We start from the raw sequence: 44,183 nt of genomic DNA on the forward strand, positions 1-44,183 counted from the left end.
GACACTCGGGCAGCCGGGGCCCGCCGTCCCCGGCGGGCCCCGGTCCTGCTAGGCGCGCAGCACCTTGGCCCAGTCCGCCGGCACCCGCCCCGCGGGTCCCGGCGCGGGCTGGTCCGCGGGGTGGCTCACCGGCGGGGCCAGCTCGGGCCCGGACTCGTACAGCTCGTTCGCCGCGTAGTCCCAGTACCAGCTCTCACCCGGCTCGAAGCTCTGCACCAGGGGGTGCCCGGTCTGCCGGAAGTGGGCCGTCGCGTGCTTCGCCGGCGAGCTGTCGCAGCACCCGACGTGCCCGCACCGCGCACACCGCCGCAGATGGAACCACCAGCCCCCGGCCTCGTCGCACTCCGCGCACCCGTCGCCGCTCGGCGCCGCGCCCGGGTCGATGCCGTTCTCCGCAGTCATGGTCATTCCTCCTCGGCCGCCGTCAGCGGCAGCAGCACCTGGAAACGCGTGTCCCCCGGCTCCGACTCCACCCGGATGCCGCCGTGGTGCTTGCCGACCACGATCCGCCAGGAGATGTCGAGGCCCAGCCCGGTCCCCTCGCCCACCGGCTTCGTGGTGAAGAACGGGTCGAAGATCCGCTCCCGGTCCTCCGCCGGGATGCCGATGCCGGTGTCCCGGAACTCCACCAGCAGCCGGTCGTTCTCCCGCGCGGTCCGCACGGTCAGCGTCCCCCGCCCGCCCGCGCTGTTCATCGCGGACACGGCGTTGTCGATCAGGTTCGTCCACACCTGGTTGAGCTCGGCCGGGTACGCCGGGATCCGCGGCAGCGTGCGGTCGTAGTCCTTCACGACCTCGATCTCCCGGCCGATCTTGCCCGACAGCATCAGCAGGGTGCTGTCGAGGAGTTCGTGCACGTCGGCGTCCTGGAAGGGGGCCCGGTCCAGCTGCGAGTACTGCTTGGCCGCGTCCACCAGCCGGGAGATGCGTGTGGTCGAGTCCTTGATCTCGTCCATCAGCAGCTCGGTCTCGACGGTGTAGTTGAGCCAGCCGACGGCGCTCGGCAGGATCTCCTCGTCGACCGCCGCCGCCACCTGCTCCAGCCAGTCCACGTCGAGCCCGGCCTGGACGAACGTGGGCGCGATCCGCCAGCCCTCCCCGATGCCGTGGTCGTCGAGCCAGTCGCTGAGCGCGTCCTCCCGGTCGGAGGCTTCCAGCGGGCTCAGCGCGGGCGCCTTGGCGACGCGCTCGGCGGTGCGTTCCTGCAGGTCGATGAGGCGCGCCATGACCTCGGGGGAGTAGGAGCCCTGCGCGATGACCGCCAGCTTGTGGCGCATCTTGCCGACCCGCTCCCGGAGCGTCGCGGTCGCCCGAACGGCCGCCGCGGCCGGGTTGTTCAGCTCGTGCGTCAGGCCGGCGGACAGCGAGCCGAGGGCCAGCAGCCGCTCGCGCTGGCCGATCATCCGCTGGGTGTTCTTGGACCCGAAGAACAGCCCCTCCAGCAGGTGCACCGCCATCGGGAACCACTCCTGCATGATCTCCGCGAACGTCCCGGCGGGGAGCACGAAGAACCGCGTCGGCTCGGTGACGCGCAGGGAGTTGGTGTAGACCTGCCGCACCCGGTCGCCCAGATACGCCTGCATGGCCCCCGCGTACACGCCCCGCTGGGAGGTCCGGGTCACCTCCACGTCGTCCGCGCCGACCCGGCGGTACAGCACGACCGTGCCGTCCAGCATCACGTAGAAGCAGGTGGCCGGGTCGCCCTCGGTGTACACAGGCCCGGGGGCGAACCGCTCCACGCGCCCCGCGGAGCACAGCCTGCCGAGCTGCTCGGGCGTGAGCTTCTCGAAGAGGAACAGCGTCCCGATCTCCCGGGCGTCGCAGGGCAGCGGCTGCCCGCTCACGACTGCTCCAGGTACCGGTGGACGAGCATCACGGCCATGGCTCCCTCTCCGACGGCGGACGCGACGCGCTTGGCGGACTCGGAGCGGGCGTCGCCCGCCACGAACACGCCCGGCACGCTGGTCTCCAGGTGGTACGGCGGCCGGTCCAGCTCCCAGTCCTCGGGCGGACGGCCGTCGGCGGTCAGGTCGGGCCCGGCGAGGATGAAGCCGCGCTCGTCGCGCAGCACCGTGCCGTCCAGCCAGCCGGTCAGCGGGGCCGCGCCGATGAACACGAACACCCACTGCGCGTCGACCTGCTCCCGTTCGCCGGTGTCCACGTCCCGCAGGGTCAGCCGCTCCAGCCGGCCGTCGCCGTGCGCCTCCTCGACGACGGTGCGGGTGCGCACCCGGATGGCGGGGGACTCCTCGATCTGCTGGATCAGGTAGTGCGACATCGACGCCGTCAGCGACTCCCCGCGCACCAGCAGCATCACCGACTTGGCGCCCCGGGACAGGTACATCGCGGCCTGCCCCGCGGAGTTGGCGCCGCCCACGACGTACACGTCCTGCCCCTGGCAGGAGGGCGCCTCCGTCAGGGCGGACCCGTAGTAGACGCCGCATCCGGTCAGGGCCTCGCAGCCGGGCGCGGCCAGCTGCCGGTAGGAGACACCGGTCGCGAGGATCACGCTGTGCGCGGCGATCGCCGAGCCGTCCGAGAACCGCACGATCCGCGCGGCGCCGTTGACCTCGAGTCCCGTCACCTCGCGCGCCGTCAGGATCTCGGCGCCGAACTTCGCCGCCTGCCGCCGCGCCCGGTCGGTGAGCTGCGCGCCCGAGACGCCGTCGGGGAAGCCCAGGTAGTTCTCGATGCGGGAGCTCTGCCCGGCCTGCCCGCCGGTCGCCGACCGCTCCACCAGCACGGTCCGCAGCCCCTCGGAGGCGCCGTAGACCGCCGCCCCGAGTCCGGCCGGGCCGCCGCCGATCACGACCAGGTCGTAGAAGTCGGCCGTCGGGGTCGTCGCCAGGCCGACCCGGGCGGCGAGGTCGACGGCCTCCGGCTCGACCAGCGGCGTCCCGTCCGGCGTGATCACCACCGGCAGCCGCAGCCCGTCCTGCCCGGCCGCGGTCAGCAGCCGCCGGCCCTCCGGTTCGTCGGCGGAGTACCAGCGGTAGGGCACCTGGTTGCGGGCCAGGAACTCCCGTACCTCCGAGGAGCGCGCCGACCAGCGGTGCCCCACGACCTTCGTGGCCGGCACGGGCCGGAAGTCGCTCGAGCGCCACGCCTGGAGCAGGTCGTCCAGGACCGGGTACAGCTTCTCCTCGGGCGGGTCCCAGGGTTTGAGGAGGTAGTGGTCGAGGTCGACGACGTTGATCGCGTCGATCGCCGCGTCGGTGTCCGCGTACGCGGTCAGCAGCACGCGCCGCGCGCCCGGGTGGATGTCCAGGGCCTGTTCGAGGAACTCGATGCCGTTCATCCGCGGCATCCGGTAGTCGGCCAGGATCACCGCCACCAGGTCGCCGCGCAGCTTCAGCTCCCGCAGCGCCTCCAGCGCGGACGCCCCGGACTCCGCCCGCACGATCCGGTACGACGCGCCGTAGCGCCGCCTCAGGTCACGGGCGACGGCCCGCGAGACCCCCGGGTCGTCGTCCACGGTCATGATGACGGTCCGCGCCGCCTCGGCGGGCTGTGCCATACGTCCCCCCACACCGGGCGGTCGACTCACGGCACGGCGCTCCGGGACGCCGCGCCGGCCTCCGCCCATCGTATGTTCGATCGCCGTGCCGCGTCCCGGCCCGGTACGCGGTCAGCCGCGCGGCGCGCCCAGCACGCAGAACTCGTTGCCCTCCGGATCGGCGAGCGTCACCCACGACTGCTCGCCCTGGCCGATGTCGGCGTGCCGCGCCCCGAGCGCCAGCAGCCGCGCCACCTCGGCCTCCTGGTCGTCGGGCCGGAAGTCGAGGTGCAGACGGTTCTTGATCGTCTTGCGCTCCGGCACCGACGTGAACAGCAGCCCGGGCAGCCGGTCCGGGGCGGGCCGGATCTCGAACTCGTCGGGAGCGTCGTTCACCACCGTCCACCCCAGCGCCTCGGCCCACCACCGGCCGAGGGCCTCGGGATCGGCCGAGTCCACCATTACCTGCTCCCACTCCAGTGACATGGGGGAAGGATAGTGAAGACTGATCATCGTCGCAGTGGCATTTTCACAAGGAGGCAGCCGGATGACTGGCCCGATCACCGCAGGGGTCGACGGATCGCAGGAGAGCCTCGCGGCCCTCGGCTGGGCGGCGCGGGAGGCGGTGCGGCGCGGGGTGGCGCTGAAGGTGGTGCACGCCTGGCGGTCCCAGCCGCAGGAGGTGCTCGAAGCGGGGATCGAGGGGGACGCGGACAGCCAGGCCGAGTGGGTGCACAGCGCCGTGACCGAGGCCGTCGCGACCGTCACCGCACGGCACCCGGGCCTCGAGGTGACCACGGACGTCGTGGAGGGCGAGGCCGTCGGCGCCCTGCTCGCCGCCGCCTCCGCCGCCGATCTGCTGGTGCTCGGCTCGCGCGGCCACGGCCGGATCGTCGGCTTCCTGCTCGGCTCGGTCGGCCAGCAGGTCATCGCCGAGGCCACCCGGCCCGTGGTGCTGGTCCGGGCCGGCGACGAGGCCTCGGGGGAGGCCGCCGGGCGCGAGGTCGTCGTGGGGCAGCAGGGCGACCCGGAGGACAGCGCCGCCGCGCTGCGCTTCGCGTTCGAGACGGCCTCGGCCCGCGGGGCGACCGTGCGGGTCGTACGGGCCTGGACCCTGCCGCCCGTGTTCGCCTACAGCCCCGGCTCGCTGAAGCTGCTCGACGAGGCCGGGGGACTGGAGCCGTACGAGAAGAAGGCCCTGGCCGCCGCGGTCCGGCCCTGGCGCGACCGCTTCCCCGAGGTGCCGGTGGTCGAGCACGTGGAGATGGGCAGCGCCGGCCAGGTGCTGCTGTCGGTGGCCGGGACGGCCCAGCTGATGGTCGTCGGCCGGCGCGCGCACCGCACGGCCGTGGGCGCCCGGATCGGTTCGGTGGCCCACGGGGTGCTGCACCACGCGGACTGCCCGGTGGCGGTGGTCCCGCACGCGTGACACCGGCCGGGGCTCACCGCACCGGCGGCGTGTGACGGGGAGGGGCGCTCACTCCGACGTCGGCTGCAGCGTCCGGCTCGCCTTGGGGAGGATGGTGGTGATGTAGTCCTCGACCGCCTGGTCCAGGCCGATGTCGTGCTGGGCCCGCTCGGAGAGGTACCAGCGGTGTTCGAGGAGCTGGTGGTAGATCTCCGCCGGGTCCATCGCGCCGCGCAGTTCGGGCGGGACGGCGCGCACGGTCGGGCGGAAGACCTCGCGGACCCAGCGGTGGGCGAGGACCTCGGGGCGGGCGCCGAGGGGATCTCCTGGGGCGTAGTCGTCCTGGGTGGCCATCCAGCTCTCCAGGTCGTTCAGCAGCCGCCGGGCCTGGTTCTCCTCGGTGTCCAGCCCGGTCAGGCGCAGCAGCTGCCGCTGGTGGTGGCCGGCGTCGACGACCTTGGGCACGAAGCTGACCGTGTCCCCGTGCGCGGCGTGCTCGATCTGCATCTCGGCCACGTCGAAACCGAGGTCGTTCAGGCGGCGGATGCGGCGTTCTATGTAGTGGTACTTGCCCGCCGGGTACACCGAGGTCCGGGTCAGCTCCTCCCACAGGCCCCGGTAGCGGGCGCAGATCTCCATGCCGAACTCGATCGGGTCCACGGAGGGGTGCAGCGCCCCGGACGCCTCCAGGTCCAGCAGCTCCCCGCTGATGTTGACCCTGGCGAGATCGAGGTCGTACTCGCGCTGCCCGACGCTGAGTTGCGGATGCAGGTCGCCGGTCTCGGCGTCCACCAGATAGGCGGCGAAGGCGCCCGCGTCGCGCCGGAAGAGGGTGTTGGACAGCGAGCAGTCGCCCCAGGCGAACCCGGCCAGGTGCAGCCGCACCAGGAGCACGGCGAGGGCGTCCATCAGCCGGTGCATGGTGGCCGGGCGCATGGTCGTCTCGAACATCGAGCGGTACGGCATCGAGCCGCCCAGGTGCCGGGTGACCAGGACGCTCTCCAGCGGGGCGCCGTCCGCGTCGAGCCGGCCGGTGACCACGGCCAGCGGGTCCACCGCCGGGATGCCGAGCCGGTCCAGGTCGCGCAGCAGCTCGTACTCGCGCAGCGCGGGGCGTTCGGCCAGCTCCTTGACGGCGATCACCTCGTCGCCCGCGCGGGAGTAGCGCACCACGTGCCGGGAGATGCCGCGCGGCAGCGGGACGAGGTACTCCTGCGGCCACTCCTCCAGCGGCACGTCCCACGGCAGTTCCAGCAGGAGCGCGGGGTGCTCCGGGTTCGTCGCGCTGATCTGCAGTGCCATGCGCCGGGTGTCCTTGTCTCGCCGCCGATCGTCGCCTCACTCTAAAGGGCGCGCTCCCGGGCCCGGTGCGCGGCGTCCGCCACCGGACCGCGGTGCACCGGGCCGTGCCCGGGCAGCAGCAGGTCGCCGTCCAGCTTCGCGAGGACGTCCAGGGAGGCCACGGCACGCGGGCGCTCGCGGTGGAACATGTCCGGCAGCAGCTGCGGCCCCTCGATCCGGGCGGTGGGGTGCCCGCTGACCAGGGCGTCACCGGAGATCACCACGCCCGTGCCGGGCAGGTGGTAGGCGCAGTGGCCGTCGGTGTGGCCGGGGGTGTGCACCGGCACGGGCCGCCCGGGCAGGTCCAGGGCGCCCGGCGCGGGGAACGCCTCGGGGGCCGTGACCGGGACGTGGGCCGTGCCGCCGGACCGCAGCGCGTGCACCGCCCAGGGCAGCACCCCGGGCCGCCAGCCGTTGCGCAGGACCGTCCCGACGGACACCTGGTGCAGGAAGTCCCGGCGGGCGTGCGGTACTTCGGCCTCGTGGAGGTACACCGGCGTGCCGTGGGCGGCGCGCAGGTACTCGGCGGAGCCCAGGTGGTCGTTGTGGGCGTGCGTGACGAGCACGGCCGTGACGGCATCGGGGGAACTTCCCACCTCTGCGAGGGAGGCGAGGAGCCGCTCCCGGTCGCCGGGGTAGCCGGTGTCGACCAGGGTGACGGCGTCCCCTTCGGTGAGGATCACCCAGTTGGTGTTCGAGCCGTGCACCAGGTAGGTGCCGTCCGCGACCTGCCGTACGTCTGCCCGCATGTCCGCCCCGCGCCGTGTGCTCCGGTCCGTCCCGACGGGAGAAGGAAAGCAGACCCCGGCCCGCAGGACGTCGCCGGGTCCGGGCCGGCGGGCCGGTCCGGCGCGGTCGTGCGCGGTGGGTCAGTGCACCCCGTGCGGGCGGAACTGGATGCTGATGCGCGGCCCCGTCGCACGGGTGCTCTTGGGGATCGAGTGCTCCCAGGTGCGCTGGCACGAGCCGCCCATCACGACGAGGTCGCCGTGTCCCAGAGGACGGCGCACGGCCGCGCGGCCGCCGCGCATCGGACGCAGCAGCAGGTCACGCGGTGCCCCCACGGACAGGATCGCGACCATCGTGTCCTCGCGCGCCCCGCGCCCGATCCGGTCGCCGTGCCAGGCCACGCTGTCCCGGCCGTCGCGGTAGTAGCACAGCCCGGCCGTGGTGAACGGCTCGCCGAGCTCGCCGCGGTAGTGGGCGCTGAGCGCGTCCCGCGCCTCGGTCAGCACCGGGTGCGGCAGCGGGTCGCCGGCGCCGTAGAACGCCAGCAGCCGGGGCACGTCGACGACGTGGTCGTACATCTGGCGCCGCTCCGCCCGCCACGGCACCTCGGCGGCGAGCTGTTCGAACAGCGTGTCGGAGCCGCTGAGCCACCCGGGCAGCACGTCGAGCCAGGCGCCGAAGCCCAGATCGGTACGGCGGACCCCGTCGAGCCGGCCGAGGCGCAGCTCGTCGGTCTGGTCGAACAGGGAGCCCTGGAGGTGATGCCTGGCCATGCTCCCAGCGTACCCCGTAATCGAATGTGTGTTCCATAAGAGCGAGAGGGGTTTCGATACACCGATGTATCGCATACATTCGCGTATCGAAAAGGAGGTCCCGCCGTGCCGCACCCGACCGGGCGCGTGACCAGACGCCGCGTCCGCACCCGCGCCAATCTCCTGGACGCCGCCTTCTCGGTGTTCGCCGCCAAGGGCTTCGGGCACGTCTCGATCGAGGAGGTCTGCGAGGCCGCCGGCTACAGCCGGGGCGCCTTCTACTCCAACTTCTCCAGCCTCGACGAACTGTTCTTCGCCCTCTACCGCGACCGGGCCGACCTGATCGCCGCGCAGGTGTCCGGAGCGCTCGCCCTCGACGGACCCGACCTGGACGTGCCCGCCGCCGTGGACCGCGTCACCGGCGTGCTGCTCCTCGACCGGGACTGGCTGCTGGTGAAGACGGACTTCCTCGTGCACGCCGCCCGCGACCCCGAGGTGGCCCGCACCCTGCTGGAGCACCGCGCGCGCCTGCGGCAGGCCATCGCCGACCGGCTGGCCCGCGCCCGCGGGCACACCACGCTGCCCGCCGTCCTCGGCGACATCGACGGTGCCGCGCACGCCGTGGTCGCCGCCTACGACGGCGTCACCACGCAACTGCTGCTGGACCGGGACGCCGACCGCGCCCGGGCCTGGCTGAAGCAACTGCTCACGGCGCTGCTGACCGACGGCAGCGGCACCCCCGATCGCACGAAGCACTGAGGAAGGGACGGGTCGCCATGGATGCCGACGTCATCGTCGTCGGAGCGGGCCTCGCGGGCCTGGTCGCCGCACACGAACTGACCAGCAGGGGCCGCAGGGTGGCCCTCGTCGACCAGGAGAACGCCGCCAACCTCGGCGGCCAGGCCTTCTGGTCCTTCGGCGGGCTGTTCCTCGTCGGCTCCCCGGAGCAGCGGCGCCTGGGCATCAAGGACTCCTTCGACCTCGCCTGGAGCGACTGGCGGGGCAGCGCCGGCTTCGACCGGCTGGACGACGAGGACTCCTGGGCCGTGCGCTGGGCCCGCGCCTACGTCGAGTGGGCCGCGGGGGAGAAGCGGTCCTGGCTCGACGGGCACGGCATCACGTTCCTGCCCACCGTCGGCTGGGCCGAGCGCGGCGACCTCACCGCGCACGGGCACGGCAACACCGTGCCGCGCTTCCACATCGCCTGGGGCACCGGCACCGGCGTCGTCGAACCCTTCGTCCGGTACGCCCGGCAGGCCGCCCGCGACGGCCTGCTCACCTTCCACCACCGGCACCGCGTCGACGCCCTGGTCGTCGAGGGCGGCACCGCCCGGGGCGTGCGCGGCACGGTCCTCGTGGAGGACCCCTCACCCCGTGGTGTGGCCTCCAGCCGCGAGGCGGCCGGGGAGTTCGAACTGACCGCCCAGGCCGTGATCGTCACCAGCGGCGGCATCGGCGCGAACCACGACATCGTCCGCCGCCACTGGCCCGAGCGCCTGGGCACCCCGCCGCGCGAGATGGTCACCGGCGTCCCCGCCTACGTCGACGGCCGGATGCTCGACATCAGCGCCGAGGCCGGCGCCCGCCTGGTCAACCGCGACCGCATGTGGCACTACACCGAGGGCCTGCGCAACTGGGACCCGATCTGGCCCGGCCACGGCATCCGCATCCTGCCCGGACCGTCCTCGATGTGGTTCGACGCCCTCGGCCGCCGCCTGCCCGGGCCGTACCTGCCCGGCTACGACACCCTCGGCACCCTGAAGCACCTGCGCACCACCTCGGACATCGCCGGGTACGACCACTCCTGGTTCATCCTCACCCAGAAGATCATCGAGAAGGAGTTCGCGCTGTCGGGCTCCGAGCAGAACCCCGACATCACCGCCAAGGACCGCACCGGCTTCCTGAAGGAACGCATCCTCGGCAAGGGCGCGCCCGGACCCGTCGACGCGTTCCTGCGCAAGGGTGCCGACTTCGTGACCGCGCCCGGTATCGAGCAACTCGTCGAGAAGATGAACGAGCTGACCGGCGAGCCGCTCCTCGACGCGGCCGGGATCAAGCGGCAGATCGAGGCCCGCGACCTGCAGATGGCCAACCCCTACGCCAAGGACGCCCAGGTGCAGGGCATCCGCAACGCCCGCCGCTACATCGGCGACCGCCTCGGCCGGGTCGCCACTCCGCACCGCCTCCTCGACCCCGCGGCCGGCCCGCTCATCGGCGTCAAACTGCACATCCTCACCCGCAAGACCCTCGGCGGCATCCAGACCGACCTCGACTCCCGCGCCCTGGGCACCGACGGCAAGCCGGTCGAGGGGCTGTACGCGGCCGGGGAGGTCGCCGGCTTCGGAGGCGGCGGGGTGCACGGCTACAACGCCCTGGAGGGAACCTTCCTCGGCGGCTGCCTCTTCTCCGGCCGGGCGGCGGGCCGGGCGGCGGCGCTGCAGACCGGCTGACCGGCCGGCACGGGCCCGTCTCCCCGCGTCCGGGGCGCCTTCAGTCCTCCAGGAGGCGGGCCAGCACCGCGGCGTGGCTGCGCTCCGGCGTCTTCGACGCGGTCAGCAGCGTCACGTCGTTCTCACGGGCCAGCTCGCGCACCCGGTCCAGCGCCTCGGCGGCCTCACCGGAGGCGAGTTCCGCCTCGTACCGCTCGGCGAACTCCTCGTAGGAGCCCTCGTCCGCGTGGTACCAGCGGCGCAGCTCCGTCGACGGGGTGAGCGCCTGCGGCCATTCGTCCACCCGCGCCGCGTCCTTCGCCAGACCGCGCGGCCACAGCCGGTCGGCCAGGACGCGCACGCCGTCCCGCGGCTCGGGCGGATCGTAGACACGGCGGACGCGCACGCTCATGGACGGCCCCTTCCGGACGGACGGACGTGCCGCGAGCGTAACCCCCGGCCGGGCCCTCGGCACGCCGTGCGGCGGGGCAGGTTCCGCTCCCGTCGGGCGGGTACCCCGTCCGCCTGACCACGTCGAAGGAGGAGGTCACACCATGAGCGCACCGGACGATCTGGCGGTCGTGCGCACCCTGGCCGAACTCGCCGATCTGGTCGCACGGCACCAGGGCCTGTACGTCCGCTGGTCCCGCGGCCCGGGGACCGATCTGCGCGCCGTCTCCAGCAAGGACGACCTGACCGGCGTGCCCCTGCCGGGCCTGTCCGCCAATCCGCTCGACCTCGAGCCGTGGTGGCGGGACCGGCCGGTGCGGGTGTGGGTGGCCCGCCGTCTGCACGACTACCACCACCTGCCGCACGAGAAGGGGCCCGGCGTACGGCCCTGGGTGCTCTCCGGCAGGGAGATCGCCCGCGGCCCCGACAACGAGCCGCTGGTCGTCGACGTCCGCCCGCTGTGCTGGATCGACCGGCGGGTGATCGGCGAGGCGAAGGCGGAGATGTCACGGCAGGAAAACCCCTGGGGGCCGCTGCGCCGCAGCTGACCCCCAGGGGAAGGACGTGGCGGGCCCGACCGGGCCGGCGGTCAGGCGGAGCGGCGCCGGGCGGCCGTCCGGCGCTTCAGGGCACGCCGCTCGTCCTCGCTGGTCCCGCCCCACACGCCGATGGACTGCCCGCTGTCCAGGGCCCATTGGAGGCACTGTTCCTGAACGGGGCAGCGCCGGCACACCGCCTTGGCCTGCTGCGTCTGCAGCAGGGCCGGGCCGGAGGTGCCGATCGGGAAGAAGAGTTCGGGGTCCTCGTGCCGGCAGGCAGCGTGGTGTCGCCAGTTGTCCATCGAAGTCACCTGCATCGCGGTAGAGACGTCGTCTTTCGGTTGCTCACTCCCTTGCGGGTCACCTGTCGATGCGGGGTGAAACAGCGCCTGCCCGGCCAATCGGTCACTGCTCGCGCATGCCCCAGGGCGATCCGTACTCCGTCAGCAGGTCCAGGAACGGCCGGGCCGGGAAGGCCTCGGGGCCGAGCACACCGGTGCCCGACCAGGCGCCGGTGGCGAGGAGTTCGAGCGCGACGACCGGGTTGACGGCCGTCTGCCACACCACGGCCTGGGAGCCGTACTCGGCCATCGACCACTGGTTGTCGAGCACGTGGTAGAGGTACACCTCGCGCGGCTCGCCGTCCTTCACGCCCCGCACCCAGGTGCCCGCGCACGTCTTGCCGTGCATCCGCTCGCCCAGCGTCGCCGGGTCGGGCAGGCACGCGGCGACCACGTCTCGCGGCGAGACCGCCACCGGCCCGTCAGGACCGGGCACGGTCACCGGCGCCGTGCGGTCGAGGCCCAGCAGGTGCAGCGTCTTCAGCGTCTCGACGAACTCCCGGCCCAGGCCGTACTTGAAGGTGACCCGGCGCGCGCCGACCCAGCGCGGCACGAGCAGCACCTCCTCATGCTCCACGTTCACGCACTCGACGGGGCCGATGCCCTCGGGGAAGTCGAACACCTCGGGCTCGCTGAAGGGTTCGGTGGTGAACCAGCCTCGGCCGCTCTCGTAGACGACCGGCGGGTTGAGGCACTCCTCGATGGTGGTCCAGATGCTGAACGAGGGCGCGAAGTCGTAGCCGTCGACGGTGAGGTTCGCGCCGTCGCGGATGCCGATCTCCTCGATCTCGTCGAAGAGTTCGTCCGCGGCGTGGCGGGCGAAGACGTCCGACAGGCCGGGTTCCACGCCCATGCCGACGAGGGCCAGCAGCCCTTCCTTCTCCCAGTCGGCCGCCTGCGCGAACTGCTCGTCACCGAGCTTGACCCCGCACGCCTCGTACGGCCGCTCCGGATGCGGGCGGGACAGCGACATCGCCATGTCCAGGTAGGTGGCGCCCGCGGCGCGGGCCGCCCGGAACAGGGGCATCACGAAGCGGGGATCCGTGGCGTTGAGGAGCACGTCGCAGCGGTGCCGCTCCAGCAGTCCCGCCACGGCCCGCTCGTCGCCCGCGTCCACCTGCTCGGCGGTGAACCGCGTGTCGCCGCCGAGCGCCGCGACGGCCGCGCCGGACCGGTCCGGGTCGTAGTCGGCCACCACCATCGCCTCGAAGAACGGCCGCCGGGCCGCGATCCGGGTGATCGCACCGCCCACACCACCGGCACCCACGAGCAGTACACGCATGACAGAAACTCCCTATTCGCGAAGAACGTGACGAGCCCTCGCAGTGATGAAACGCCGCGCCGTGGCATAAGGTCAATCGCGTTGGCATAAGGCGTATGGCCGGGACCTCGCGGAAGGCCCGGGACACACGGATGGAGGGAGCCCGCCGTGCCCAAGCGCGTGGTGCCCGAGGAAAAGCGCCGCCGGCGCAGGCCCACCAAGAGCGGCACGGTGCTGTCCGAGCAGCTGATCGTCGAGACCGCGCTGCGCATGCTGCGCGAGCACGGCAGCGCCGGCCTCACCGCGCGCCGCCTCGGTCTCGCCCTGGACGCCGATCCGAGCACGCTGTACCGCTACTTCCGGGGCATGGACGACCTGACGCTCGCCATCGGCGACGCCCTCATCGGCCAGGCCCTGGCGGGCTGGCGGCGCACGGGGGAGTGGCGGGCGGACCTGCGGTCCTTCGGGCTGCGCGTCCACGCCGCGTACGTGGAGCATCCGCAGGCGGCGGTGCTCACCGCGAGCCGGGTCTCCGGCCGGGCCAACGAACTCGCCGCCGACGAGGCGGTCCTGGACGTCCTGCGCACCGCGGGCTTCCCGCTGCCGGACGCGGTGCGGGTCTACCACGCCTTCATCGACACCACCCTGGGCTTCGCCGCGCTCGACGCCGCGTCGCTTGCCCTGCCCGGCGCCGCGCTGCACGCCGACGAGGAGATGTGGAGCTCGACCTACGCCCGCCTGCCCGCCGCCACGCACCCCCGCCTGGCCGAGGCGGCCCCCCTCCTCGCCACCCGCATGCTCACCAGCGCCTATCCGACGGCCCTGGAGATGCTGCTGGACAGCGCGGCGGCGCAGCTGGACGGGATCACGGACCGGGGGGCGGGAACAGGCCGGTAGCCCGGGCGGACGGGCGGGCGGACGGGCGGGAGGACGGGTGGGCCCGTGGCCCGTGGGCCGTGATCGAGCCGTCAGCCCGATGACTGACCCGTCAACCGACCCCGCAGCGCCACAGTCATGCCCGCAACCCCACGGTCAAGCCCGCAGCCCCCGTTCAAGACCGCAGTGCCTGTGCCGCTGCCGCCGTCACCGCTTCCGCCACCTGCGCCACCGCCGGCGAGTCGAGCTTCCACTGCTGCCAGTACAGCGGTACGTCCGTCACCCGGTCCCCGGCGAAGGCGACGAGACGGCCGTCGCGCAGCAGCGGTTCCGCCTGCGCCTCGGGTACCAGACCCCAGCCCAGACCGAGCGCGACGGTCTCCAGGAAGCCCTCCGACGTCGGCACGTAGTGCCGCAGCGCGCTCGCGCCGCCGCGTCCCCGCGTGAGCCGGCGGACGAAGTCGTCCTGGAAGTCGTCCCGCCGGTCGAAGGTCACCACGGGCGCCTCGAGCAGGACCTTCTCCAAGGGGCCGGCGAGCCGGCGCGCGGCGAAGTCCGGCGCGGCCACCGGCAGGTAGCGCATCCGGCCGAGCGGGCGGACCGAGCAGCCCGGCACGGGATCCGGCGACGAGGTCACCGCCGCCATCACCGCGCCCTGGCGCAGCATCGCCGCCGTGTGGTCCTCGTCCTCGCGGCGCAGCTCGAAGCAGAGCCGCAGTTCCTCCGGCACCCGGGTGAGCACCCGCAGGAACCAGGTGGCCAGCGAGTCCGCGTTGACCGCCACCGCCACCCGGGCCGGCTCGCCGGTGCCGCTCAGTCCGAGCTCCGCGTACGCGTCGTGCTCCAGCCGGGCCATCTGGCGGGCCAGCCGCACCAGCACCTCGCCCGACTGGGTGGGCCGGACCGGCTTGGTCCGCATCAGCAGCACCCGCCCCGTGCGCTGCTCCAGCGCCTTCACCCGCTGGCTGATCGCCGAGGGCGTCACGTGCAGCGCGGCGGCCGCAGCGTCGAACGTGCCCTCGTCCACGACCGCCAGCAGGGTCCGCACCTGGTCCAGCGGGAGATCGGTCGTCATCATGGACGCTAATGTTACGTAAGAATCATTAGCTGGACCGCGATCGGCCGTCTCCGTAGCGTCGAGCCCATGACCAGCACCATCGCCACCGCGGCCGCGGGCTTCGGCACCGGCCTGTCCCTGATCGTCGCCATCGGCGCCCAGAACGCCTTCGTCCTGCGCCAGGGTGCGCGCCGGCAGGCCGTCCTGACCGTCGTCGGCATCTGCGCCCTGTCCGACGCCCTCCTCATCGCCCTGGGGGTGGGCGGGGTCGGCGCGGTGGTGGTGGCGTGGCCGGGCGCGCTGACGGCGGTCGGCTGGATCGGCGGCGCCTTCCTGCTCTGCTACGGCGCCCTGGCCGCGCGCCGGGTGGTCCGGCCGGCGGGCGGCGGGCTGCCGGGCGAGGGCGAGACGGCCGGGTCGCGCCGCCGGGCCGTGCTCACCTGCCTGGCGATGACCTGGCTCAATCCGCACGTCTACCTCGACACCGTCTTCCTGCTCGGCTCCGTCGCCGCCGGTCACGGCCCGCTGCGCTGGACGTTCGGGCTCGGTGCCGTGCTGGCCAGCCTGTGCTGGTTCACCGCCCTCGGGTTCGGCGCCCGGGGCCTCGGCCGCTTCCTTGCCGGGCCCACCGCCTGGCGCGTGCTGGACGGCCTGATCGCCGCCACCATGATCGTCCTCGGTGTCTCCCTCATCGCCGGTGGCTGAGCCCTTCGGCCCTCGGCCGTGGCACACCCCGGCGCCGGTGCGATAGTGATCCCCGCCGGGAAAGGTGCAGCGAGCATCGAGGATGGCGCGTGGACGCGAGCGACAGCACGACCGAAGAGCGGGAGCCCGGGCCGCAGGCTCCCCGGCGGCGCCATCCGCGGCGCTGGGCGATGGACACCCGCCCACTGCGCCGCCCCGCCTACCGGCGCCTGTGGGGCTCCACCGCCGTCACGGCCGTCGGCAGCCAGCTCACCGCGGTCGCTGTGCCCAAGCAGGTCTACGACATCACCGGCTCCTCGGCGTGGGTCGGCGCGGCGAGCCTGGCCGGACTCGTGCCGCTGATCGTGTTCGCGCTGTGGGGCGGGGCGGTCGCCGACAGCATGGACCGGCGCAAGCTGCTGCTGATCACCAACAGCGGCATCGCCGTCACCTCGCTGCTGTTCTGGCTGCAGGCCTTCGCCGCTGTGGACTCGGTGGCCGTGCTGATGGTGCTGCTCGCGGTGCAGCAGGCCTTCTGGGGCCTGAACGCCCCGGCCCGCAGCGCCTCCATCGCCCGCCTGGTCCCCGAGCACGAACTGCCCGCCGCGGGCGCCCTCGGCTCGACCGTGATGCAGACCGGGCAGATCGCCGGCCCGCTGCTCGCCGGAGCCCTCATCCCCGTCATCGGCCTGCCCGAGCTCTACCTGATCGACGCGCTCGCGCTGTGCGTCACGGTGTGGGCGGTGCACCGGCTGCCGCCGCTGCCGCCGCTGGCCGGTACGGCGGCACGCCGCGCGGGCGTGAAGGAGATAGCCGCCGGTTTCCGCTACATCTCCGGGCACACCGTGCTGCTGCTGTCCTTCCTCGCCGACATCGTCGCCATGGTCCTCGGCATGCCCCGAGCCCTGTTCCCGCAGCTGGCCGCCCAGACCTTCGCGGGGTACGGCGAGGGTCTCGCGCTGGGGCTGCTGTTCGCGGCGATCCCGGTCGGCGCCGTGCTCGGCGGGCTGTTCTCGGGCACGTTCTCCCGGGCCCGGCGGCACGGCTGGATGGTCATCGGGGCGGTCGTCGTCTGGGGCGCGGCCATCGCGGGCTTCGGGCTGAGCGGCAGCCTCTGGATCGCGGTGGCGTTCCTCGCCGTCGCCGGGGTGGCCGACATGGTGTCCATGGTCTTCCGCGGCGCGATCCTGCTGTCCGCCGCCACCGACGAGATGCGCGGCCGGATGCAGGGCGTGTTCACCGTGGTCGTGGCGGGCGGCCCGCGCCTCGCCGACCTGCTGCACGGCACCGCGGGCTCCGCCTTCGGCCCCCGCACGGCCGTCACGGGCGGCGGACTGCTGGTGGTCGCCGTGATGCTGGCCCTGGCCGCCGCCGTGCCGGCGCTGCGCCGCTACCGGGTCTGACGTCTCACAGGACTCCGCGGCGGTGCAGCGTGTACTGCTCCATCAGCTTGCCGCGGGTCATCTCCAGCCGGTGGGCCAGCACTTCGGCGACGTTGCGCACCAGCATCAGCCCGAGTTCGGTGTCCTCCTCGCACAGCCGCAGCACGGCCTTGGCGTCGAACTCGTAGGCCCGTACCGGACTGAACGCCACCGCGCCGAAGTCCCAGGTGTACGGCGGGAACAGCCAGGACCAGCCGAGCAGGTCGCCCGCGCCGAGACTGGCCACGGTCGCCCGCTGCAGGGCGTTCAGCTGCTGGTCCAGGGAGACGGCCCCCGAGCGGATGACCCAGAAGCGGTCGGCCGCGCCGCCCGCCTCGAAGATCCGCGTGTCCTCGGGGAAGGACACCTCCCGGGCCAGCGTCATCAGGCGCTGGCGCTGGGGCGGAGGCAGGGCGGTCAGGAGTTTGATCGCTTTGGTCATGCGGAGCTCCTCGCCGGGCGTCGACGTCGGTGCGGTGCCTGCTGCGGGGGCTGGTGCCGAGGTGTTGTCCCCAAGCCCATTTCAGCCGCTGCGGGGGCCCGTGGCACCTCGGCGGCGGTAACTTTTCGCGGGCATGAGAAAGCCCTGGCTGGACGGGGGAAACCAGCCAGGGCCCCAACGGGTGCGGGAGGACGGGGGGTCGACTCCGTCACCACGTATGGATGAACGGTAAACCATTCGGGAGCCCGATGCGTAGCCGAGACCGGGTTGCGTGACCTGTTTCACTTCACCGGGTGTCCCCGGCGACCACCCGGACCGTCTCCAGCTGCGGATCCGCCGGGTCGGGCAGGTGCATGCCCGCCTCCAGCCCCGTCCTCAGGTACGCCAGCACCGGCTCGGTCAGGCGCTCGCCCGGGAGGACCGCCGGGATGCCCGGGGGATAGGGCGTGATCATCTCCGCCGCGACCCGCCCCGCCGCCTCCGCCACCGGCACGTCCTCGGCCGGACCGAAGAACGCGTCCCTGGGCAGCACCGCCTGCTCCATCCGCAGCCCGGCGGGCGACGGCACCTCCACCCGCGGCGCCCGGGGCAGCTCCCGCGCGGCCCGCGCGAGGTCCCGCAGCGCCTCCAGCAGCTCCCCGGTGGTCTCCCGGTCGTCGCCGTGGGTGATCTGGGCGCCGATCCGGCGGTGGTCCACCAGGTGGGCGTCGATGTTCCGGTGCTCGCGCAGCCAGTCCGCCGCCTGGTAGCCGGTGATCCCGAGCCCGGTGAGGTCGATGACACCGGGCAGCGGGTCGAAGTCGTCGGACAGGCCGGGGCCGCAGAAGTCCTCCCGGCCGTTGACGTGCAGCCCGTCGATCTCCTCGACGGCGGCCCTGACCTCACCCGCCAGGTCCAGCGCGCCGCCCAGCAGTTCCCCGCCGCGCAGCGCCATCTGCCGCCGCCACCCGTCCAGACCGGCGAAGATCAGCGCCGACGGGCTGGTGGTGCCCAGCAGGTCCGCGCGCATCCCCAGCAGCGCCGGCGGGACCAGGCCGCCCTGCAGATGGAAGACGGACCCCTGCTCCAAGCCGCTGCCCATCTTGTGGATGCTGGTCACGCAGATGTCCGCGCCCGCGTCCATCGCCCAGGACGGCAGGTCCGGGTGGAAGGGCAGGTGCGCGCCCCACGCCTCGTCCACGATCAGCGGCCGCGAGCGCCGGTGGCACACCTGCGCGACGGCCCGCAGATCCGCGCAGCCGCCGTACGGCGTCGGGCTCGTGATCAGCGCGCCGCGCGCGTCCGGATGCTCCTCGAAGGCCCGGTCGAACTCCTCCGCGGACGGGGGATGGGCCAGATGCCGCTCGCCGTCCCAGCGGGGCTCGACCCACACCGGCTCGATACCGGACAGGATCAGGCCCGACACCACCGACTTGTGGGCGTCCCGCCCGATCAGCAGCTTCTCGTGCGGCCCGGCGACCGACAGCATCGCGGCCTTCACCGACAGGGAGCTGCCGCAGGTGCTGAAGAACGTGTGGTCGGCGTGCACCGCGTCCGCCATCAGCTCCTGCGCCCGCTGCAGCACCCGCCCCCGGGTGAGCCGGTCGTCCAGACCGCCCGTGGCCAGCACGTCCCCGAGGAACACCGCGTCGCCGAGCACCTCGCGGACCGCCGGGTCGGCGCCCCGGGCCTGCTTGTGCCCGGGGGGCGTGAACGACAGGCGCCCCTTGCGGTGGTACTCGTCCAGGGCTTCCAGAACCGGTGCTCGGGTGTGGTCGACCGTCATGCGCGCCGGGTTCCCGGCAACCGCCCGCCCAACCGGCCCGGGCCGTCACCGGGCACCCGGCGCCCGGTCAACCCCGCGTGGTGCCGTCACCGGGCGCCCGGCGCCCGGTCAGCCCCGCGCGGTGTGTCTGCCCGGGGTCAGGATCTCGTCCAGCACCGTGAGCACCGCCTCGTAGGACATCCGCCGCACGGTCGCGTCCCGAGCCCCCTGGGGGTCGGTCGCGGTCAGTTCCTCGCTCCTGGTCTGCCACGCGCGCTCCTCCTGCAGCGCGCAGGCCCTCGCGCGCTGGATGCGCCGCAGCAGTTCGTCCGAATCCACCACATCGGTCATGCACTCCCCCTACCCCCGCAGCGCGGGGAAATGGCACCGGCTCCCGGCCGTTCGGGGGCTTTCGGCCGCGCAGGGCCGCCCCGGAGGTTTGCAGGTGCGGCGAGAGGTCAGCCGCACAGGAGGAGCCGCGGCGCCGTCGAGGTGCGTGTCCCGGACGCCGTGACGGCTCCGCGGGCAGCGAGCGGGTCCGCGAGCCCGGGGCGCGGAGCGGGGGGAACACGGAACGCGGCCCGGGCCCGGCTTTCCGTCCCGACCGACCAGGGAGCTGAAGAATGTGCGACGAGCGCATGATCGAATTTGTTGACGAGCCGCCCGGTGGGCACCGGGCCCGGCCCTGCCAGCCGGCCGAGGCGCGCCGGGCCGTGGCACACGCCGTGGCCGAACGCTGCCGGGCCACCCGCACCCCCTGCGACGCGGAGGCCCTGTCCGACGCGCTGCTCGTCGCCTCGGAGCTGACCACCAACGCGATCCTGCACGGCGGTGGCGTCACCGACTTCCGGGTCGACGTCGACGGCCCCGGAGTCCGGGTCTCGGTCAGCGACCGCAGCGACGAACTCCCCGTGACCGCCCCGCCGGCCGACGCGCACGGCCGGCTGCGGCACGGCGGCCACGGCTGGCCCATCGTCTGCCGGCTCTCCCGGGACGTCCGCGTGTCGGACCTGCCCGCCGGCGGCAAGTGCATCACCGCCGTCGTGTCCCTGGTCTGACCACCGCCGACACGGCTTTCGGCAGATTGCTCTGCAAAGTGGAGTTTGCTCCACCGGGTGCAGGGCAGACGCAGTTTCGTGCTTCGGACCGGAGGCGCGCCAGCGGGAGCGGTATGACCGCCCCGGAGGCCCTCCAGGCGTTCCGGGCGGCGTACTCCCCGCGGTCAGTCCCTGAAACCACCGTTCAGGAGCGAATCCGTATGCTCATCGATACGCCCACCCACCGTCCCGGCACGCCCGAAACGACGACCACCGCCCCCAAGCGGCGTCACGACGACGCGCCCGACACCGCAGCCCTCTTCACCCGCATGGCGGAGCTGGAGGAAGGGCCCGAGCGGGAAGCCGTCCGTGACGAACTCGTCACGCTGTGGCTGCCCATGGCTCACCGCATCGCAGGCCGCTTCCGCGACCGCGGGGAGTCGATCGAGGATCTCCGCCAGGTGGCCGCCCTGGGCCTCGTCAAGGCCATCGACCGGTTCGACCCGAGCCGGGGAGCCTTCGAGAGTTACGCCGTCCCCACCATCACCGGCGAGGTCAAGCGTCATTTCCGGGATCGTATGTGGGCCCTGAGGGTCCCCCGTCGCGTGCAGGAACTGCGCAACAAGGTGCGCGTGGCACGCCGTGAACTCACCCAGAACCCGGGCAGCCCCGAGCCCTCCGTGGCGGACATCGCCGCTCACACCGGCCTGACCGAGGAAGAGGTCAACGCCGGGCTGGAGGCCCTGGAGAGCTTCAGCACGCTGTCGCTGGACGCCGAACTCTCGGCCGACGACGACGGCTACAGCCTCGCGGACACCCTCGGCGCGGCCGACTCGTCCTACGACGTGGTCGTCGACCGCGAGTCCGCCAAGGAAGGCCTGCGCCGCCTGCCGGAGCGCGAACGGGCCATCCTCTACATGCGCTTCTTCGAGGACATGACCCAAAGCCGCATCGCCGACCGGCTGGGCATCTCGCAGATGCACGTCTCCCGGCTCATCAGCCGCAGCTGCGCCCGTGTGCGCGACGAGGTCCTGGGGCAGCGCGCCCGGGGCAACGGCGGCTCTTCCACCACGGCCTGACCCCCGAACCCCTTGGAGCGAACGACATGCTGAGGCCCCATCCCGCCGTGCTGCGCCGTCTCGTCGACGAGTACGAGACGCTGACGGCCGCCGACGCCGGTGCCGGACCGGCTCAGGCGAGCGCACGGGCACGCGACCTGGCGTACACGCTGTGCGTGTCCACCGGCACCCGGGACGTCCGGCACGCCCTGGAGGAGGCGCACCGGTGGCTCGCGGACGCACCCGCACCGGCCCGCGAGACGGCCGTGCCCCCGGCCTCCGGGCAGACCTTGGTGGCCACGAACAACGCCTGACCCGCGTGTGCGGGTGAGGCGACGGGGAAAACGAGGCAGAACCGGGGTCCGGCCGGCGGCGGCAGCCGTCGGCCGGACCCACGCCTGTCCCTTCACGAAGGAGCTGGAAGCCGTATGTCCACCGCGGGGCGGGAAACGGCCGCCGAGGACCACGGACGGAGCGAACTGGAACGCCTGCGCGCCGAGCTGCGCGATCTGCGGGCCCGCGCCCGCGTGTACCCCCTGATCTCCCAGGCACAGGGCATCCTGCAGGAGCGCTACGCCCTGCCCGACGCCGAGAGCGCCTTCGCCCTGCTGCAGCGCGCGTCCCAGCAGCACAACGTCAAGGTGCGGACCCTGGCCGGGGCGCTGATCAGGACACCGCGCCCCGACGACCGGGAACCGCTGTGGTTCCCGCGCCGCGTGCGGCTGCCCGAACCCGCCCTGACGTTCACCACGGCCCACCGCTCCGGATCCGGCAGCCGCGGAGCCGTCCTCAAGGCCGTGCTCGGCACCACCCTCACGGTGACCTCCACCGACATGGGCAACGTCCAGCTGTCCGATCCGGCCCGCGGCGGCCTGCGCATCGAGCAGCACACCGGGCTCACGGCCGACTTCGTCGACTTCTTCGCGTTCGTCGGCGAGGACGGCACGTCCTGCGCGCAGGCCGCCCGGGACGTCTCGCAGGTCACCATCCGCGAGGTGGAGAGCGACCCCGCCCTCGCCGAACCCGCCCGGACGGCCATCCTCGCGGCGGGCAGCAGGGCCTGCCACAGCGTCCCGCTGACGACGGACTCGGGGCAGTGCGTGGGGGTGGTCTCGGCCCACATGGACCGGCCCCTGCGCGGACTGACCGAGACCCAGACCAAGGCCCTCGGCGTCGTGGGCACCCAGGCCGGCCGCTGGCTCGCCTGGCACGACCGCACGGTGGTCCTCGACGCCCTGGAGCACCTGCACGCCCTCGGCCGGGCCCGCAGGGGATCGCGGCACCGGCGCCTCTGAGCGGGAACCGGGGCCGGGCGAACGGGACGGCGGGTCGCCCGTACCGCGGACGTGCCCCTCGCGTCCGGCATCTGCGGCGGGTCCTGGTTTTCCTCCACCACCCGCGGCCCTGCGGGGAGGGGCTGGTGCACGCGGAGCACACCGGTGAAGGGCGGCAGCGTGGCGTCACCACCGTCCCGTGACGCGACCCGGGCGCCGCTGGGGCGAAGACCTCGCCGGGGACGGCACGCCGCATCAACCGGAATCCGCAGGTCCGGCGGCCCGCACCCGGTGTGCGGCCCCCGACCCGGGGCATCCGCAGAGCCGGGAGGATGACATGAACACAAGCGCGATGGCACAACGCGGCCGGTTCCGGACCGGACGAGCGGCGCGGGGCTCGGTGACCGAGGGGGCGGCCCGGGCCGGACTCACCGCCCGCGGCGTGATCTACCTGCTCGTCGGCGCGCTGGCCCTGCAGATCGCCTTCGGCGGCACGGGCCGCCAGGCCGACCGCGGGGGAGCGCTGGAGGAGCTGTCCCACAAGCCGTTCGGCGCCGTCCTGCTGTGGGCGCTGGGCATCGGACTCGTCGGCATGGCCCTGTGGCGGCTGTCCGAGACCCTCTTCGGCTCGACCGGACCCGACGGCCGCAAGGCCCGCAAGCGTCTGCTGGCAGCGGTCCGCTGCGTGTTCTACGTTTTCGTCGCCTACTCCGTGCTGTCGTTCGCGGCGACCCGGCACCAGAGCGGCGGCGGGTCCAGCGACCGCCAGTCCCGGGACGCCACCGCGCGGGTCATGGAGATACCCGCCGGCCAGTGGCTGGTCGGCGCCGCCGGGATCGCGATCGTCGCCGCGGGCTGCTGGATCGGCGTCCGGGCGGTCCTGCGCAAGTACCACGACAAGCTCCGGCTGGGGCAGATGAGCCGCCGCACACGGCAGCTGGTGGACGTCACCGGCGTGGCCGGCGGCGTCGCCCGCGGACTGGTGTTCGCCGCCGCCGGCGTCTTCGCCGTCCGGGCCGCCGTCGACTACGAACCCGACCGGGCCAAGGGCCTGGACGACACCCTGCGCACCCTCGCCGACACCCCGCTCGGCCCGTGGCTGCTGGTCTGCGTCGCGGCCGGACTGGTGCTCTTCGGCGTGTTCTCCTTCGCCATGGCCCGCTGGCGCCGCGTCTGAGCCGCGCCCGGCGGGGAACACGGTGCACATGAGCGATTCCGAGATTCCGCATGGCGACGGCCGGCCCGTGGACGTGTACCTGGACCTCCTGCGCATCCGGATGGACACGGAGGACTACCGCCTCCTGATGCGCGTGGTGGAACCGGTCCTCGAGGCGATCGACGAGGAACGCCTGTCCAGCCTCGACTTCGCGCTCGACTCGGGCGACGGCGACGAGCTCCCCCAGGAGGTCCGCGACGAGGTGGCCCTCGTCATCGCGACCGCCGTCACCGGACGCCTGGACAACGAAGTGGTCGAACTGAACGTGGACGACACGGGCCCGGTCCGCATCGTCACGGACGCGACCACCGCCTCCGACCCGGCCCGCCTCGGCGAGATAGCCGACTACATCAAGGAACGGCACCGCCAGACCGAGGAACTGCGCGGCATCGCCGAGGTGAGCGGCCTGCCCACGGACTTCTGACGGGCGCCGGCGCTCACGCCCGGGGCTCCGCCACCGGCACCCCCAGCGGCCGGGCGAGACCCACCACGGCCTCGTCCAGCCGCTCCAGGTGCCGCAGCACACGGTCGGTGATCCGGCCGTAGCGCGGGGTCCCGGCGTCGGAACCCAGCAGCGAGGCGATGCTCGGCCCGGTCTCCACCTTCGCGTCCGCGTGCGCGTCGGCGACCCGGGCCGCGATGGTCTCGATGTTGCGCACCGTGCGCCCCGCCGCCCCGCGCAGCCGGGGGTCCGCCGCGATCGACGGATGCGTCGGCAGCAGTTCGGCGGTCGCCGCCAGGGTCCGCGCGTGGTACGCGCACGTCTCCAGCAGCGCCACCACGTACCGGGCGGTGTCGCGGCGGGCCCGCAGCGGCGTGACCGGGTGGGTCAGCGGCTGGGTCGCGGCCCGCAGATCCGCCAGGGCCTGGTCCAGGTCGCGCGACTTGTCCAGCAGTTCGTCCGCCGGCCCGCCGCTGAGCTGGGCGACCGCGGCCTCGGTGACACCGGCCAGCCGCTCCAGCACCGTGCCGAGCAGCTCGTTCGTCCGCCGGTCGGTCTGCACGGGCAGCACCAGCGCCGCCGCGACCACGCCGCACGCCGCGCCGAGGGCCGTCTCCTCCACGCGCAGCAGGAGCACCTCCCAGCTGTAGGTGTGCAGCAGCGTGTACAGCAGCCCCAGCATCGCGGTGACGAAGAACGACATCAGCGTGTACGACAGCGGCGCCGAGTAGAACATCGCGAAGATCAGCACCAGCACCAGGGCGAACGCCGTCCAGGTGTGCTGCCCGACGAGCCCCGCCAGCACGATGCCGGCCACCACGCCGAACACGGTGCCCAGCAGCCGCCGGTAGCCCTTGACCAGGATCTCGCCCGTCGAGGACGTGTTGATGAAGACGATCCAGCACGTCAGCACCGCCCAGTACCACCGCTGCGTGGACAGCAGCTCACCGCCCACGATGGCCAGCGAGGACCCGACGGCCACCTGCACGGCCGCGCGGGTGGTGGGGCGCCGCAGACCCGTCTGCTCCTCCGGCTCCGCCTCCTCGCCGCTGCCGTCGATCGCGGCCTCCTCGGCGTCCAGTTCCTCGCGGGAGCGGGCCGTGGCGGGGGTGTCGTCCGACTCGTCCTGCGGGCCGTCCAGCGCGGCCCGCAGGCCCATCACCGCCCGGGCGGCCTCGCCGATGCCCCGGAAGACGTCCTGCACGGCCGCCGGCGCGGACGGCAAGTTCTCCTCGTCCCGGTAGCCGAGGAGCCGGTTGCGCACCTGCGCCAGCCCGGTGCCCGTGTCGGAGCTGCCCGTGCGCAGAACCAGCGCGTGCAGCGCCCGCAGATCCCGGCGCAGCGTTTCCGTCGCCTCGTCCGGTACCGCAGGCCCGGCCAGGGACGGGGCGGGGGCGCCCGGCAGATGCAGGGTGAGGGTGTCGGCGCGCTCGGCGCTGCGCGCGGTCAGCAGCAGCAGCCCGAGCCGCTCGGCGGCGATCTCGGCGTCCGCGATCCGGCGCTGCACCAGCCGGGCGGTCGCCTCGTCCGGGGTGCCCTCCTCCAGCCGCCCCTGGATCATCATCGCCGTCTCGTGCAGCCGCGCGGTGCCGTCGCGCACGGCCTGGAGCGCCTTGTCCATGTCCTCGGCGGAGGCGTCCAGCAGGTCGATCTGCGCCGACACCAGCTGGGCCAGCCGGGCGCGGAAGGCCAGGCGCAGCCGCATCAGGACACCCGTGGGCGTCGCCGGCACGAGCGCGAACCGCACCACGGCGCTGGAGGCGAACGCCAGTGCCATGGCGCCGCACAGCGCGGGCAGCTCGGAAGGGGTCGCGCCGACGAACAGGGACAGGAAGTAGACCTGGAAGCCGATCAGCCCCAGCGCCGTGCCCCGGTCCCCGAACCGGCGGCCGTAGACCGCGCAGAAGATCAGGACGACGAAGAAGACGTCACCGGCGACCAGACGCGAGTGGAGCACCGCGCCCAGGCTCACCGAGGCCAGCGCCACCGGCAGGCCCAGCGCCAGCGTCACGGCCTGCGGGCCGGGCTGCTTCTCCCGGATGGCGAAGGTGGCGACCATGGCCGCCATGGCCCCCGCCACCAGCAGGTGCACATCGGCCCCCAGCAGCGAGAGCACGGCCAGGGTGAGGGCGATGGCGCCGACGGTCCGCAGGCCGGCCGTCAGACGCAGCAGTCCGGGATCGTTCGCCGCGATCCGGTCCCGCAGTCGTGTCCGCACCGAGCGCCCCGCTGCCCTCACGCCGTCGCACACTCTCCCGACTCATCCACACCAAGATCCGCTTCTCAGCATGTCATGCCCGGGCGGAGGAGCCCGACCGGCCCCGTCACCCCACCCGGCCGCTGCCCTCGACGTGCGCCCGCACCTGCTCCGGCGTCAGATAGGCGTCCGTGTACTCGAAGTCCTTCAGCCGGGCGGGCTTGCGGGCCTGGAACCCGGTGCGGACGAAGTCGTCCCCGGCGACGGCGTTGAGCAGCCAGTTCGTCATCACCCGCGTCTTGGCCACGTTGGTGCGCAGCGCCGACCAGTGGTAGCCGCGGGCCACGGCCTGCGCGGGCAGGCCCCGCAGCTCCACACCCAGCGGCTTGGACACCGCGTCGGTGCCGCCGAGGTCGACCACGAGCCCGAGGTCCTTGTGGACGTACGGCTGCATCTGCTGACCGCGCAGCGACGCGATGACGTTGTCCGCGACGTGCTTGCCCTGCCGCAGCGCGTGCTGCGCGGTGGGCGGGCACATCGCGCCGTCGCCCTTGGCCAGGTCGGGCACGGCGGCCGAGTCGCCGAGCGCGAACACCCCGTCGCTGCCGGGCAGGTTCATCTCGGCGGCGACCGCGAGCCGCCCCTTGACGGTCTCCGCGCCCAGCGTGGCGATCAGCGGGCTGGCGACGACGCCGGCGGTCCAGATGAGGGTGCGGGTCGGGACCACCCGCCCGTCGGTGAAGGTGACCTCCTCCGGGCCCGCCTTGGCGATGGACACGCCCAGGGAGATGTCGATGCCCCGGCGCCGCAGGATCTCCTGCGCGCTGCTGCCGAGCTTCTCGCCGAGCTCCGGCATCAGCTTCGGCGCGATGTCGATCAGGTGCCACTTGATCAGGCCCGGGTCCAGCCGCGGGTAGCGCTTGACGGCGGCGTGCGTCAGCCGCTGCAGGCACGCGGCGGTCTCGGTCCCGGCGTAGCCGCCGCCGACCACCACGAACTGCAGCCGCGAGGCCCGCTCGTCCGGGTCCTGGCTGGCGTCGGCCAGGTCCAGCTGCGAGATGACGTGGTCGCGGATGTACGCCGCCTCGGCGAGCGTCTTCATCCCGAACGCGTGCTCCGTCAGGCCCGGGATGTCGAAGGTGCGGGTGATGCTGCCGGGGGCCAGCACGATGTAGTCGTACGGCTGGTTGACGATCTCGTCGGTGATGGTGCGGATGACGCAGACCTTCGCCTTGAGGTCGACGCCGATGGCGCCGCCCGGGATGATCCGCGTGCGGTACTTCTTGCTGCGGCGCAGGGAGACGGCGATCGACTGCGGCGTCAGCACGCCGGAGGCCACCTGGGGGAGCAGCGGAAGATAGAGCTGGTAGGCGAACGGCGTCACCAGCGTGACGTCGGCCTCGTCCGGGGAGAGTTTCCGTTCCAGACGGCGGACGCACTCCACTCCGGCGAAGCCTGCGCCAACCACCAGGATCCTGGGTCGTGTCACGGTGTTCATCCCTTTCTGCGGCTCCAGGCGGTCTGCCTCGAACGCCTTCCGACTGCCCCTGGAACGCCGGTTCGCACCCCTTGGATCTCACCCCCTGCCGGGCCGGTGCGCCAGCCGGGCGTGGCAGGCAGTCGAACGCGTCGATCACCACCATGCCCGCCCGGTGGCCGAAAAGCACCGGGCGGGAGTGAAGAACGCGTGCACACGTGACGGCCGCGGCGGCCGTCGGGACGGCTCGCCGGGACCGCCGGTCAGGAGCGTGCGTCCCCTTGGAGATGGCACAGCAGCAGGCACACGTCGTCGTCGCGCTGGGAATCGCTCAGCAGCGGATCCAGGAGCCGGTCCGCCGCGCTCTCCAGATCCGCGTCCAGGTCCTGCGAACGGAACCGGCCGAGCGCCTGGGCCAGCCGCTCGATGCCCGGGTCTATGCCCTGCGCGCGCCGCTCCACCAGCCCGTCCGTGTACAGCGCGAGCGTCGATCCCGGCGACAGTTGCTCGGTGTGGTCGGCGATCTCCTGGGTCAGGGGGATGCCGAGCATCGCGCCGGGCTTGGCGTCGAGGGTGCGCACGGTCCCGTCGGGCAGCCGCAGCACGGGCGGAGGATGGCCCGCGGCGGCCCAGGTCAGCGTGGACGGCTCGTCGGGGTGGAACCGCGCGATGACCGCCGTGGCGTACAGGTCGGGCTGCAGGTGGTGCAGGAACCGGTGCAGCCGGGTCAGCAGCCGTCCCGGGCTGTCGCCGTCCACGGCGTACGCCCGCAGCGCGGTGCGCAGCTGGCTCATCATCACCGCCGCGTGCAGACCGTGCCCGGTCACGTCGCCGATCACGGTGATGAGCCCGCCGTCGCGCTGGCGGAACGCGTCGTACCAGTCACCGCCGATGTTCAGCCCGTAGGTGGCGGGCAGGTACCGGGCGGCCAGGCTCAGGCCCGGCGTCGACGGCAGGTCCGTGAGCAGGGCGCGCTGCAGCGTCTCGGCGATGTCGCGGTTGTGCTCGAAGCGCCGGGCGTTGTCGATCGCGATGCTGGCCCGCCGGGTGAGCTCGATCAGCATCACCGCGTCGTCCGGGTCCCAGCGCGCACCGGGCGGCGTCAGCGTCAGCACGCCCAGTGGGGCCCGCCTGGTCGGCAGCGGGATGCACAGCAGCGGCCGCCCCGGGTCCAGGGCCGAGGGCGGCTGGTCGTCGACGCCGGGCAGGTTGCCGGGGTGGTCCGCGGCGTACTGGGGCCGCCCGGTGCGGGCCGCGAGCACCGCCGCGGCCGGATGCGGCGTGGAGCGCTTCCGCTCCTCGTCGTGCTCGAACAGCCAGACGTCGACGCTGGAGGCGTACTCCGGGACCAGCAGGTCCGGCAGCCGGCGGACGATCTCCTCGTGGTTGAGCGACGCCGTCAGCACGGCGCTCGCGTCCGCGAGGAACGTCAGCCGGCGGCGGGCGCTCTCCGCCTCGTTGCGGGCGCTGCGCTCGGCGGCGAAGGCCTCGCGCTGCGCCCGGCCGGCCGCGTCCAGCTCGGCGTGCAGCGCCAGCACGCCCTGGTTGGTCTGGTGCAGCTCCTCGCGGTGGAAGGCGACCAGGTCCTCCTGCTCGGTGAGCTTGTCCAGCACCACGGCGGTGTCCTCGTCGGCGCCGAGCAGCGCCTCCGCGAGGGCGGCGGGGTCCTCGGCGACCGTGCCGGCCTCCGCCGCCTCCGCCGCCTCGGGGCAGGTGACCGTGACCTCCCACGGCGGCTCCCCGGAGCACGCGGCCTCCGGCGACGGGGTCACCACGGCGTGCAGCAGCCCCTCCTCGGCGGGGGACCCCGCGAGGTTCAGGGTGAGCCGCCAGGTGCCGCCCTTGGTGAGGCACTGCCGCAGGTGGGCGCTGAGGCCTGCGGACAGCCGGGTCCGTTCGAGGGTGGGCACACCGTAGGCGGCGGCCAGGCGCGCGAGGGCGATACGGGCGCGGGCCGCGTCGGTGACGGTGGTGATCTGCCAAGTGCGCATCATGGGCGTTCCGGCGGGGTCGGGGTCAGCACGGCCACGGCGGTGTCGTCCCGCACCGGGCGGGCGGGACTGCTCGCGTCACGTATCGTCACGGCGGCCGTGACGGCCGGGTCGGCCGCGGGCAGACCGGCGTCGCACGGCGGTGTCCAGCGACTGGGCAGACCGTCGGTGTGCAGGATCAGCAGCCGGTCGGCGGCCCAGTCCGCCTCCTCCTCGCGGAGGGTGGTGGGCCGGTGCACGCCGACGATGCCGGGCCGCGACAGCAGGGGGCGCCAGGAGCCGCCCTCACGCAGCCGCGCCCCCACGTTGCCGATGCCGGCGAACCGCAGCCGGCCGGCGCCGAGGTCGAGCTGCGCCAGGGCCACGGCGGCGCCCCGGGTGCCCTTGAGCGCGTCGTGCAGCTTGGCGAGCACCTCGGCGGGGCAGAGGTGGGCCCACCGGTGCAGCGCCGCGACCGCGGCCGACGAGGCCCGTGCGGCCTCCGGACCGTGCCCCAGCCCGTCCGCCAGCAGCAGCGTCACCCTGTCCCCGGCCCGCACCCACGTCCAGGCGTCGCCCGAGTACTCGGCTCCGCCGTAGGGGATGTTCACCCCTCCGGCCCGGACACCGGCGAGGGGCACCGACGGGTCCGCTGCCGTGGCGGTCCCAGCGGCGGCTTCGGTGGCACCGGCGGCGGGCGGCTCGTGCGGCGGCGTCGCGTTTCCGGGAGCGCCGCCGTCCGGCAGGCCCCGCGCCGGCGTCGGCCACGCGGACGGGTCGTTCCAGGGCGCGGCGGGGCCGGCGGCAACGGCGGGCCGCGCGGGCGTCCCGAGCGGGTCACCGGCGACCACCGCATGGCCCGTGAGGGCGCCGCAGGTCAGCGCTCCGGCCGGAGCACCGCCCCGCGCGGAGTCCTCCGGCGGGGACCCGGCGCCGGACGCGCCGGACGCGCCGCCCGCGGGCCGCGGGGCAGCCACCGCGGGGCCGCCGAGCCCGGACGCCCCGGCCGGCCGCTCCGGTGCGAGCGCCTCGCTCCCGCGCGTCATGCCCAGGCGGGCCACCGCCACCGTGCCGCGGCCCGCCGTGCTGTGCACGCCGAAGTCGTCGGCCAGCCGCAGGCACGTCCCGAGACCCGCCCCCAGGGAGCGGGTCGTGGAGTAGCCGTCGCGCACGGCCGCGCCCACGTCGGACATGCCCGGGCCGTGGTCGATCGCCGTGATCTGCACGACCCGGGACGGCTCCGGGTCCTGCCGCAGCGCGGGCGCGTCCACGACGTCGATCAGGACCTGCCCTCCCTCGGCGTGCTTGAGGAGGTTCGTGGCGAGCTCCGTCGCGACCAGCGCGGCGGCGGCCGTACGCCGCTCGTCCAGCCCGGCCAGCGCGGCCGCCTGCTCGGCGGCGACGCGCGCGTCGCGCACCCGCGTCGCGTCGCGCACCGGGACGTCCCACACGCGCGGCATCAGACCCCCTCGCGCGGCCGGGGCGGCTGGCCCGCCCAGCAGGTGACCCGCACGGTGGTGCCTGCGCCCGGCGTGCTGTCGATGGCGAAGTCGTGCACCAGGCGCCGCGCCCCGCTCAGCCCCATGCCCAGGCCGCCGCCGGAGGTGTAGCCGTCGCTGAGCGCCAGGTCGAGGTCGGCGATGCCCGGCCCCTCGTCGGTGAAGGACAGCCGGAGTCCGTGCGCGCCCGGGCGGCTGACGGGCGTCGCCTCCATCCGTCCGCCCCCGCCGTGCACGAGGGTGTTGCGGGCCAGTTCGCTGGCCGCGGTGACCAGCTTGGTCTGGTCCACCAGGCCGAAGCCGAGCTGAGCGGCGGCCTGCCGGACATGCTGCCGCACCCACACCAGGTCCATGTCGGACCGGATGGGCAGGCAGGCCTCGACGCCCGCGGCGGTGTGCATCACGGGATCTCCTGACGCGGACTGCCCGGACGGCCCAGCGGGGCCTGCCGCGAGAGCAGCTCCATGCCCGCCTCGGTGCTGAGGGCGGTGCTCAGCCCCGGCAGCGTCAGACCCAGCTCCACCAGGGTGATGGCGACCGCCGGGCGCATGCCGGCGACCACGGTCCGCGCGGCCAGCAGCCTCGCCTGCGCGGCGATCTCGGCCAGCACCCGGCCGAGGAAGGAGTCGACGATCTCCACCCCGGAGATGTCGATGAGGACCCCGTGCACGCCCGTGCGGGAGATGGTCTCCGCGAGGTCCTGCTGGAGCTGCTGCGCGGTGCTGTCGTGCAGGTCCCCCTGGAGCGTGATCAGGAGGACGTCGCCGAGCCGGAGCACCGGCACGTGGCCCGTGACGGGACGGGACTGCGCCTCGCTCACCGCTGACCCGTACCCGGGTTCACGATGTCCGCGCCCAGCCGGTGCAGCGCGTGGCCCAGCGCGTCGGCGAGACTCGCGCGGGTGATGACGTCCAGGTCCAGGCCGAGGTGCACCATGGTCTGCGCGATGGCGGGACGGATGCCCGAGACGATGCACTCCGCTCCCATCAGCCGCGCCGCGGCCACCGTCTTCATCAGGTGCTGCGCCACCAGCGAGTCGACCGTCGGCACGCCCGTGATGTCGAGGATCGCGAACCGGGCGTGCTGGTCGACGACCGCGTTCAGCAGCGTCTCCATCACCACCTGGCTGCGGGCGCTGTCGAGGGTGCCGATGAGCGGTACGGCCACGATGCCGTCCCACAGCCGGATGACGGGCGTGGCCACCTCCATCAGCTGCAGCCGCTGCCGGTCGCTGAGCGCCTGCCACTCGCTGAGCGCCGCCTGCATCGCCACCAGCCGCAGGGTGCCCATCAGCAGGGTCAGCGCCGTGGAGGACGCCCGCAGGTGCCCGGGCGGTGCGTGCTCCAGGTCGGCCTCCAGCAGGTTCTCCACGGGCGGCCGCAGCGCGGCCAGCTCGCTGGAGACCTGGGTGCCGGACAGTCCGGCGCGGGAGCGTGCCGCGCCCATCCGGGCCAGCTGCTCGCGCACTCCGCTGAAGCCCGCGGCGTCGGGGTCCTCGACCTGTCCGGAGTCCGCGACCTGGGCCAGCGCGTCCACCACGGCCTTGCCCGCCTCCACCGCCTCCTCGCGCGAGACGGTGAACACGGCCCGGAACAAGGGCTCGTCCGCCCACCTCTGGGCGATCTGCTCCCGCCGGCGGCGCAGGAAGTCCCTGACCTCCTGTGTCGGCGTGGCGAGCTGTCCGTCCGTTTCGTGCTCCGGCACCTGTTTCTCTCCTCATCCGCGTTGCGTCGACCGAGCCCGCTTCAGGCAACGAGAGGCCGAGTGACACTTGCCGGGCGACAACTCTAACCATGCGCCGACCTCGTACGACACCTGCTCAGGCGCCGCCGGTCCGGCTCGGTCGGACGGCGGCCGGAAACCGCCGCCGCCCGCGGGCGGAGGACGGAACCGGGCGTGCGCAGGGCGGGGCGAGGGCATCGGCGGCCGGTCGCGGCCGGCGCCGTGCCCTGGGGACGCCCAGGGGTCAGGCGCCCTCGTCCCCCGGCTCCCCGGGGATCACCGGGCCGGCGTCGACGCGGGCCAGGGCCTCCTCCACCGTCTCCGATATCGGCACCGTGATGCTCACCCCGGTCAGGTCGAGGATGCGCCGCACGGCCGGCGTCGGACGGATGACGTGCACGCTGCCGGCGTCGCCGCGGGTCTCCTGGTACACGCGCAGGATGATGTTCATCCCCGACGAGTCCATGAACGGCACGGACGAGAGGTCGAGCAGGAAATGGCGTCGGCCGTGATGGAGTTGGTTGGCCAGGTGGGCCTGGAACTCGGTCGCGGTGTCGACGTCCAGGTAGCCGTCGACCGTGATCAGGGCCACGTCCTCCCGGGGCAGTTCGACTTCCACGGACAGCGGGTTCTGGGCGAGGGGCACGGGTACCTCCAACAAGTGCTACGGCCTGGGGTGGTCACCTCTGGGGGTGACCGTGGTGCGGGGCGGTGCCGGTCGTGTCGCGGGCTCGGCTGGCGTGTCTCATGTGCCTCCCTTCGCTGCCGGGCTCGGTTTTCACCGCGCCCCCGCGATTACCCCGGAAACCCCGCTCCATGCCCACCGATCCGAACCGGATGTCCGGGCGCTCGCGCGGGCCGGTGGCGGGTGCGCCGAATGCGCCTGCGGCAGCAGGGTAGTTGGGTGCTGTGGGGCAGGGCGGGCGCGAGCCGTCCGCCGGGCTCCAGCGATCCGCACACCGCCAGGGAGGATGGAGCAGCGTGACCATCGACAGAATCTGGGCGTACGCACCGGACAGCGGTCACGTCGAGGAGCAGGACCTGACCGGTTACACCGTCGCAGCCACCGACGGCACGATCGGGCACGTGGACCGCGAGGCCGCCCCGCACGGCCTGCGGCACCTGGTCGTCGACACCGGGGTCTGGGTGTTCGGCCGCAGTGTGCTGGTGCCGGCCGGGGTCGTCACCGGCGTCGACGTGCAGGCCCAGAAGGTCACACTGGCCTGCAGCAGGTCGGACGCCAAGGCGGCACCGCGTTTCCAGACCGACAGCGAGACGAGGGACCCGGAGTACCTGCGGGCCGTCGGTGACTACTACGACAGGCTGCCGCCCCGCGAGACGGCGACGGTCTGAGCAGGTCACGGGCGCCCCGCGCCCGTGACGTTCACGTCCCTGCCCCCGGGGGAGAGCCGCCGGGGCGGGAGTCTCACCAGGGCAGGAAGACGTGGACGTCCTTGCCGTGGTCGTCGGTCACCACGCTGACCTGGTCGCACAGCGTGTGGATCAGGTGCCAGCCGATGCCGCCGCCGCCACTGCGCGGATCGAACGGGCGGGGCGCGGGTTCCGTGGTGCTGGTGTCGTGCAGCACCACGTGCACGCCGTCGAAGGTCCGGCGCATCCGCAGCCCGAACGGACCCGGTGCGTACTGGACCGCGTTGGCGGCCAGTTCCGTCACCACCAGCAGGATGTCGTCCCAGTACTCGGGAGCGGAGGGCGGTGAAGAACGTGCCAGATCACGCAGGAACTCCTCCGCGGCCAGCCGCGCACCGGTGACGTCGTGCGGCTCGCCCACGAAGCTGTTCGTGCGGCTCGGAATCTCCTCGGAGGTCAGGGCGTCGTCCCCACGCGGCTCGGTTGACATATCGCCTTTCCGGCCCGGGCGTCAGCGAGGGCTGTCGTCAGGGCTGTCGTCCTTTCTCTTGCGTCGCCACTGTTGCGTGTTCCCGAGGGGGCGAGGCCTACGCGTCCGGGCGCGCGCTCAGCGGAACACGCTGTCCGGATCATCCCAGTTGGTCGGCTCGTGGGGGGTGCGTGACCTCCCCGGACGCCCGCGTGAGGCGTACATCATGTCGATCTCGGAGGCGTAGCGCCGCACGATCTCGTCCCGCCGCAGCTTCATCGACGGCGTCAGCAGCCCGTTGGTCACGTCGAACGGCTCGGGCAGCACCCGGAACACCCGGATCGACTCCGACCGCGACACCGCGCTGTTGGCCGCGGCCACCGCCCGGGCGACCTCCTCGCGCAGCGCGTTCTCCTCCCGCGCCTCCCGCATCTCGCCCTGCAGCGCCAGCGCCGCCCGCCAGTGCGCAAGGAACTCCGGGTCCAGCGTGATCAGTGCGCCCACACACGGCCGGTTGTCGCCCACGACCACCGCCTGGTGGATGAGCGGGTGCATCCGCAGCCGCTGCTCCAGCGCGGCCGGCGCCACGCTCTTGCCGCTGCTGGTGATGATGATGTCCTTCTTGCGGCCGGTGATCGTGAGATAGCCCTCGGAGTCCAGCTGCCCGAGGTCCCCGGTCGCCAGCCAGCCCTCGCGCAGCGCGGCCCGGGTCGCCGCCGCGTCACCCACGTACCCCTGGAACACCGACGGGCCGCGCACCAGGATCTCGCCGTCCCCGGCCACCCGGATCTCCATGCCGGGCAGCACCTGGCCGACCGTCCCGGACTTCTCCCGGCCCAGCGGCTGCATCGTCACCCCGCCCGCCGTCTCCGTGAGGCCGTACCCGTCGTGCACGTAGATGCCGATGCCCTCGTAGAAGAGGGACAGGTCGCGGCTGAGCGGTGAGCCGCCGGACGTCGCCCGCCGCACCCGGCCGCCGAGGGCCGCCCGCAGCCGGCGGTAGACCGTCCGCTCGTACAGGGCGTGCTGCAGCCTCAGGTCGAACCCGGGGCCGCGCCCGCGGCCGAGCCGCTGGCGCTCCAGGGCCGCGGCGTAGTCCCGCGCCGTCCCGGCGGCCCGCTCGAACAGCCCGCCGTGACCGCCCTGCTGCGCCGTGCGCAGGAAGTTCTTGTAGATCTTCTCGAAGACCGAGGGGACCGCGTAGAAGTACGTGGGCCTGAAGGAGCGCAGCGCCGACGACAGCGCCTCCCCGCCCAGATCGGCCTGGTGCCCCATCAGCAGTCCGCCGCGCACGCACAGCCCCTGGATCATCAGCCCGTACACGTGGGAGAAGGGCAGGAACGCCAGTACCGAGCCCTGCTCACCGGGCGCCGCGGCCGTGTGCCCCCAGCCGGCCAGCAGGGTGTCGCAGGGGCCGGCGAGGTTGCGGTGGCTCAGGGCGCAGCCCATGGCGTGGCCGGTGGTGCCGGAGGTGTAGGCGATCACGGCCGTGGAGTCCGGCAGCACGATGCGGCGCATGGAGTCGACCGTGGTGAGCGGCACGTCCTGCCCGCGGGCCGTCAGCTCCTCCAGCGCGCCCGCGTCCAGCTGCCAGACGTGCCGCAGCAGCGGCAGGGCCGCGCACACCGAGCCGACGGTCATCACGCCCTGCTCGTCCTCGACCACCACGGCCACGCAGCCGGAGTCCCGCAGGATCCACTCCACCTGGTCGCGCGACGACGTCGGGTACACCGGGACGACCTCGGCGCCGACCGCCCACAGCGCGTAGCACAGGACCGTCCACTCGTACCGGGTGCGCGCCATGATCGCCACGCGGTGGCCCGGCGCGACACCGGACGCGATCAGGCCCCTGGCCGCGTCCAGCACCTGGTCGCGCAGCTCGATCGCCGTCACCTCCTCCCAGGTCTCGGAGGCCGGATGGGCCCGGCGCGCGAGCACCGGCCGGGTCGGCTCGCGGTCCGCCATCTCGAACACACTGTCGGCGAGCCCGCCGGTCAAGGGCGGGACGGCCGGTGGAGCGAGGGCGAGGTCGCGCATGCACTGCTCCTGACATGTACGGGGTGTGACAGTGCCGACGAGTACCGTCATCGGCGGTGCTCGAATGTAGTCGAGCCGGGACCCTTCGGGGTCGGGAAATACGGAAGTGGGCCGACTGGTGATCTCGTCGTGATCGGGGGACCCGGAGGACATGAGTCACTACAGCCCCGACCCCGAGCCCGAGCGCAGCACCGGTCTGGAGCCCGGCGGCGGCGTGCCGCCGGGCGAGACCCCGCCCGCGGAGAGCAGCATGCCCGAGGCGCTGCCGCGCGAGACCCACAACCCGACCAAGGGCTGGGCCAAGGCACCGCTGACCGTGATCATGGTCCTGGTGATCCTGGTCGCCGCGTTCTTCCTGGCCTACGCCCTCGTCCTGATCCTGTGAACCGTGCCCCCTCAGGGGGCACGGACCCTCTCACGCCTGCGTGTGACGCACGCACTCGGTGACGACGTCCCGCAGGCTGCCCGTGCGCTCCAGCAGCTCGCGCTGCACCCGCGCCCCGTTGCCGTCGCGCAGCAGCCCGGCGCACGCGTCGCGGGCCCGCTCCAGGTCACCGGTGCCGTCCAGGGCCTCCTCGACGTGCTCCAGCAGGGCCCGGACGACGGACGCGGCGGGCATCCGCCGCATGGTCGCGGGATGCAGCAGCTCACCCGTCAGCCCCGCCCGGGCCGCCTGCCAGTCGGCCAGCCGCAGCAGACTGACGCCCGGATCCAGCGGCTCCCGCCCGGCCCGCCACTCGCGCGCGGCGGTCTCCACCAGGCCCCGCACGAGGGTCGCGATCAGCACGGCCGTGTCGGCGTGCAGGCAGACGTCCGAGACCCGCAGCTCCACCGTCGGGTAGCGCTGCGACAGCCGGGCGCCGAAGTAGATCATCCCGTCGTCGAGGATGGCGCCGGTGGCCACCATGTCCGCGATCAGCCGGTGGTACCGCTCGGCCGAACCGAAGATCTCCGTCGGGCCCGCCGACGGCCAGCGCAGCCACACCCGGCTGCGGTAGCTGCTGTACCCCGTGTCCTTGCCCTGCCAGAACGGCGAGTTGGCGCTGAGCGCCGTCAGCACCGGCAGCCACGGCCGCAGCCGGTCGATGACGGCGACGCCCTCCTCGTCGGACTCCACCGACACGTGCACATGGCAGCCCATGACGAGCTGCTCCCGGGTGGCGATGCCGTACTGGTCCGCCATCCACTGGTAGCGCCGGTTCAGGCCGATGGCCGGGCTGACCGGCAGCGGCGAGGTGGCCAGCGCCGCGACCGTGCAGCCGATGTCCCCGGCGTGCCGGGCGGCCTCCTTGCGGCAGCGGACGATCTCCGCCCGCAGGCTCTCCATCGACGACTGCGGATGCGTGGCGAACTCCAGCATCTGCTCGTGGAGTTCCTTCTCGAAGACATCCTGATCGGCGTCGTCCTGCGCGACCCGGGCGAGCACCGCTGCGGACTGCGCCCGCGGTTCCCCGGTCTCCGGATCGACCAGGAGGAGCTCCTCCTCCACTCCGACGGTGCGCACCTGATGCCCGCCCTTCCCTGACCCTGAAGCGTCGACCACCGGGGGTTCCCGGGGGTACGACCCCCAGTGCCCCTCACGGGCGGGTCGGACACCTGGTGCGGCCGGACTTCACACCGCGAACGGCGCCAGCCACACCGTGGCCAGCGGAGGCAGCGTGAGCCGCAGCCGGCCGTCCTCCGCCTTGACCGGGTCCGGGTTGGTCACGCCGCTGCCGCCGTAGCGCGGGTCGTCGGTGTTGAGGATCTCCCGCCAGGCGGCCCCGTCGTCCGGGACCGGGAGCCCGTAGTCCTGCCGGACGACGGGGGAGAAGTTCGACACCGCCAGCAGCGCCCGGCCCTCGGCGTCGTACCGCAGGAAGGCGAAGACGTTGTCGTCGGCCGAGTCCACCGCCACCCACCGGAACCCCTCCGGCCTGGTGTCGCACTGCCACAGCGCCGGCGTCGCCAGGTACGCCGTGTTCAGGTCGCGCACCAGGTCGCGCACGCCCCGGTGGTCGCCGGCCGAGTGGTAGCCCTCGTCGAGCAGCCACCACTCCGGGCCCTGCTCCACGGACCACTCCGCTCCCTGCGCGAACTCCTGCCCCATGAACAGCAGCTGCTTGCCGGGGTGGCTCCACATGTAGCCGAGGTAGGCGCGCAGGTTCGCCCGCCGCTGCCACCAGTCGCCGGGCATCTTCGTCACCAGGGACTGCTTGCCGTGCACGACCTCGTCGTGGGAGATCGGCAGGACGTAGTTCTCGCTGTAGGCGTACACCATCGAGAACGTCATCTCGTGGTGGTGGTACTTGCGGTGCACCGGCTCGTGCGCGATGTACTCGAGCGAATCGTGCATCCAGCCCATGTTCCACTTCAGCCCGAAGCCGAGCCCGCCGGTGTCGGTGGGCCGGGTCACCCCGCCCCACGCCGTGGACTCCTCCGCGATCGTGACCACGCCGGGGGCGCGCCGGTACACGGTCGCGTTCATCTCCTGCAGGAACGTCATCGCCGCCAGGTCCTCCCGGCCGCCGTAGGCGTTGGGCTCCCACTGGCCGTCCTCGCGCGAGTAGTCCAGGTACAGCATCGAGGCGACCGCGTCCACGCGCAGCCCGTCGATGTGGAACTCCTCGCACCAGTACACGGCGTTCGCGACCAGGAAGTTGCGCACCTCGGTGCGGCCGAAGTCGAACTCGTAGGTGCCCCAGTCCGGGTGCTCCGCGCGCCGGTCGTCCCCGGGCTCGTACAGCGGCTCGCCGTCGAACCGGGCCAGCGCCCAGTCGTCCTTCGGGAAGTGCGCCGGCACCCAGTCCATGATCACGCCGAGGCCCGCCCGGTGGCAGGCGTCGACGAAGTACCGGAAGTCGTCGGGGGTGCCCAGCCGGGCCGTCGGCGCGTAGAAGCCGGTCACCTGGTAGCCCCAGGACCCGTGGAAGGGGTGCTCGGCGACCGGCATCAGCTCCACGTGCGTGAAGCCGAGGTCCTTGACGTACCGCGGCAGCTCCTCGGCGAGCTGCCGGTAGTCCAGGCCCGGGCGCCACGACGCCAGGTGCACCTCGTACACCGACATCGGCGCCTCGTGCACCGGCGTGTCGGCGCGGTGCGCCATCCACTCGGCGTCGCCCCACTCGTAGTGCGAGGCCGTCACGATCGACGCCGTGTTGGGCGGCTCCTCCGTGCGGCGGGCCATCGGGTCGGCCTTCAGGAACCGGTGGCCGTACCGGGAGTGGATCTCGAACTTGTACGCCGTCCCCTCGCCGACGTCCGGCAGGAACAGCTCCCACACCCCGGACGCGCCCAGCGACCGCATCGGGAACTGCGTCCCGTCCCAGTACGTGAAGTCCGTGGCGACGCGCACGCCCTGTGCGTTCGGCGCCCACACCGTGAACCGGGTGCCGGCCACGCCCTCGTGGGTCATCGGCTGCGCGCCGAGCGCCTGCCACAGCTGCTCGTGCCGGCCCTCGCGGATCAGGTGCAGGTCGAGCTCGCCGAGCGCGGGCAGGAAGCGGTACGGGTCGTGCGTCTGCTGTTCCCCGCCCTCGTACGCCACGTGCAGCGTGTACGCGGGGATCGCGTCCAGCGGCAGCACGCCCGAGAAGAGGCCGTCGCCCTCCGAGACGAGTGCCGTGCGCCTGCCGTCGATCACCACGCTCACCGAGCGGGCGAAGGGGCGCAGCGCCCGGAACACCACCCCGCCGGGCACCGGGTGGGCCCCCAGCAGCGCGTGCGGATCGTGGTGGGCACCCGCCAGCAGCCGCCCCCGGTCCTGCGGACTCAGGGCGGGCGCGGCAGCGGTCGTGACGGGGCCGGACGGCTCCGGGATTGAGGTGTCTCGCAGGGCCACGGCTCAGTCTCCTCTCACAGCGAGGCGCTCGATCGCCGCCATCGGTACAGGCAGCCAGTCGGGGCGGTGCCGTGCCTCGTACAGCACCTCGTACACGGCCCGGTCCGTCTCGTAGGCCCGGAGCAGTCCGTGCTTCTTGCGGGGGTCCCAGCCGGCGCGTGCGGCGTAGCCCGCGCAGTACGCCTCACGGCAGCGGCGGGCCCACTCCGGGCGCCAGGGGCGGCGCTGCCGGGCGGCGTAGTCGAAGGAGCGCAGCATCCCGGCGATGTCCCGCACCGGCGAGTGGGCGCTGCGCCGTTCGGACAGCGGCCGGGACGGCTCGCCCTCGAAGTCGATCACGAACCACTCGCGTCCGGCCCGCAGCACCTGGCCGAGGTGCAGGTCGCCGTGGATGCGCTGGGCGGGCGGCCCGGCGTCGCAGGTGGTCAGCGCGGCGAACGCGGTCCGCAGGCCCGGCACGAACGGCCGCAGCGCGGGCACGCAGTGCGCGGCGGCGTCCAGCCGCTCGGTCATCGCCGCCGCCGTGCTCCCGTTCTCGCCGGGCTCGCCCACCGGGAACGCCGAGGCCAGCGCGAGGTGCACCTCCGCCGTCGCGGCGCCCAGCGCCCGGGCCTGGACGGTGAAGTCGTCTCCGGCGGCCAGGGCGTGCAGCGCCAGCGTCCAGCCGTCGGAGGCGTCCCGCAGGTACGGCTGGAGCACGCCGAGGGTGGCCGTGAACGGATGCTTCGTCTGGAACCAGGCCACGGGCGCCGGGACCCGGTGGCAGCCCTGGCAGGCCAGCGCCCCGGGCACCTCCAGGTCCGGGTTGACGCCCGGCTGGATGCGCCGGAAGACCTTCAGGATGTACTCGTCGCCGTACACCAGCGAGGAGTTGGACTGCTCGGCGTCCAGCAGCCGCGGCACCAGCCCGGCGGGCACCCGCTGGTCCGGGTCGCAGTCGAAGCGCAGCGGCCCCGCGGTACCGGGCCGGCGCAGCCGGTCCAGGAGCAGCTGGGCCGAACGGGGGTCGTGCAGCGCGTCGTAGACCGTCAGACCGGCCAGCGGCCCGTCCTGCACCCGCCCGATCAGCGCCCGTCCGAGCCGCGGCGCCGGGTGCTCCCGTACGCGGAGCAGCAACTGGTAGCAGTCGCCCGCCGGGGGAGCGCCGCCGGGCGAGGGCACACCCGTGTGACCGGCGTGACCGGCGTGGACCAGCAGGTGCAGACAGCCCGGGAAGAGCTCGGTCATCGACAGCAGGCCGAGGTCGGTGACGGGCCGGTCCTTGCCCGCGAACCAGCGCTGCCCGGGCAGCCAGTCGCGCAGCAGCCCGCCGAGCGACTCCATGGGCTCGGCCAGGCACGTGAGACCCGGGCGGAGGGATGCGGTCTTCGGCATGGTCACGCCTCCTTTCGTCGGCGCATGCTCACAGTCGCCGGCCGATGCGGGATGCGACTCGAGTGAGCCGGAACCAGTAGAAGCCGTGGCCCCCGAGGGTCAGCAGATAGGGCAGTTCACCGATCGCCGGGAAGCGGACCCCGCCGAACAGCTCCACGGGGACGCGCCCGGCGAACTCCCGCAGGTCGAGTTCGGTGGGCTGGGCGAACCGCGCGAAGTTGTTCACGCACAGCACCAGGTCGTCCTCGTACTCCCGCAGGAACGCCAGCACCGCGGGGTTGGAGGAGGGCAGTTCGGTGTACGAGCCGAGGCCGAACGCGGGGTTCTGCTTGCGGATCTCGATCATGCGGCGGGTCCAGTGCAGCAGCGACGAGGGCGACGACATCGAGGCCTCGACGTTGGTGACCTGGTGGCCGTAGACCGGGTCCATGATCGCCGGCAGGAAGAGGCGGCCCGGGTCGCAGGTGGAGAACCCGGCGTTGCGGTCCGGCGTCCACTGCATCGGGGTCCGGACCGCGTCGCGGTCGCCGAGCCAGATGTTGTCGCCCATGCCGATCTCGTCGCCGTAGTAGAGGATCGGCGAGCCGGGCAGGGCCAGCAGCAGCGCGGTGAACAGCTCGATGGTGTGCCGGTCGTTGTCCAGCAGGGGAGCCAGCCGCCTGCGGATGCCGATGTTGGCGCGCATCCGGGGGTCCTTGGCGTACTCCGCCCACATGTAGTCGCGCTCTTCGTCGGTGACCATCTCAAGCGTCAGCTCGTCGTGGTTGCGCAGGAACATGCCCCACTGGCAGCCCGAGGGGATGGCGGGCGTCTTGGCGAGGATTTCCGAGACCGGGTAGCGCGACTCGCGGCGCACCGCCATGAAGATGCGCGGCATCACCGGGAAGTGGAACGCCATGTGGCACTCGTCGCCGCCGGTGGCGTAGTCGCCGAAGTAGTCGACGACGTCCTCGGGCCACTGGTTGGCCTCGGCGAGCAGCACGGTGTCCGGGTACTGGGCGTCGATCTCGCGGCGGACCCGCTTGAGGAAGGCGTGCGTGGCGGGCAGGTTCTCGCAGTTGGTGCCCTCGGCGGCGTAGAGGTAGGGCACCGCGTCCAGCCGGAAGCCGTCGATGCCCAGGTCGAGCCAGAACTTCAGCGCGGCCAGGATCTCCTCCTGGACGCGCGGGTTCTCGTAGTTGAGGTCGGGCTGGTGCGAGAAGAAGCGGTGGAAGTAGTACTGGCCGCGCACCGGGTCGTACGTCCAGTTCGACGTCTCGGTGTCGACGAAGATGATCCGCGCCTCGGAGTAGCCCTTGTCGTCGTCGGCCCACACGTAGTAGTCGCCGTAGGGGCCGTCGGGATCCTTGCGCGACTCCTGGAACCACGGGTGCTGGTCGCTGGTGTGGTTCATGACGAAGTCGATGATCACGCGCATGCCCCGCTGGTGGGCGGCGTCGGCGAACTCCACGAAGTCGGCCAGGTCGCCGAACTCCGGCAGCACGGCCGTGTAGTCGGCGACGTCGTAACCGCCGTCGCGCAGCGGTGACTTGAAGAACGGCGGCAGCCACAGGCAGTCGACGCCGAGCCACTGCAGGTAGTCGAGTTTGGCGGTCAGGCCCTTCAGATCGCCGACGCCGTCCCCGTTGCTGTCCTGGAACGAGCGGACGAGCACTTCGTAGAAGACGGCGCGTTTGAACCAGTCGGGGTCGCGGTCCCTGGCGGGGGTGTCCTCGAAGGTGTCCAGTACGGGCTCGTTCACGGTCATGGCGTTCCTGCCCCTCCGTTCCCTTGAGCGGGGGGCGGCGAGTGGACGTGGAAGACGTGCGCGGGAGCCCGCCCCGGCTCCAGACGCACGTAGTTGCTCCGGCCCCAGTGGTAGGTCTCGCCGGTGAGCTCGTCGCGCACCGGCACCGACTCGTGCCAGTCCAGGCCGAGTTGCGGCATGTCCAACGAGACCGTGGCCTCCTGGGCGTGGTGCGGGTCGAGGTTGGCGACCACGAGGACGACGTCGGAGCCGGTGCGCTTGCTGTACGCGATGAGTGCGTCGTTGTCGGTGTGGTGGAAGCGCAGGTTCCGGAGCCGGTGCAGCGCGGGGTGGGCGCGGCGGAGGGTGTTGAGCCTGGTGAGCAGGGGGGCGATCGTGCGGCCCTCGCGTTCGGCCGCCTCCCAGTCGCGGGGCCTGAGCTGGTACTTCTCGGAGTCGAGGTATTCCTCGCTGCCTTCGCGGAGCGGGGTGTTCTCGCACAGTTCGTAGCCGGAGTAGATGCC

44 protein-coding genes are annotated in these 44,183 nt (G+C 73.3%); 15 read left to right on the forward strand and 29 right to left on the reverse strand.

Going from position 1 to position 44,183, the window contains the following annotated elements; all coding sequences use genetic code 11:
• Positions 1 to 48: 48 nt before the first annotated feature.
• From ABZY20_RS22035 to ABZY20_RS22050, 4 genes are all read right to left on the reverse strand, one after another.
• The gene (locus tag ABZY20_RS22035) at positions 49 to 402 is read right to left on the reverse strand and encodes a UBP-type zinc finger domain-containing protein (RefSeq protein WP_356443208.1); all 354 of its coding nucleotides are present in this window, start codon (positions 400 to 402) and stop codon (positions 49 to 51) included.
• Positions 403 to 404: 2 nt separating this feature from the next.
• Positions 405 to 1,844 carry an ATP-binding protein gene (locus ABZY20_RS22040; RefSeq protein ID WP_356443209.1) on the reverse strand — a complete coding sequence of 480 codons (1,440 nt, stop codon included), beginning with the start codon at positions 1,842 to 1,844 and terminating at the stop codon, positions 405 to 407.
• Positions 1,841 to 3,517 (reverse strand): FAD-dependent oxidoreductase, encoded by a 1,677-nt coding sequence (locus ABZY20_RS22045; protein WP_356443210.1) that lies wholly within the window; start codon positions 3,515 to 3,517, stop codon positions 1,841 to 1,843. The genes ABZY20_RS22040 and ABZY20_RS22045 overlap by 4 nt, the downstream gene beginning before the upstream one ends.
• Positions 3,518 to 3,628: 111 nt before the next feature.
• A complete protein-coding gene (locus tag ABZY20_RS22050; RefSeq protein WP_356443211.1) occupies positions 3,629 to 3,982 on the reverse strand; it encodes a VOC family protein in 354 nt (117 codons plus the stop codon).
• Positions 3,983 to 4,043: 61 nt separating this feature from the next.
• On the opposite strand from ABZY20_RS22050, the gene ABZY20_RS22055 reads away from it, so the two are divergent.
• Complete coding sequence (locus ABZY20_RS22055; RefSeq protein ID WP_356443212.1) at positions 4,044 to 4,925, forward strand: universal stress protein; 882 nt, start codon at positions 4,044 to 4,046, stop codon at positions 4,923 to 4,925.
• Between the two features lie 48 nt (positions 4,926 to 4,973).
• Here the strand turns inward: ABZY20_RS22055 and ABZY20_RS22060 are convergent, their stop codons facing one another.
• The 3 genes from ABZY20_RS22060 to ABZY20_RS22070 all read right to left on the reverse strand — a co-directional run bounded on the left by ABZY20_RS22060 (position 4,974) and on the right by ABZY20_RS22070 (position 7,747).
• Positions 4,974 to 6,206, reverse strand: coding sequence for a DUF4032 domain-containing protein (locus ABZY20_RS22060; RefSeq protein ID WP_356443213.1), 1,233 nt, complete (start codon positions 6,204 to 6,206; stop codon positions 4,974 to 4,976).
• 41 nt (positions 6,207 to 6,247) lie between these two features.
• Positions 6,248 to 6,994, reverse strand: coding sequence for an MBL fold metallo-hydrolase (locus ABZY20_RS22065; RefSeq protein ID WP_356443214.1), 747 nt, complete (start codon positions 6,992 to 6,994; stop codon positions 6,248 to 6,250).
• Positions 6,995 to 7,114: 120 nt separating this feature from the next.
• Positions 7,115 to 7,747 (reverse strand): alpha-ketoglutarate-dependent dioxygenase AlkB, encoded by a 633-nt coding sequence (locus ABZY20_RS22070; RefSeq protein WP_356443215.1) that lies wholly within the window; start codon positions 7,745 to 7,747, stop codon positions 7,115 to 7,117.
• Between the two features lie 105 nt (positions 7,748 to 7,852).
• Between ABZY20_RS22070 and ABZY20_RS22075 the strand changes: the two genes are divergently transcribed.
• Positions 7,853 to 8,485 carry a TetR/AcrR family transcriptional regulator gene (locus tag ABZY20_RS22075; protein ID WP_356443216.1) on the forward strand — a complete coding sequence of 211 codons (633 nt, stop codon included), beginning with the start codon at positions 7,853 to 7,855 and terminating at the stop codon, positions 8,483 to 8,485.
• 17 nt (positions 8,486 to 8,502) lie between these two features.
• Entirely contained in the window at positions 8,503 to 10,176 is a 1,674-nt protein-coding gene (locus ABZY20_RS22080; RefSeq protein WP_356443217.1) for an FAD-binding dehydrogenase, read from the forward strand.
• A gap of 40 nt (positions 10,177 to 10,216) precedes the next feature.
• Here ABZY20_RS22080 and ABZY20_RS22085 read toward each other — a convergent pair whose 3' ends face one another.
• Positions 10,217 to 10,567, reverse strand: a complete 351-nt coding sequence (locus tag ABZY20_RS22085; protein WP_356443218.1) for a DUF488 family protein — start codon at positions 10,565 to 10,567, stop codon at positions 10,217 to 10,219.
• Between the two features lie 142 nt (positions 10,568 to 10,709).
• Here ABZY20_RS22085 and ABZY20_RS22090 point away from each other — a divergent pair, with 142 nt between their 5' ends.
• Positions 10,710 to 11,153, forward strand: a complete 444-nt coding sequence (locus ABZY20_RS22090; protein WP_356443219.1) for a DUF6098 family protein — start codon at positions 10,710 to 10,712, stop codon at positions 11,151 to 11,153.
• A 41-nt stretch (positions 11,154 to 11,194) separates the two neighbouring features.
• Here the strand turns inward: ABZY20_RS22090 and ABZY20_RS22095 are convergent, their stop codons facing one another.
• Positions 11,195 to 11,446, reverse strand: coding sequence for a WhiB family transcriptional regulator (locus tag ABZY20_RS22095; RefSeq protein ID WP_356443220.1), 252 nt, complete (start codon positions 11,444 to 11,446; stop codon positions 11,195 to 11,197).
• Between the two features lie 103 nt (positions 11,447 to 11,549).
• Complete coding sequence (locus ABZY20_RS22100) at positions 11,550 to 12,767, reverse strand: saccharopine dehydrogenase C-terminal domain-containing protein (RefSeq protein WP_356443221.1); 1,218 nt, start codon at positions 12,765 to 12,767, stop codon at positions 11,550 to 11,552.
• A 147-nt stretch (positions 12,768 to 12,914) separates the two neighbouring features.
• On the opposite strand from ABZY20_RS22100, the gene ABZY20_RS22105 reads away from it, so the two are divergent.
• Entirely contained in the window at positions 12,915 to 13,643 is a 729-nt protein-coding gene (locus ABZY20_RS22105) for a TetR/AcrR family transcriptional regulator (RefSeq protein WP_356443222.1), read from the forward strand.
• Between the two features lie 154 nt (positions 13,644 to 13,797).
• Here the strand turns inward: ABZY20_RS22105 and ABZY20_RS22110 are convergent, their stop codons facing one another.
• The gene (locus ABZY20_RS22110) at positions 13,798 to 14,697 is read right to left on the reverse strand and encodes a LysR family transcriptional regulator ArgP (RefSeq protein WP_356443260.1); all 900 of its coding nucleotides are present in this window, start codon (positions 14,695 to 14,697) and stop codon (positions 13,798 to 13,800) included.
• 69 nt (positions 14,698 to 14,766) lie between these two features.
• On the opposite strand from ABZY20_RS22110, the gene ABZY20_RS22115 reads away from it, so the two are divergent.
• Both ABZY20_RS22115 and ABZY20_RS22120 read left to right on the forward strand, forming a co-directional pair.
• Positions 14,767 to 15,384, forward strand: coding sequence for a LysE/ArgO family amino acid transporter (locus ABZY20_RS22115; protein WP_356443223.1), 618 nt, complete (start codon positions 14,767 to 14,769; stop codon positions 15,382 to 15,384).
• 89 nt (positions 15,385 to 15,473) lie between these two features.
• Positions 15,474 to 16,766 carry an MFS transporter gene (locus ABZY20_RS22120; RefSeq protein WP_356443224.1) on the forward strand — a complete coding sequence of 431 codons (1,293 nt, stop codon included), beginning with the start codon at positions 15,474 to 15,476 and terminating at the stop codon, positions 16,764 to 16,766.
• 4 nt (positions 16,767 to 16,770) lie between these two features.
• Here ABZY20_RS22120 and ABZY20_RS22125 read toward each other — a convergent pair whose 3' ends face one another.
• From ABZY20_RS22125 to ABZY20_RS22135, 3 genes are all read right to left on the reverse strand, one after another.
• A complete protein-coding gene (locus tag ABZY20_RS22125) occupies positions 16,771 to 17,226 on the reverse strand; it encodes a cyclic nucleotide-binding domain-containing protein (protein WP_356443225.1) in 456 nt (151 codons plus the stop codon).
• Between the two features lie 286 nt (positions 17,227 to 17,512).
• A complete protein-coding gene (locus ABZY20_RS22130; RefSeq protein ID WP_356443226.1) occupies positions 17,513 to 18,991 on the reverse strand; it encodes an ornithine decarboxylase in 1,479 nt (492 codons plus the stop codon).
• 108 nt (positions 18,992 to 19,099) lie between these two features.
• Positions 19,100 to 19,321 carry a hypothetical protein gene (locus ABZY20_RS22135; RefSeq protein ID WP_356443227.1) on the reverse strand — a complete coding sequence of 74 codons (222 nt, stop codon included), beginning with the start codon at positions 19,319 to 19,321 and terminating at the stop codon, positions 19,100 to 19,102.
• Between the two features lie 272 nt (positions 19,322 to 19,593).
• Between ABZY20_RS22135 and ABZY20_RS22140 the strand changes: the two genes are divergently transcribed.
• From ABZY20_RS22140 to ABZY20_RS22165, 6 genes are all read left to right on the forward strand, one after another.
• On the forward strand, positions 19,594 to 20,028 hold the full coding sequence (locus ABZY20_RS22140) for an ATP-binding protein (protein ID WP_356443228.1): 435 nt from the start codon (positions 19,594 to 19,596) through the stop codon (positions 20,026 to 20,028).
• 200 nt (positions 20,029 to 20,228) lie between these two features.
• Positions 20,229 to 21,086, forward strand: coding sequence for an RNA polymerase sigma factor SigF (locus tag ABZY20_RS22145; RefSeq protein WP_356443229.1), 858 nt, complete (start codon positions 20,229 to 20,231; stop codon positions 21,084 to 21,086).
• 26 nt (positions 21,087 to 21,112) lie between these two features.
• A complete protein-coding gene (locus ABZY20_RS22150) occupies positions 21,113 to 21,379 on the forward strand; it encodes a DUF5133 domain-containing protein (RefSeq protein WP_356443230.1) in 267 nt (88 codons plus the stop codon).
• A 114-nt stretch (positions 21,380 to 21,493) separates the two neighbouring features.
• Complete coding sequence (locus tag ABZY20_RS22155; RefSeq protein ID WP_356443231.1) at positions 21,494 to 22,360, forward strand: ANTAR domain-containing protein; 867 nt, start codon at positions 21,494 to 21,496, stop codon at positions 22,358 to 22,360.
• A 316-nt stretch (positions 22,361 to 22,676) separates the two neighbouring features.
• Entirely contained in the window at positions 22,677 to 23,516 is an 840-nt protein-coding gene (locus ABZY20_RS22160) for a DUF1206 domain-containing protein (protein WP_356443232.1), read from the forward strand.
• 28 nt (positions 23,517 to 23,544) lie between these two features.
• Positions 23,545 to 23,979, forward strand: coding sequence for a hypothetical protein (locus tag ABZY20_RS22165; protein WP_356443233.1), 435 nt, complete (start codon positions 23,545 to 23,547; stop codon positions 23,977 to 23,979).
• A 13-nt stretch (positions 23,980 to 23,992) separates the two neighbouring features.
• On the opposite strand, the gene ABZY20_RS22170 is transcribed toward ABZY20_RS22165, so the two are convergent.
• From ABZY20_RS22170 to ABZY20_RS22205, 8 genes are all read right to left on the reverse strand, one after another.
• Positions 23,993 to 26,236 carry an FUSC family protein gene (locus ABZY20_RS22170; protein ID WP_356443234.1) on the reverse strand — a complete coding sequence of 748 codons (2,244 nt, stop codon included), beginning with the start codon at positions 26,234 to 26,236 and terminating at the stop codon, positions 23,993 to 23,995.
• An 85-nt stretch (positions 26,237 to 26,321) separates the two neighbouring features.
• A complete protein-coding gene (locus tag ABZY20_RS22175; protein ID WP_356443235.1) occupies positions 26,322 to 27,692 on the reverse strand; it encodes an NAD(P)/FAD-dependent oxidoreductase in 1,371 nt (456 codons plus the stop codon).
• Positions 27,693 to 27,934: 242 nt separating this feature from the next.
• Positions 27,935 to 29,665, reverse strand: coding sequence for a SpoIIE family protein phosphatase (locus ABZY20_RS22180; protein WP_356443236.1), 1,731 nt, complete (start codon positions 29,663 to 29,665; stop codon positions 27,935 to 27,937).
• Complete coding sequence (locus ABZY20_RS22185) at positions 29,662 to 31,101, reverse strand: ATP-binding SpoIIE family protein phosphatase (RefSeq protein WP_356443237.1); 1,440 nt, start codon at positions 31,099 to 31,101, stop codon at positions 29,662 to 29,664. Before ABZY20_RS22185 ends, ABZY20_RS22180 begins: the two co-directional genes overlap by 4 nt.
• Complete coding sequence (locus ABZY20_RS22190) at positions 31,101 to 31,541, reverse strand: anti-sigma regulatory factor (protein ID WP_356443261.1); 441 nt, start codon at positions 31,539 to 31,541, stop codon at positions 31,101 to 31,103. The genes ABZY20_RS22185 and ABZY20_RS22190 overlap by 1 nt, the downstream gene beginning before the upstream one ends.
• Positions 31,541 to 31,960, reverse strand: a complete 420-nt coding sequence (locus ABZY20_RS22195) for an STAS domain-containing protein (protein WP_356443238.1) — start codon at positions 31,958 to 31,960, stop codon at positions 31,541 to 31,543. The genes ABZY20_RS22190 and ABZY20_RS22195 overlap by 1 nt, the downstream gene beginning before the upstream one ends.
• A complete protein-coding gene (locus tag ABZY20_RS22200) occupies positions 31,957 to 32,844 on the reverse strand; it encodes an STAS domain-containing protein (RefSeq protein ID WP_356443239.1) in 888 nt (295 codons plus the stop codon). Before ABZY20_RS22200 ends, ABZY20_RS22195 begins: the two co-directional genes overlap by 4 nt.
• 262 nt (positions 32,845 to 33,106) lie before the next feature.
• A complete protein-coding gene (locus ABZY20_RS22205) occupies positions 33,107 to 33,508 on the reverse strand; it encodes an STAS domain-containing protein (RefSeq protein ID WP_356443240.1) in 402 nt (133 codons plus the stop codon).
• Positions 33,509 to 33,843: 335 nt separating this feature from the next.
• Between ABZY20_RS22205 and ABZY20_RS22210 the strand changes: the two genes are divergently transcribed.
• Positions 33,844 to 34,215: a PRC-barrel domain containing protein gene (locus ABZY20_RS22210; RefSeq protein ID WP_356443241.1), complete on the forward strand. Its 372-nt coding sequence runs from the start codon at positions 33,844 to 33,846 to the stop codon at positions 34,213 to 34,215.
• A gap of 73 nt (positions 34,216 to 34,288) precedes the next feature.
• Here ABZY20_RS22210 and ABZY20_RS22215 read toward each other — a convergent pair whose 3' ends face one another.
• Positions 34,289 to 34,723, reverse strand: coding sequence for an ATP-binding protein (locus ABZY20_RS22215; protein ID WP_356443242.1), 435 nt, complete (start codon positions 34,721 to 34,723; stop codon positions 34,289 to 34,291).
• 117 nt (positions 34,724 to 34,840) lie between these two features.
• Positions 34,841 to 36,739: an AMP-dependent synthetase/ligase gene (locus ABZY20_RS22220; protein WP_356443243.1), complete on the reverse strand. Its 1,899-nt coding sequence runs from the start codon at positions 36,737 to 36,739 to the stop codon at positions 34,841 to 34,843.
• 151 nt (positions 36,740 to 36,890) lie between these two features.
• Here ABZY20_RS22220 and ABZY20_RS22225 point away from each other — a divergent pair, with 151 nt between their 5' ends.
• Positions 36,891 to 37,124, forward strand: a complete 234-nt coding sequence (locus ABZY20_RS22225) for a DUF6480 family protein (RefSeq protein WP_356443244.1) — start codon at positions 36,891 to 36,893, stop codon at positions 37,122 to 37,124.
• Between the two features lie 30 nt (positions 37,125 to 37,154).
• Here ABZY20_RS22225 and ABZY20_RS22230 read toward each other — a convergent pair whose 3' ends face one another.
• The 5 genes from ABZY20_RS22230 to ABZY20_RS22250 all read right to left on the reverse strand — a co-directional run.
• Positions 37,155 to 38,243: a glutamate--cysteine ligase gene (locus tag ABZY20_RS22230; RefSeq protein ID WP_356443245.1), complete on the reverse strand. Its 1,089-nt coding sequence runs from the start codon at positions 38,241 to 38,243 to the stop codon at positions 37,155 to 37,157.
• Between the two features lie 108 nt (positions 38,244 to 38,351).
• Positions 38,352 to 40,559, reverse strand: a complete 2,208-nt coding sequence (gene glgB, locus ABZY20_RS22235) for a 1,4-alpha-glucan branching protein GlgB (protein WP_356443246.1) — start codon at positions 40,557 to 40,559, stop codon at positions 38,352 to 38,354.
• A gap of 3 nt (positions 40,560 to 40,562) precedes the next feature.
• Entirely contained in the window at positions 40,563 to 41,933 is a 1,371-nt protein-coding gene (locus ABZY20_RS22240) for a maltokinase (protein WP_356443247.1), read from the reverse strand.
• A gap of 28 nt (positions 41,934 to 41,961) precedes the next feature.
• Positions 41,962 to 43,680, reverse strand: a complete 1,719-nt coding sequence (gene treS, locus ABZY20_RS22245) for a maltose alpha-D-glucosyltransferase (RefSeq protein ID WP_356443248.1) — start codon at positions 43,678 to 43,680, stop codon at positions 41,962 to 41,964.
• A partial coding sequence (locus ABZY20_RS22250; protein ID WP_356443249.1) for a DUF3459 domain-containing protein occupies positions 43,677 to 44,183 on the reverse strand: 507 nt, incomplete at its 5' end. The genes treS and ABZY20_RS22250, both read right to left, overlap by 4 nt.

This window comes from Streptomyces sp. NPDC006624 (genome assembly GCF_040611555.1).
Lineage (GTDB): Bacteria > Actinomycetota > Actinomycetes > Streptomycetales > Streptomycetaceae > Streptomyces.

Coding starts and splice junctions, on each gene's coding strand:
- ABZY20_RS22160 (WP_356443232.1), top strand. CDS start 22,677: ATGAACACAAGCGCGATGGCACAACGCGGCCGGTTCCGGACCGGACGA.
- ABZY20_RS22045 (WP_356443210.1), bottom strand. CDS start 3,517: ATGGCACAGCCCGCCGAGGCGGCGCGGACCGTCATCATGACCGTGGAC.
- ABZY20_RS22175 (WP_356443235.1), bottom strand. CDS start 27,692: ATGAACACCGTGACACGACCCAGGATCCTGGTGGTTGGCGCAGGCTTC.
- ABZY20_RS22065 (WP_356443214.1), bottom strand. CDS start 6,994: ATGCGGGCAGACGTACGGCAGGTCGCGGACGGCACCTACCTGGTGCAC.
- ABZY20_RS22090 (WP_356443219.1), top strand. CDS start 10,710: ATGAGCGCACCGGACGATCTGGCGGTCGTGCGCACCCTGGCCGAACTC.
- ABZY20_RS22055 (WP_356443212.1), top strand. CDS start 4,044: ATGACTGGCCCGATCACCGCAGGGGTCGACGGATCGCAGGAGAGCCTC.
- ABZY20_RS22095 (WP_356443220.1), bottom strand. CDS start 11,446: ATGGACAACTGGCGACACCACGCTGCCTGCCGGCACGAGGACCCCGAA.
- ABZY20_RS22140 (WP_356443228.1), top strand. CDS start 19,594: ATGTGCGACGAGCGCATGATCGAATTTGTTGACGAGCCGCCCGGTGGG.
- ABZY20_RS22135 (WP_356443227.1), bottom strand. CDS start 19,321: ATGACCGATGTGGTGGATTCGGACGAACTGCTGCGGCGCATCCAGCGC.
- ABZY20_RS22125 (WP_356443225.1), bottom strand. CDS start 17,226: ATGACCAAAGCGATCAAACTCCTGACCGCCCTGCCTCCGCCCCAGCGC.
- ABZY20_RS22035 (WP_356443208.1), bottom strand. CDS start 402: ATGACTGCGGAGAACGGCATCGACCCGGGCGCGGCGCCGAGCGGCGAC.
- ABZY20_RS22130 (WP_356443226.1), bottom strand. CDS start 18,991: ATGACGGTCGACCACACCCGAGCACCGGTTCTGGAAGCCCTGGACGAG.
- ABZY20_RS22220 (WP_356443243.1), bottom strand. CDS start 36,739: ATGCGCGACCTCGCCCTCGCTCCACCGGCCGTCCCGCCCTTGACCGGC.
- ABZY20_RS22145 (WP_356443229.1), top strand. CDS start 20,229: ATGCTCATCGATACGCCCACCCACCGTCCCGGCACGCCCGAAACGACG.
- ABZY20_RS22070 (WP_356443215.1), bottom strand. CDS start 7,747: ATGGCCAGGCATCACCTCCAGGGCTCCCTGTTCGACCAGACCGACGAG.
- treS (WP_356443248.1), bottom strand. CDS start 43,680: ATGACCGTGAACGAGCCCGTACTGGACACCTTCGAGGACACCCCCGCC.
- ABZY20_RS22190 (WP_356443261.1), bottom strand. CDS start 31,541: ATGCACACCGCCGCGGGCGTCGAGGCCTGCCTGCCCATCCGGTCCGAC.
- ABZY20_RS22155 (WP_356443231.1), top strand. CDS start 21,494: ATGTCCACCGCGGGGCGGGAAACGGCCGCCGAGGACCACGGACGGAGC.
- ABZY20_RS22165 (WP_356443233.1), top strand. CDS start 23,545: ATGAGCGATTCCGAGATTCCGCATGGCGACGGCCGGCCCGTGGACGTG.
- ABZY20_RS22150 (WP_356443230.1), top strand. CDS start 21,113: ATGCTGAGGCCCCATCCCGCCGTGCTGCGCCGTCTCGTCGACGAGTAC.
- ABZY20_RS22185 (WP_356443237.1), bottom strand. CDS start 31,101: ATGCCGCGCGTGTGGGACGTCCCGGTGCGCGACGCGACGCGGGTGCGC.
- ABZY20_RS22085 (WP_356443218.1), bottom strand. CDS start 10,567: ATGAGCGTGCGCGTCCGCCGTGTCTACGATCCGCCCGAGCCGCGGGAC.
- ABZY20_RS22240 (WP_356443247.1), bottom strand. CDS start 41,933: ATGCCGAAGACCGCATCCCTCCGCCCGGGTCTCACGTGCCTGGCCGAG.
- ABZY20_RS22100 (WP_356443221.1), bottom strand. CDS start 12,767: ATGCGTGTACTGCTCGTGGGTGCCGGTGGTGTGGGCGGTGCGATCACC.
- ABZY20_RS22215 (WP_356443242.1), bottom strand. CDS start 34,723: ATGTCAACCGAGCCGCGTGGGGACGACGCCCTGACCTCCGAGGAGATT.
- ABZY20_RS22225 (WP_356443244.1), top strand. CDS start 36,891: ATGAGTCACTACAGCCCCGACCCCGAGCCCGAGCGCAGCACCGGTCTG.
- ABZY20_RS22050 (WP_356443211.1), bottom strand. CDS start 3,982: ATGTCACTGGAGTGGGAGCAGGTAATGGTGGACTCGGCCGATCCCGAG.
- ABZY20_RS22060 (WP_356443213.1), bottom strand. CDS start 6,206: ATGGCACTGCAGATCAGCGCGACGAACCCGGAGCACCCCGCGCTCCTG.
- ABZY20_RS22110 (WP_356443260.1), bottom strand. CDS start 14,697: ATGACGACCGATCTCCCGCTGGACCAGGTGCGGACCCTGCTGGCGGTC.
- ABZY20_RS22080 (WP_356443217.1), top strand. CDS start 8,503: ATGGATGCCGACGTCATCGTCGTCGGAGCGGGCCTCGCGGGCCTGGTC.
- ABZY20_RS22115 (WP_356443223.1), top strand. CDS start 14,767: ATGACCAGCACCATCGCCACCGCGGCCGCGGGCTTCGGCACCGGCCTG.
- ABZY20_RS22180 (WP_356443236.1), bottom strand. CDS start 29,665: ATGATGCGCACTTGGCAGATCACCACCGTCACCGACGCGGCCCGCGCC.